Origin of the sequence: Streptomyces smaragdinus (assembly GCF_009604385.1) — a bacterium.
GTDB classification, from domain to species: domain Bacteria; phylum Actinomycetota; class Actinomycetes; order Streptomycetales; family Streptomycetaceae; genus Streptomyces; species Streptomyces smaragdinus.
In genome coordinates, this window is sequence record NZ_WEGJ01000023.1 from 1 (window position 1) to 56,822 (window position 56,822).

The window sequence follows — 56,822 nt, forward strand, 5'->3', positions numbered from 1 at the left end:
GCAGTACATCCGGCTGGCGGAGACCGGCACGGTGGAGGCCACGGCCGCCGCGATCGCCGCGTTCCCGGTGGACCGCCTCGTGACGGTGCTCGTCGGCGACGCCGCGCAGATCGAGGGCCCGGTGCGGAGGGCGACGGGGAGGCGGACGGGTCGCGGGGGCCGGCCGCCGTACGGGCCGGCGCCGGCGACGCGCCCTTGCCGCCGTCCGGCCGTACACCTTGCCCGGACTCCGGCACCGCCCCCGGCGCCACCGTCCGCTCGGCCCCGGGCACGGTCACGCAGCCGGTGAGCGCTCCGGTGATGGTCCCGGCGACGACGAGCGCCGCAGCGAGACCCCGGACGGAGCGAGCGGGCAGGTCGGCCATCGCAGGACACCTCTTCCGCCCGCCGCCGCGGGCCCTGTGGGTCACGCGGCCCGCCACGAGGGGCCGTCGGACGTGAGCGTGCACTGCTCAACTCCCGTACGGGCCACCAGGACACGGCGCTCAGGCCGGCGGTGCCCCCGCGATCTCCGTCCCGAGGACCACGGCGCCCAGTCCGACCAGCACGGACGCCGCCATATTGGCGAAGGCGAGAAATTTCCAGCCGCCCTCGGCGAGGCGCAGGGTCTCGTACGAGAAGGTGGAGTATGTCGTGAGTGCCCCGCACAGCCCCGTACCGAACAGCGCGGTCGTCGCGTCCGACACGGCGGCGCCCGTCAGCAGCCCGAGGAGCAGGCTCCCGCAGGCGTTGACGACGAACGTCCCCCACGGGAACACCGAATCGTGCCGCGCCTGCACCGCCCGGTCGGTGAGATACCGCAGCGGCGCGCCCACGGCGGCCCCCGCCACGATCAGCAGCCAGTTCACCGCGCCACCACCCGCCGGGTGACCGTCGCCGCCGCCCACACGGCGCACATCGCCCCGGCGAGCGTGCCGAACGCGTACCCGAGGCCCGCGACCGGCCGCCCGTCCCACAGGAACTCCGCGAAGCCGACGGAGTACGTGGAGAAGGTGGTGAACCCGCCGAGCACCCCCGTCCCGAGGAACGGCCGGACCAGCGGATGCGCCGTCCCCATCTCGCTGACCAGTACCATCAGCACGCCGATGAGCCCGCAGCCGACGACGTTCACGCACAGCACCGCCCACGGCGTGGTCCAGAGCAGGGTCACCCCGTACCGGCCGAGCGCCCCCAGGACACCGCCCAGCGCGATGACGCCGAGCACCTTCTCGAGCCCGAACCCGGCCGTCTCGGCCCGGTTGGACGGCAGATGGAGGTCGACGTCCGGGTCGATCGGCTCCTCGACGTGCCCGCCGCCGGGGCGGACCCCGTCATCCGTAACCAAGCGCGTGCAGCCTCTCGTCGTCGATGCCGAAGTGGTGGGCGATCTCGTGCACCACGGTCACCTCGGCCTCCGCCACGACCTCCTCGCGCGAGGAGCACATCCGCAGTGTCGGCCCACGATAGATCGTGATCCGGTCGGGCAGCACCCCCGCGTACCACTCGCCGCGCTCGGTCAGGGGCGTCCCCTCGTACAGCCCGAGCAGGTCCGGGTCCCCGGGCTCCGGCTCGTCCTCCACGAACACGGCGACGTTGTCCATCAGCCGTGTCAGCTCGGGCGGAATGCGGTCGAGCGCTTCCGCGACCAGTTCCTCGAACTCCTCGTTCGGCATCTCCAGCACATCAGCCATTCTCCGTCACGTCGCGTCCGTCACGTCGCCGCATACGGGCGGCGGGGCCGGGGCATACGGTCACAATGTCCCGCGCGGCGCAGTTTCTGCGGTCCCTGACCCGTCGGCTCCGACTCCCCCGCCCGTTCGTCCGGGCGCTGGGGCTGGTCCTGGTCACGCTGATCGGGGCGTGGCTGGGGCTGCTGGTGGTGGGGAGCGTACGGACGTCGGTGGGGCCGATGGAGACGCAGATGACGCTGCGGCCCTCCTTTTCGGGCGGTACAAAGATCAACGTATCGCCGCTGGGGGCGCTGCGGCTCGACACCCACCGGGCACCCATCCGCCTCGACGTGGACGTCGACCAGCTCGACCCGGACCGCTCCCGGGCCCTGGTGGCACACCCGGAGCGGCTGTCGGGGCTGGAGGACGAGGTCGCCGGGGACATCCGCTCCGGCACGATCGATCTCGCGGCACGCTCCTGCGTCGCGGTGCTGTGCGGCGCGACGGCGCTGGGCCTGGCGGTGTACCGCACACCCCGGCGGGCGCTGGCGGCGGGCGGGCTGGCGCTGACGCTGCTCGCGGCGTCGGCGGGCACGGCGTACGCCACGTGGAACCCGAAGTCCGTACTGGAGCCGCGCTACTCGGGGCTGCTGACCAGCGCCCCCGGCCTGGTCGGCAACGCCCGCAGCATCGTCAGCGACTTCGACGTCTACCAGCGGGAACTGGCCCGGCTGGTGACCAATGTGACGACGCTGTACGAGGCGACGTCCACCCTCCCCGCGTACCAGCCGGATCCGACCACGATGCGGATCCTGCACGTCTCCGACATCCACCTCAACCCGGCCTCATGGGGCATCATCCGGTCGCTGGTCACGCAGTACGAGGTGGACGTGATCATCGACACCGGCGACACGATGGACCACGGGTCGGAGGCGGAGAACCGGTTCCTGGAGCCGATCGCCGGGCTCGGGGCGCCGTACGTGTGGGTGCGCGGGAACCACGACTCCGCCGCCACGCAGAAGGCGATGGAGCGGCAGAAGAACGCGATCGTGGTGGACGACGCGCGGACGGTGACCGTCGAGGGGCTGCGGATCGCGGGGATCGGGGACCCGCAGTTCACCCCGGACCGGTCGGTGCGGGCGGCCGGTGATCCGGCGGAGATCGCCGCCGGTCGCGAGCTCGCGGACGCGCTGCGGCCGGAGGTCTCCGGGGGGCCGCAGCGGGCGGATGTGGCGATCGCGCACGAGCCGCTGTGCGTGCAGCAGGTCGACGGGCTGGTCCCGCTGGCCCTCGCCGGGCACAAGCACAACCGTAAGCAGCACGATCTGCCGGGCGGGACGCGGATGATGGTCGAGGGCTCGGCGGGCGGGGGCGGGCTGCGGGCGCTGGAGCAGGGGGTGCCGGAGAAGGTGACGGCGTCGATCCTTTATCTGGACCGGGACTCGAAGGCGCTGCAGGCGTGGGACGAGATCACGCTGGGCGGGCTGGGGCTGACGGAGGCGGAGGTCAGCCGGCATCTGCCGGAGGAGAACACGCCGGGGCCGTCGCCGTCGCCGTCGGGGTCCTCGTCTTCTTCCGGGTGAGAGGTGCGGCAGGCTCCCGTGTCGGGTGAGGGTACGGGGCCTGCCGCGGTCTCCGGGGGTCAGCCCTTGCGGGCGTTGACCTCTTCGGTCAGCTGGGGGACGACCTGGAAGAGGTCGCCGACCACGCCGTAGTCGACCAGGTCGAACATGGGGGCTTCGGGGTCCTTGTTGATCGCGACGATCGTCTTGGACGTCTGCATGCCGGCCCGGTGCTGGATGGCGCCGGAGATGCCCGCCGCGATGTAGAGCTGCGGGGACACGCTCTTGCCGGTCTGGCCGACCTGGTTGGTGTGGGGGTACCAGCCGGCGTCCACCGCGGCGCGGGAGGCGCCGACGGCCGCGCCGAGGGAGTCGGCCAGGGCCTCGATCAGCGGGAAGTTCTCCGCACCGTTGACGCCACGGCCACCGGACACCACGATCGCGGCCTCGGTCAGCTCCGGGCGCCCGGTCGACTCGCGGGCGGTGCGGGCGGTGACCTTCGTGCCGGTCGCGGCCTCCGAGAACGACACCGCCAGGGCCTCCACCACGCCGGCCGCCGCAGCGGCCTCCACGGGGGCGGAGTTCGGCTTGACCGTGATCACCGGGGTGCCGCGGGTGACACGGGACTTCGTCGTGAACGCGGCGGCGAACGCCGACTGCGTGGCGACGGGGCCCTCGTCACCGGCCTCCAGGTCGATCGCGTCGGTGATCAGACCCGAGCCGATACGTACCGCGAGGCGGGCGGCGATCTCCTTGCCCTCCGCGGAGGACGGGATCAGGACGGCGGCCGGAGAGACAGCCTTGCAGGCGGCCTGGAGGGCATCCACCTTCGGCACCACGAGATAGTCCGCGAACTCGGAGGCGTCGGCGGTCAGGACCTTTACGGCCCCGTGCTCGCCCAGGGTGGAGGCGGTGGCCTCCGCGCCCGCACCCAGCGCGACGGCCACGGGCTCGCCGAGGCGGCGGGCCAGGGTCAGCAGCTCCAGGGTGGGCTTGCGGACCGCACCGTCCACATGATCGACGTAAACCAGAACTTCAGCCATGATGCACAACTCCTGCAAGACGAAGGGAGGAAAGGGGAAAGGGCTCAGATGAACTTCTGGCCCGCGAGGAACTCGGCGAGCTGCTTGCCGCCCTCGCCCTCGTCCTTGACGATCGTGCCCGCCGACCGGGCCGGACGCGCCGCAGCCTCGTCCACCGCCGTCCACGCACCCGCCAGACCGACCTGCTCACCGTCCAGGTCCAGGTCCTCCAGGTCCCAGGACTCCACCGGCTTCTTCTTCGCCGCCATGATCCCCTTGAAGGAGGGGTAGCGGGCCTCACCCGACTGGTCCGTCACCGAGACGACGGCCGGGAGGGAAGCCTCCAGCTGCTCCGAGGCGGTGTCACCGTCACGACGGCCCGTCACCGTGCCGCCCTCGACCGCGACCTCCGACAGCAGCGTCACCTGCGGGACCCCCAGCCGCTCGGCCAGCAGCGCCGGCAGCACACCCATCGTGCCGTCCGTCGACGCCATCCCGCACACGACCAGGTCGAACCCGGCCTTCTCCACCGCCGCCGCCAGCACCAGCGACGTCCCCAGCGCGTCCGTGCCGTGCAGGTCGTCGTCCTCCACGTGCACGGCCTTGTCCGCCCCCATCGACAACGCCTTGCGCAGCGCGTCCCGGGCATCCTCCGGACCCACCGTCAGCACCGTGACCTCGGCATCGTCGGCCGCCTCCGAGATCTGCAGCGCCTGCTCCACCGCATACTCGTCCAGCTCCGACAGCAGACCGTCCACCGCCTCACGGTCCGTGGTCAGATCCTCGGCGAAGTGCCGGTCGCCCGTGGCGTCGGGCACAAACTTCACAGGGACAACGATCCTCAGGGTCACGTCGGCTCTCCTACCGGTACGAGACGGTCGCATGCCGCCGTCGAGCATTCACTGACACGAAACTATGGCACTCAGTACCCTTTCGCAAGACACCAAGTGCCAAAAATGGGATCGCAGTGCTACGTTCCCCCTATGACCGATGCGCGCAAGCACCGTGTGACACCCATGCGGGAGCGCCTTGTCGAGGCGGCGTTCCAGCTCTTCGTCGAGCGGGGCTTCGAGCAGACGACGGTGGACGACATCGTGGCGCGGGCGGATGTGGGGCGGCGGTCGTTCTTCCGCTACTTCCCCAGCAAGGAGGACGTGGTCTTCCCCGACCACGAGCGGTGTCTGGCCGACATGAGCGCCTTCCTCCGGGCCAGCGAGGACCCCGATCCGATCAGCAGGGTCTGCGACGCGGCCCGGATCGTGATGCGCATGTACACCGCGAAGCCCGAGTTCTCGGTCCAGCGCTACGGGCTGACGCGGGACGTCCCGGGGCTGCGTACGTACGAGGCGTCCGTCGTCCGGCGGTACGAGCGGCAGCTCGCCGGTTATCTGCGGGACTGCTGGGCGGGTGACCCCGACAGCGGGCTGCGCGCCGAGGTGGTCGCGGCGGCGGTGGTCGCCGCGCACAACAACGCGCTGCGGTCGTGGCTGCGGTCGGGCGGGACGCGGGACGCCGAGCGGGATCTCGATCACGCGTTCGCCATGGTGCGGCGGGTATGGAGCGCGCAGGAGCGGCCCGCGGCGGTCGAGGAGGACGACGACGTCATCGTGATGGTGACGCGGAAGCGGGCGCCGCTGTGGCGGGTGGTCCAGCAGGTGGAGTCGGCGTTGCAGGCCGACTGATCTGGCACGAAGCTCTGAATGGTGCTTCACTTCTTGTATGGCGTACCGCAAGACCCCCGCCGAGCTCGAGCGGCTGCAGGCGGCCCGGGAGCATCTGGTCGATCAGGCCACGACCGTGGTGGCCGACGTCGGCTGGGCGCAGGCGTCCGTCTCCGTGGTCGCCGCCGCGGCCGGGATCTCCGCCGGCTCCGTCTACCAGCACTTTCCGTCGAAGAGCGCGCTGGCCGTCGAGGTGTTCCGGCGGGCGTCGGGGCGCGAGGTCGAGGTGCTGGGCGAGGTGCTGCGCGGCGCCGGTGATCCGGTGGAGCGGCTGGCGCGGGGGGTGCGGGTCTTCGCGCGGCGGGCGTTGGAGCGGCGTGGGCTGGCGTACGCGCTGCTGGCGGCGCCGGCGGACGCGGCGGTGGGCGCGGAGCGGCTGGAGTTCCGGCGGCGGTACCGGGAGCTGTTCGCGAAGGTGATCGCGGAGGGGTCCGCCGAGGGGCCGCTGCCCGTACAGAACGAGTGGATCACCGCCGCCGCGCTGACCGGCGCCATCGGCGAGGTCCTCGTCGACCCGCTGGGCACGCCCGACGAGGCCCTGGTCGCGGAGCTGATCGCGATGTCCCTGCGCTGTGCGGGCGCCCCCACCCTTCAGGAAGGACTCCGGCCATGACCGCCACCCACGAGGTCACCAACCAGCCCCCGCCGCTCACCGGCCACGACGTCGCCGAGGACCCGGTCCTGCTGGAGGGCGTCCGCCGCGAGGGCGCCGCGTGGCACCTCGACGAGCTGCACCGTCTCGGCCGCCGCGCGGGCAGCGAGGAGGTCCAGCGGTGGGCGGACCAGGCCAACCGGCACGAGCCGGAGCTGCGTACGCACGACCGCTACGGCAACCGGATCGACGAGGTGGACTTCCACCCCGCGTACCACTCCCTCATGGACGTCGCGATCGGCGCGGGCCTGGGCGGCACACCGTGGGCGGACGAGCGGCCGGGCGCGCATGTGGCGCGGGCGGCGGGGTTCATGGTGTGGAGCAGCGCGGAGTCGGGGCACGGGTGCCCGGTGTCGATGACGTACGCGGTGGTCCCGGCGCTGCGCCGGGCGCCGGAGCTCGCCGCCGTGTACGAGCCGCTGCTGACGTCCCGGGTGTACGACCCGGGCCTGCGGGCGCCCGCCTCGAAGCGGGGGCTGCTGGCGGGGATGGGGATGACGGAGAAGCAGGGCGGGACGGACGTCCGGTCGAACACGACGTCCGCCGTCGAGTCGGCGGACGGGAGCTGGCGGCTGCGGGGGCACAAGTGGTTCACCAGCGCGCCGATGAACGACGTGTTTCTGGTCCTGGCGCAGGCGCCGGGCGGGCTGTCGTGCTTCCTCGTGCCCCGGGTCCTGCCGGACGGGTCCCGTAACACGTTCCGGATCCAGCGGCTGAAGGACAAGCTGGGGAACCGGTCGAACGCCAGCAGTGAGCCGGAGTTCGACGACACGGTGGCGTGGCTGGTGGGGGTCGAGGGGCAGGGGGTGCGGACGATCATCGACATGGTGACGATGACCCGGCTGGACTGCGTCCTCGGGTCCGCCTCCGGTACGCGGGCGGCGCTCGCGCAGGCGGCGCACCATGTGCGGTACCGGTCGGTGTTCGGGGCGAAGCTGATCGACCAGCCGCTGATGCGGAACGTGATCGCGGACCTGGCGCTGGAGTCGGAGGCGGCGACGACCCTCGCGCTGCGGCTGGCGGGGGCGGCGGACCGGGCGCATCGCGGGGACGCCGGCGAGTGGGCGTTCCTGCGGCTGGCCACGGCGGTGGGCAAGTACTGGGTGTGCAAGCGGCAGCCGGCGGCGGTCGCGGAGGCGCTGGAGTGCCTGGGCGGCAACGGCTACGTCGAGGATTCCGGGCTGCCGCGGCTGTACCGGGAGGCCCCGCTGAACGGCATCTGGGAGGGGTCGGGGAACGTCAACGCGCTGGACGTCCTGCGGGCGCTGGCGCGGGAGCCGGAGTCCCTGGCGGCGTTCCGGGCGGAGGTCGCGGCGGCGGACGACGCGCGGGTGTCGGCGGCCTGGCGGTCCATCGAGTCCGACCTCGCGAACCCCGCGGACGCCCAGCTCCGCGCCCGCCGCCTGGTGGAACGCCTGGCGCTCACCCTGCAGGCGTCGCTCCTGGTCCGCCACGCCCCGGCGGCGGTGTCGGACGCGTTCTGCGCCTCACGGCTGGCGGGGGACCAGGGCTTCTCGTTCGGGACGCTGCCGGCGTCGACGGACATCGGGGGGCTGCTGACGCGGCTGCCGGCGGGGCTGTGACGCGGGGGGCGCCCGATTCGTACCGGACATGAAACGGCCGGCCCCCGGCGCGCTGGGTGCGCGTCGGGGGCCGGCCGGTGAGAGGGGTTCGACTACTTGCAGGCCTTGCCCTTCTTGCAGACCTGCGCCGGGACGTTGGTCAGTTCCTCGGTGATGACCTGGTTGTCGCGGACCAGCTCGAGCGGGCCGGTGATCGGGTTGTCGGGGAGCTGGAAGCCCTCCGGTACGTCCGTCTCCTCCAGGTAGTAGGTGTCGAGCGTCAGGGCGGCGAAGGTGCAGATGCCCTCGCCGTCCGTGGCGCAGGCCGTGTCGATCGCGGTGTCGGGGTCGGCACCGTCGGTCTGCAGCCCTGCCGTGCCGTTCGACTCCTGCCACAGCTGGAACACGGCCCCGGCCAGCGGATCGCCGGTGCTCTCGTCCGTCTTGTGGACGGTGATCGTGCCGACCTCACGCGGCGGGACGACGTCGACGATGAAGTCGACCGGCGCGGACGGCTCGGACACATTGCCCTCGGCGTCCGTCTCGGTCGCGGTCACCGTGTGCTCGCCCTCGCCGAGCGTGTCGCTCGGCGTGAACGTCCACGTGCCGTCGCTGCCCACGGTCGTCGTGCCGACCTGCCGGCCGTCCACGATGACCTGGACCGTGTCGCCCGGCTCGCCCGTTCCCGTGATCGTCGGCGTGTTGTCGTGAACGACTTCACCGTCGGTCGGGGAGGTGATGACCGGGGGCTCGACGGTCACGGTGGTGTCCACCGTGAAGTCGTTGCTCCCGGCCGGCGAGGTGTTGCCGGCGGCGTCGGTCTGGGTGGCGCTGACCGTGTGCGGGCCGTCGGCCAGCGGGTCGGTGAGCTCCAGGGACCAGGTGCCGTCGGGGCGGACCGTGGTGGTGCCGACGACGGTGCCGTCGACGGAGACCTCCACGGTGGCGCCGGGCTCGCCCGTGCCGGTGATCGTCGGGGTGCTGTCGTTGACGGTGGAGCCGTCAGCGGGTCCCGTGATCACCGGGGCGTCGGGCGCCACGGTGTCGATGGTGATGTCCACCGGCGCCGACGGGTCGGACGTGTTGCCCGCCGCGTCGGTCTCGGTGGCCGTGATCGTGTGGTCGCCGTCACCGAGCGGGGTGCTCGGCGTGAACGTCCACGTGCCGTCGGGGTCGACGGTGGTCGTGCCGATCGGCGTGCCGTCGACGATGACCTCGATCGTGTCACCCGGGGTGCCGGTGCCCGAGATGGTCGGGGTGCTGTCACCGATCACATCGCCGCTGGACGGCGAGGTGATCACCGGGGGCTCGACGGTCACGGTGGTGTTCACCGTGAAGTCGTTGCTCCCGGCCGGGGATACGTTGCCCGCCGCGTCGGTCTGCGTGGCGCTGACCGTGTGCGGGCCGTCGGCCAGCGGGGTGGTCACGTCCAGCGACCAGGTGCCGTCGGGGTTCACCGTCGTCGTACCGACGACGGTCCCGTCGACACTGACCTCGACCGTCGCGCCCGGCTCACCGGTACCCGTAACGGTCGGGGTGCTGTCCGTGATCGTCGAACCATCCGCCGGACTCGTGATCACCGGAGCGGCCGGCGCGACGGTGTCGATCGTGATGTCCACCGGTGCCGACGGGTCGGACGTGTTGCCCGCCGCGTCGGTCTGCGTGGCCGTGATCGTGTGGTCGCCCTCACCGAGCGGGGTGCTCGGCGTGAACGTCCACGTGCCGTCGGGCTGGACCGTGGTCGTGCCGGCGGGGGTGCCGTCGACGATGACCGTGACCGTGTCGCCCGGCGTACCCGTACCCGTGATCGTCGGGGTGCTGTCACCGATCACGTCACCGCTGGACGGCGAGGTGATCACCGGGGGCTCGACCGTCACGGTGGTGTTCACCGTGAAGTCGTTGCTCGCCGCCGGGGAGACATTGCCCGCCGCGTCGGTCTGCGTGGCACTGACCGTGTGCGCGCCGTCCGCCAGGGCGGTCGGAACGTCGATCGACCAGCTGCCGTCCAGACCGACCGTCACGGTACCGATCACGGTGCCGTCGACGGAGACCTCGACCGTGTCGCCCGGAACGCCGGTACCCGTGATGGTGGGCGTGGCGTCGGTGACCGTCGAACCGTCGGCCGGGCTCGTGATCACGGGAGCGGGGACGGTCACGGTGGTGTTCACCGTGAAGTCGTTGCTCCCGGCCGGTGAGGTGTTGCCGGCCGCGTCGGTCTGCGTGGCGCTGACCGTGTGCGGGCCGTCGGCCAGCGGGGTGGTGAGGTCGAACGTCCACGTGCCGTCGGGGTTCACCGTCGTGGTACCGATCACGGTGCCGTCGACGGAGACCTCGACCGTGGCGCCCGGCTCACCGGTGCCGGTGACTGTCGGGGTGTTGTCCGTGATGGTCGAGCCATCCGCCGGACTGGTGATCACCGGGGCGGCGGGCGCCACGGTGTCGATCGTGATGTCGACCGGAGCGGACGGCGGGGAAACATTGCCGGCCGGGTCGGTCTGGGTGGCGGTGACGGTGTGGTCGCCCTCACCGAGCGGGGTGCTCGGCGTGAACGTCCACGTGCCGTCGGGCTGGACCGTGGTCGTGCCGGCGGGGGTGCCGTCGACGATGACCGTGACCGTGTCGCCCGGGGTGCCCGTACCCGTGATCGTCGGAGTGCTGTCACCGATCACGTCACCGCTGGACGGCGAGGTGATCACCGGGGGCTCGACCGTCACGGTGGTGTTCACCGTGAAGTCGTTGCTCCCGGCCGGGGAGACATTGCCCGCCGCGTCGGTCTGCGTGGCGCTGACCGTGTGCGGGCCGTCCGCCAGCGGCGTGGTGGTCGGCAGCGACCACGTGCCGTCGGGGTTCACCGTCGTCGTACCGATGACGGTGCCGTCGACGCTGACCTCGACCGTGGCGCCGGGCTCGCCGGTACCTGTGATGGTCGGGGTGTTGTCCGTGATCGTCGAACCGGCCGCCGGACTCGTGATGACCGGGGCCGCCGGCGCCGTGGTGTCCACGGTGAAGATCACCGAGTTGGACACCGGCGAGACGTTGCCGGACGCGTCCGTCTGAGTCGCGGAGATGGTGTACGTGCCGTCCGCGAGGACGGCGGTGTCGAACGACCAGGTGCCGTCGGGCGCCACCAGGGCCGTTCCCAGCACGGCGCCGGTGCCGTCGGTGACTGTCACCGTCGAACCGGGGGTACCCGTGCCGGATACCGTCGGGGTGTTGTCGGTGGTCGTGGTGCCGCTGGTGGGCGCCGTGATCACCGGGGCCGCCGGGGCGGTGGTGTCGACCGTGAACGTGCTGGTCGCCGCCGGGGAGACGTTGCCCGCGGGGTCGGTCTGGGTCGCGCTGATCGTGTGCGAACCGTCCGCGAGCGGAGTGGTGACCGGCAGGGACCAGGTGCCGTCGGGGTTGACCGTGGCCGTACCGACGGGGGTGCCGTCGACGGTGACGTCGACCGTGGCGCCCGGCTCACCCGTACCCGTGATGGTCGGGGTGGTGCTGGTGATGGTGGAACCGTCCGCCGGGCCCGTGATGACCGGGGCGGCGGGGGCGGTGGCGTCGACCGTGAACGTGCTGGTCGCCGCCGGGGAGACGTTGCCGAGGGCGTCGGTCTGCGTCGCCTCGACCGTGTGCGGGCCGTCGGCCAGCGGGGTCGTGACGGGCAGGGACCAGGTCCCGTCCGGGGCCACGGTGACCGTACCGAGCGGAGTGCCGTCCAGGACGACGTTCACCGTGGCGCCCGGCTCACCCGTACCCGAAATGGTGGGCGTGGGATCACCGATGGTCGAACCGTCCGCCGGGGCCGTGATGACCGGGGCGGCCGGCGCCGTGGCGTCGACGGTGAAGGTGCTCGTCCCCGCGGGCGAGGTGTTGCCGGCCGCGTCGGTCTGTGTGGCGCTGACCGTGTGCGGGCCGTCCGCCAGCGGCGTGGTGGTCGGCAGCGACCACGTGCCGTCGGGGTTCACCGTCGTGGTGCCGATGACGGTGCCGTCGACGGTGACCTCTACGGTCGCGCCCGGCTCACCCGTGCCCGTGATGGTCGGGGTGGGGTCGTTGATGGTGGAACCGTCCGCCGGACCGGTGATGACCGGAGCCGCCGGCGCCGTGGTGTCCACGGTGAAGATCACCGAGTTGGACACGGGCGAGACGTTGCCGGACGGGTCGGTCTGGGTCGCGGAGATGGTGTACGTGCCGTCCGCGAGCGCCACCGAGTCGAAGGACCAGGTGCCGTCGGGGGCGACGGTGGCCGTACCGAGTACGGCGCCGGTGCTGTCGGTGACCGTCACCACGGAGTCCGGCGTGCCGGTTCCGGAGACGGTCGGGGTGGTGTCGGTGGTGGACGAGCCGCTGGTGGGCGCCTCGATCACCGGGGCCGCCGGGGCGGTGGTGTCGACCGTGAACGTGCTGGTCGCCGCCGGGGAGACGTTGCCGGACGGGTCGGTCTGCGTCGCGGTCACCGTGTGCGGGCCGTCGGCCAGCGGGGTGGTCACGGGCAGGGACCAGGTGCCGTCGGGGTTGACCGTCGTCTGACCGACGACTGTTCCGTCGACGGTGACGTCGACCGTGGCGCCGGGCTCGCCGGTGCCGGTGATGGTCGGGGTGGTGCTGGTGATCGTCGAGCCGTCCGCGGGACCAGTGATCACGGGGGCGGCGGGGGCGGTGGCGTCGACCGTGAACGTGCTGGTCGCCGCCGGGGAGACGTTGCCGGTGGCGTCGGTCTGCGTCGCCTCGACCGTGTGCGGGCCGTCGGCCAGCGGGGTCGTGACGGGCAGCGACCAGGTGCCGTCGGGGGCCACCGTGGCCGTACCGAGCGGGGTGCCGTCGAGGACGACGTTCACCGTGGCGCCCGGCTCACCCGTACCCGTGATGGTGGGCGTCGGGCTGCTGATCGTCGAACCGTCCGCCGGGGCCGTGATGACCGGGGCGGCCGGCGCGCCGGTATCGACGGTGAAGTCGACCGGTGCGGATACGGGGGACACGATGCCGGCCGCGTCCGTCTGGGTGGCGGTCACCGTGTGGGGACCGTCGGCCAGCGGGGTGGTCGGGGTGAACGTCCAGGTGCCGTCGGGGGCCACCGTGGTGACACCGATGGCGGTGCCGTCCACGAAGACCTCGACCGTGGCGCCCGGCTCACCGGTGCCGGTGATGTCGGGGGTGGAGTCGGCGGTCGTGGATCCGGCCGCCGGCGAGGTGATCACCGGAGCCGCGGGCCCGGTGCTGTCGACCGTGAAGTCGTTGCTCGCCGCGGGCGAGACGTTGCCCACGACATCGGTCTGCGTCGCACTGACCGTGTGCGGGCCGTCGGCCAGCGGGTCGGTGGTCTGCAGGGACCAGGTGCTGTCCGGGTTGACCGTGGTCGTACCGATGACGACACCGTCGATGCTGACCGTGACCGTGGCGCCGGGCTCGCCGGTGCCGGTGACGATCGGCGTGGTGTCGGACGTCACGTCACCCTGACCGGGGAACGCGATGACCGGGGCGGCCGGTGCCGTGGTGTCGACGGTGAAGTCGACCGGCGTGGAGGCCGGGGAGACGTTGCCCGAGGGGTCCGTCTGCGTGGCGGACACCGTGTGGGTGCCGTCCGCGAGCGGGGTGGTGACGGGCAGCGTCCAGGTGCCGTCGGGGGCCACCGTCGTCGTACCGATGACGGTGCCGTCGAGCGTGACGTCGACGGTCGCTCCCGGAACGCCCGTACCCGTGATGTCCGGGGTGGTGTCGGCGGTCACCTGGCCCTGGGTGGGCGAGGTGATCACCGGCGCGGCGTCCGCGGTGGTGTCGACCGTGAAGTTGCTGGTCGCGACCGGGGAGACGTTGCCCAGCGGGTCGGTCTGGGTCGCCGTCACCGTGTGCGGGCCGTCGGCCAGCGGGGTGGTGACGGGCAGCGACCAGGTGCCGTCGGGGGCCACGGTGACCGTACCGAGAACGGCGCCGTCGAGCGTGACCTCCACGGTCGCGCCCGGCTCACCGGAACCGGTGATGGTCGGGGTGGCGCTGGTGATCGTCGAGCCGTCCGCCGGGGCCGTGATGACCGGGGCGGCGGGGGCAGTGGCGTCGATGGTGAAGTTACTGGTCGCCACGGGGGAGACGTTGCCGGCGGCGTCCGTCTGGGTCGCGGTGACCGTGTGCGGGCCGTCGGCCAGCGGGGTGGTGACCGGGATGGACCAGGTGCCGTCGGGGGCCACCGTGGCCGTACCCAGCGGAACACCGTCCACGACGACGTCCACCGTCGCGCCCGGCTCACCCGTACCCGTGATGGTCGGGGTGCTGTTGTTGATCGTCGAGCCGTCCGCCGGACCGGTGATGACCGGGGCGGCGGGAGCGGCGGTGTCCACGGTGAAAATCACCGAGTTGGACAGCGGCGACACGTTGCCGACGGCGTCGGTCTGCGTCGCGGTGATGGTGTACGTGCCGTCCGGGAGCGGGACCGAGTCGAAGGACCAGGTGCCGTCGGGGGCGACGGGGGCCGTACCGAGAACGGCTCCGGTGCCGTCGGTGACCGTGACGGTCGAACCCGGCGTACCCGTACCCGAAATGGTCGGCGTGGTGTCGGAGGTCGAGGTGCCGCTGGTGGGCGCCGTGATCACCGGGGCGTCGGGCGCCGTGGTGTCGACCGTGAACGTACTGGTGGCGGGCGGGGAGATGTTGCCCGACGTGTCGGTCTGGATGGCGGACACCGTGTGGGGTCCGTCGGCCAGGGGGGTGGTGGTCGGCAGGGACCAGGTGCCGTCGGGGTTGACGGTCGTCTGGCCGATGACCGTGCCGTCGACGGTGACCTCTACGGTCGCGCCGGGCTCACCGGTGCCGGTGATGGTCGGGGTCGTGGTGCTGATCGTCGAGCCGTCCGCGGGACCGGTGATGGTCGGCGCGCCGGGGGCGGTGGTGTCGACCGTGAAGTTACTGGTCGCAGCCGGGGAGACGTTGCCCGAGGGGTCCGTCTGGGTGGCGGTCACCGTATGGGGACCGTCGGCCAGTGGGGTCGTGACGGGGATGGACCAGGTGCCGTCGGGGGCCACCGTGGCCGTACCGAGCGGGACGCCGTCCACGACGACATCGACCGTCGCGCCCGGCTCACCCGTACCCGTGATGGTGGGCGTGGGATTGCCGGTGGTCGAGCCGTCCGCCGGGGCCGTGATGACCGGGGCGGCGGGGGCGGTGGCGTCGACCGTGAAGTTACTGGTCGCAGCCGGGGATACGTTGCCCGAGGCGTCGGTCTGGGTCGCGGTGACCGTGTGGGGACCGTCGGCGAGCGGGGTGGTGGTGGGCAGCGACCAGGTGCCGTCGAGGCCCACGGTCGCGGTGCCGACCGGGACGCCGTCCACGACGACATCGACCGTCGCGCCCGGCTCACCCGTACCCGTGATGGTGGGGGTGTTGTCGGCGATGGTCGAGCCGTCGGCGGGCGAGGTGATGGTCGGGGCGGACGGCGCGGCGGTGTCCACGGTGAAGATCACCGAGTTGGACACCGGCGAGACGTTGCCGGCGGGGTCGGTCTGCGTCGCGGAGATGGTGTACGTGCTGTCCGCGAGCGGGACCGAGTCGAAGGACCAGGTGCCGTCCGGGGCGACGGTCGCCGTACCGAGCGTGATGCCGCTGGTGTCGGTGACGGTGACGGTCGAGCCCGGCGTACCCGTACCGGTGATGGTCGGGGTGGTGTCGGAGGTCACGGAGCCCTCGGCCGGCGAGGTGATCACCGGGGCGTCGGGCGCCGTGGTGTCGACGGTGAAGGTGCTGGTGGCCACCGGGGAGACATTCCCCGACGGGTCGGTCTGGGTGGCGGTCACCGTGTGGGGACCGTCGGCCAGGGGGGTGGTGGTCGGCAGGGACCAGGTGCCGTCGGGGGCCACCACGGTGGTGCCGACGACCGTGCCGTCGATGGTGACGTCCACGGTGGCGCCGGGCTCGCCGGTGCCGGTGATGGTCGGGGTGGTGCTGGTGATCGTCGAGCCGTCCGCGGGACCGGTGATGACCGGGGCGTCGGGCGCTGTCGTATCTACGGTGAACGTGCTGGTCGCCGCCGGTGAGATGTTGCCGGCGGGGTCGGTCTGGGTGGCCTCGATCGTGTGCGGGCCGTCGGCCAGCGGGGTCGTGACCGGGATGGACCAGGTGCCGTCGGGGGCCACCGTGGCCGTACCGAGCGGGACGCCGTCGACGACGACGTTCACGGTGTCGCCCGGCTCACCCGTACCCGTGATGGTCGGGGTGTTGTTGCCGGTGGTCGAGCCGTCCGCCGGAGCGGTGATGACCGGGGCGGCGGGGGCGGTGGCGTCGACCGTGAACGTGTTGGTCGCCGCCGGGGATACGTTGCCCAGCGCGTCGGTCTGCGTGGCGTCGACCGTGTGCACACCGTCGGCCAGGGGCGCCGGGGTGGGCAGCGACCAGGTGCCGTCGAGGCCCACGGTCGCGGTGCCGATCGGGGTGCCGTCGAGTACGACGTTCACCGTCGCGCCCGGCTCGCCGGTGCCCGAGATGGTCGGCGTGGTGTCGGAGATGGTGGAGCCGTCCGCCGGGGTGCTGATCACCGGGGCGGCGGGGGCGGTGGTGTCCACGGTGAACGTGCTGGTCGCGGCCGGGGAGATGTTGCCCGAGGCGTCGGTCTGCGTGGCGTCGACCGTGTGCGGGCCGTCGGCCAGCGGGGTCGTCACCGGCAGGGACCAGGTGCCGTCGGGGGCCACCGTGGCCGTGCCCAGCGGGGTGCCGTCCACGACGACGTTCACCGTCGCGCCCGGCTCACCCGTACCCGTGATGGTCGGGGTGTTGGTGCCGATGATCGAGCCGTCGGCCGGACCGGTGATGACCGGGGCCGCCGGGGCCGTGGTGTCCACGGTGAAGATCACCGAGTTGGACAGCGGCGACACGTTCCCGACCGGGTCGGTCTGCGTCGCGGTGATGGTGTACGTGCCGTCCGCGAGCGGGACGGAGTCGAAGGACCACGAGCCGTCCAGGCCGACCAGGGCGGTGCCAAGGACGGCACCGGTGCCGTCGGTGACCGTGACGGTCGAACCCGGCGTCCCCGTACCGGAGACGGTCGGCGTGGTGTCGGCCGTCGTGGTGCCGCTGGTGGGCGCCTCGATCACCGGGGCCGCGGGTGCGGTGGTGTCGATGGTGAACGTACTGGTCGCCGCCGGGGAGACGTTGCCGGCGGGGTCGGTCTGGATGGCGGACACCGTGTGGGGACCGTCGGCCAGGGGGGTCGTGACCGGCAGGGACCAGGTGCCGTCGGGGTTCACCGTGGTGCTGCCGAGGGAGACGCCGTCGACGGTGACGTCCACGGTGGCGCCCGGCTCACCGGTGCCGGTGATGGTCGGGGTGGTGCTGGTGATCGTCGAGCCGTCGGCCGGTCCTGTGATGACGGGGGCGTCGGGCGCCGTGGTGTCCACGGTGAAGGTGCTGGTCGCCGCCGGGGAGACGTTGCCCGAGGGGTCCGTCTGGGTGGCGGTCACCGTATGCGGGCCGTCGGGCAGCGGGGTGGTGGTCGGGAGCGACCAGGTGCCGTCGGGGGCCACCGTGGCCGTGCCGACGGTGACGCCGTCGACCAGGACCTCGACGGTGGCGCCGGGCTCACCCGTGCCCGTGATGACGGGCGTGTTGTCGGTCGTGACGGAGCCGTCGGCCGGGGCGGTGATCACCGGGGCGTCGGGCGCGATCGTGTCGACGACCTGGAAGGTGCCGCTGGCCGTGGTGCCGCCCGCGGTCGTACCCGTGACGGTGTACGTGCCCAGGGGCGTACCGGCCGGGATCGGGTATTCGGTGCCCGGTGGCAGGCTGCCGGTGGCGTCGGTGGTGACGGTGATCGGCGAGCCGACCGGGGCGCCAGTGGAGTCGGTGACCTGGAGGGTCACGTCGGTGTTCGGCGGCCAGCCGCCACCGGTGATGGTGGTCGGGGTGCCCGGGTTGGTGTTCGAGGCCGCGACCGTCGGGGTGTAGACGACGTTGACGTTCGGGCCGACGCTGGAGGTCGCCAGGTTCATCGTGAACGCGTTGGTGCCGGGCAGCAGGACGAGCTGTACGGCGGTCACGTCGGCCTGGGCGGTGATGCCGTCGGCCGCGTTCTGCACGTTCAGATTGACCTGTGCGGCCTGGCCGACCAGGGCCATCGCCGGTGCCAGCGCGTTGCTGGCCGTGGTGACCGCGGCGTCGACGGCCGCGCCCGCTGTCGCGATCGGGGCCCCCGCCGCGCTGTTGACCGCGGCGGCGACGGTGTTCTGGATGATCGTGGCCGCCGCGTCGAGCGGCACCGGCGCGAGCAGGCCCGTACCGTCGATGGCGATCGGGGCCGTGCCGTTGATCAGGTCCTTGACGGTGCCGGTGTAGTCGATCGTCAGGCCCGCGATCTGGCCGATGAACGGCGCGGTGATCGCGGTGGTGGAGTGGACCGTGACGTCGACGTAGTTCAGCGCGTCGTTGATGACCGCGTCCAGGTTCGACTGCAGCTGGTTCATCAGCGTCGCGATGTCCGCGCTCACCTGCTGCATGATCTCGGGGCTGAGCAGCGTGGTGTTCGGCGGGATGTTGTTGAGGTCGATCCCGCCGGCGAGGTTGACCGTGATCGTGCCGGTGGAGGGGTCGATCGTGACCAGGCTGGTGCTCAGCGGCGCGCTGAGCACGTCGGCGACGGCCTGGTCGAGCCGCGAGGCGTCGACGCTGACCGTCGTATTGGTGTTGGCGGTTCCGGTGATGCCGCCGACGAGGTTGATGATCTGCGTGACGCTGCTGTTGACCGCGCTGGTAATGGTGCTCTGCAGACCGTTGAGCGCGGTGGTCAGCGTGCTGACCGCGCTATTGACCTGCGTGACCATGTCACCGATCAGCGGCGACGTCATGGTGAGCGTCGCGTCCGCGATATGGGTCGTCCGCGTCAGTGTCCCGTCGGAGGCGAGGGTCGCCTCCGAGCCGATCGCGCCGAAGCTCAGGTTCGCCGTGCTCAGCGCGGGAGTCGCGCCGATCAGCGGGATGAGGTCCGCGGACAAGTTCGTGGTGCTCGTATTGGCCGTGGAAGCCCCGTTGGGATCCGCCTCGGCGTACTGCGTCACGGTGCCGAGGGTCAGCAGATCGCCGACGGCGACTGTGGTCGGCAGCGGCACCGTGAGCGCACTGAGCGCGGTGACGTCCAAGGGGGCGTTGTCGATCATCGACGTGCCTGGCGTCGTGCCGTCGATGTAGTCCGCATGGGCCCCATCGATGCCGGCTACGGCGCTGGTATCGCCACCGAGCAGGGTGCCGTCGATGAACACCGCATCGGAATGCGATTGATCACCGACTTCGGCCTGCGCCGTGGCGGCGGAGAAGTGCAGCCCCATCAACATCACAAGGATGGTGACGACGGCTGCACTGAGCCTTCGTTTCATCAGTTTCTTTTCCCTGTCCAGCGCGCCGGCGACCTGACGGGGTCCTTAGGTCCGACGCATGTTGAGCAGCATTCTCGGACAAAGAAACCAAAGGGGTATATATCGCCACGTCAGAGCCCGCAAATTTTACCTGCGGCCGGACAGGACTCCGAACGGGTTGCATCGGGGGCGGGCGATGCCTTATCGCTCAATCGGCAGAGGGTTTCACTATTAATCGCCAGAATCCGCCAAACGTGATCAACTTCCCCCCGACCTGCACAGATGCATACTGCAGCGAATTCCATCGACCACTTGTTCAGCCATTCGGGCGCGACCCGAGAGAGCACCGCGAGAACAGCGGATGCCCACCCCTGCAACCCGAAATGCCCCGAATATCGAACCCGCATCAGGGTGATTGCATGAATTCGGAACGATCCCGCGACTTGTTTAAAAACGAACGGATTCCCTGCCTCACCCACAACCACCGGCGGCCCGGCCCTTGCGCCACCTCTCCGCCCGGTATGAACTCCCGACGTGATCCTCTACCTGATCGCCTGCGCCGCAGGCCCGACCGAATACATCGACGACGGAGTACGCATCGCGCAGGCGAAGGGCTGGGACGTCTGCCTGATCCTCACCCCGTCCGCCGCCCGCTGGTGGGAGTCGCGCCTCGACGAACTGGAGGACCTGACCGGCCACCCGGTCCGCTCGCGGTACAAGCTCCCCGGCACCCGGGACAGCCTGCCGAAGTGCGACGCGATGCTGGTGGCACCCCTGTCGTGTACCTCGCTGAACAAGTGGGGCGCGGGAATCACCGACACCCTCGCCCTCGGACTCCCCTCGGAGGGCGTGCACATGGGCATCCCGGTCCTGGCCATGCCGTACTTCAACCAAGCCCAGGCCGCCCAGCCCGCCGTCCCCCGATCCATCGCGGCACTGCGACAGCAGGGCGTGTTGTACCTGGACGGCGAGACCGGGTACGAGCCCCATCCGCCACGACACGGCGACGCGAGCCGCTTCCCCTGGGAACGAGCGCTGGACGCCGCTGCCCAAGCCACCCGGCCCACCACGTAGGGCGATCACGCCGCCGGGTCCGCACCCGGGAGGTCGAACTCAGCCCATACGGCCTTGCCCGGACCGCGGCGGGGACAGCAACCCCAGCGGTCCGCGAGCTCGTTGACGAGGAACAGGCCACGGCCGGAAGGATCGTACGGGTCGGCTGCCCGGAGGGTGGCGGGACGGGGGTTGCTGTCGTGGACCTCGAGGCGCAGAGCCGGGCCGAGTTGGAGCCGGACCACGAATCGATGTCCCGGCGTCCGTCCGTGAAGCAGCGCGTTCGTGGCCAACTCCGAGACGCAGAGAGTGATGTCGTCCACCGGATCGGATACGCCCCAGGACGCGAGCGTTCGGACGGTGAAGCCGCGCGCCCGGGACACCGAGGTCGGACTGTGCGGAAGAGAGAGGGAACAGCTTTCAGTACGCGTCCTCATCGCCAACCCCCTGCGTTCGGTGATCGATTGGTCACTTGAGGCAACCGATCCGCCACCCCCGGGGGTACCGTCGAAGAGGGTGTCAAAGGGTGTCGCTTCCGTTGCCGCGCACGGCCGAGGGGTAGGGGCTCGTCATGAAGCAGGCGAACACGGACCTCGCACGATGGCTCCGGCAATCCGGCATGAGCAACACGGAGCTGGCCCGTCGGGTCAGGGCAGCGGCGCAGACCTGGGGCCAGCCGCACGTCAGCCCGGACGCGACGACGGTACGGCGCTGGCTGGCCGGCGACCACCCCCGTCCACCCGTACCCGAGATCCTGGCCGACGTGTTCTCGGCGCACGCCGGTTACCGGGTCACGACATACGACCTGGGGCTCGGCGACGGCGGCACCGCCGAGCGCGCGCTCGCGTACAACGCCTCCTTCCCGGACACGGTGGAAGCGGTGGCCGACCTGGGAAGGGCGGACGTGGACCGGCGCAAGCTCCTGGCCGCGGCACCGTTCGCCGCCGTCGCAGCCGTGGGCCCCTCGCGCGACTGGCTGCTCAACGCCCTTGATCAACGGCCGAGTTCCGGCCCACGGGTGCGCCTCGAGGACGTCACGGCGGTACGGAACATGTTCGGCGAGTTCCAGAAGATGGACGTCCTCCAGGGCGGCGGCTCCGGCCGGCTGATCCTCGCCGGGTACATGAACCAGCACGTCTATCCGCTGCTGCGCCGCACGCACACGGAAGCCGTCCGTCGAGCGCTGTGCGAGGCGGCGGCGGAACAGACGTATCTCCTCGGCTGGATGTCGTACGACAACGGCGAACACGGCACCGCCCAGCGCTACCTGATCCAGTCCCTCCGCCTCGCCGAGGAGTCCGGGAACACCGCCCTCGGCGCCCACGTACTCGCCGGCATGGCCGACCAGGCGACGCTGCTGGGCGAGCCGGAGGAGGGCCGCCGGCTCGCGCAGGCCGGCCGCTCGGGCCTCGGCCGCATCGCCTCGCCCGCCTGCCTGGCCGACCTGTGGGCGCTGGAGGCGCGGGCGCACGCCAGGCTGGGCGACAAGGCCGCCGCCGCAAAGGCGGTCGCCGCGTCGGAGGCCGCGTACGGCAGGGTGCGCCCGGCGGAGGAGCAGGAGTGGGCGGCGTTCATCGACCCGGCGTACCTGCACGGCGAGCACGCGAACACCTTCCGCGACATCGGCCGCCCGGAACTCGCGGAGCAGCACGCCCAGCAGTCGATCACCCACGCCCGCCGCCAGCGCCGCGCCCGCCGGGGCGCCCTCTCCCAGGCCGCCCTCGCGGCATCCCACCTCCAGCGCCACGACCTCGAGGCCGCCCACGCGGCGGGCCTGCGCACGCTGTCGCTCTCCCGCCGGGTCAAGAGCTCCCGCTGCGTCGAGGCGGTGCGGGACCTACTGCGCCGAATGTCCCCCTACGGGAAGCATCGCCTCGTGGCGGACTTCGGCGAACGCGCCCGCGAGCTGACCTCCGCCGCATGACGACGAAGAGTTCCGTGAACCACACACGCTGGAAAGCGGCCCGCGAGCGGAAGACCGCCGAGGGCTACACGGAGCCGGCCGAAGTGACCGCCCGGCGCGCCGAGATCAGCCTCGCCATCGACCTCGGGCAGCTCGTCTACGACCGCCGCACGGCACTCGGTCTGTCCCAGGCAGACCTCGCCGAGCGCGCCGCCATGAGCCAGCGGCAGATCTCGAAGGTCGAGGGAGGCGGCACTGTACCCACGCTGCCGCTGCTCGCCCGCCTGGCGGAGGCCTTGGACGCGTCCTGGAACATCGCGATCGACAGCGGCGAGGCCACTGTCACCCTCACCCCGCACACCCACGCCGCAGCCTGAACCAGGAAACACGAAGCCCCCTCCCGACACATCGGAAGGGGGCTGAACTGTGCCCCCAACGGGATTCGAACCCGTGCTACCGCCTTGAAAGGGCGGCGTCCTGGGCCACTAGACGATGAGGGCTGATGACCTTCGGCAGCACGAAGGTGCCGCCGGGACCACTGCAGGATATGGGATGGATACGGAGATCGCCAAAGCGGTTTTGGAACGGGTTCAGGAACCCTCTCCCCCCGCGCTGACATCACCGACGACACAGCAGACACACCCCCACAAGGATTCGCACAAATATTCGAACACATGGCATCATCGACCCCGTGCCCCAAACCTTCCCCGACGACCTGCTCCGCGCCCAGCGCGACTGGTACACCGTGTACCGCCTCCTCGCCCACGCCGCCCCCGGCACCCCCACGACGGCCCTGCGCCGCCGCATGTACCAACTCTCGGTCCGCGTAGCGGCCCACCCCTTCTGGGACACGGAAGCCGGCACCCCGGCGGCCCGCGTCCGCCTGAAGCAGGCGGCCTGGGACGGCGGCCTCCCGGCCGAGCGGGGCTGAGGGGTCAGCGCTTCAACGCGCAGAGATCTTCGCCGCGCCGCCATCGCCGCTGAGCACGACGGCCTCCGACGAGAGGCGCGCCACCCTCAAGACACCGCCCCAGACGGCCGATCGCCCAACTCCGCCCGGCGAAAGGGCTACCGTCGCAAGATGAGGACCCGCCGCAACGTCCGAGCCATCCTGCGCGACGGCGACCACCTGCTGTTCCTCCGCCGAGGCTGGCCCGGAGCTCGCCGCGTACCTCCGGAGCCACGCCACCTGACCCCACCACGGCCGCAACCACCACCGGCGCGACGGGCATCGGGCTGTCCCAACTCCCCACCCCGCGCAAACGAAAACGCCCCCTCGCACATACTCCGAGAAGGCGTCCCCGCAATGAGGTGGCTGGGGCCGGGGTCGAACCGGCGACCTATCGCTTTTCAGGCGATCGCTCGTACCAACTGAGCTACCCAGCCGAGGTGACCCAAGAGATCACCTGGCGGTCCTGACGGGATTTGAACCCGCGGCCTCCACCTTGACAGGGTGGCGAGCACTCCAAACTGCTCCACAGGACCATGCGCGTGAGACACAGTCTCGCACAGGGGGGCGCGCGTACCCAAAGTGATTTCCCCGAAGACCTTCGCCGGGGTTCCCCACCTGGGGTGACGTCGCTGGATTAGCGTAGCAGACCTGGGGCCTGGGCCCGAAAACGTACGATCCGCTACCCGGCCCCCGGATACGCCACCCGCGTCGTGATCCGCGCGATCCGGTCCGCCGTCTCCTCGGGGGAGGCCGTCGGCTGGACGATATGGCTCACCGTGAGCCGCACGATCGTCTCCACCGCCAGGCTCCGCGAATCCGCGTCGACCTCCGGCCAGGCGTCCGCCGCGTACGCGTCCAGCATCGAGCGCGCCGTCTCGAACACCGGCTCCGGGCGCGTGGTGAGGTACGCCAGCAGCTCGTCGTCCTCGCCGCCCCGCGCCGCCGTGAGCACCGACTTGATCAGCGGGTTGTCCGTCGCCGACCGCAGCACGAACCCCACCCCCGCCCGCGCCGCGTCCGCCAGCGCGTCGCGGTGGGCGTCGAGCTCCCGCGCGATGCCGAGCATGAAGCGCTCCGCCTCCCGTTCGACGAGAGCGAGGCCGACCGCGTCCTTGGAGTTCGAGCCGAACTCGTTGTAGACCGTCTGCCGGCTCACCCCGGCGATCCGCGAGACGCCCGCGACGGTGAGCTTGCTCCAGCCCGAGGCCGTGACCTGCTCGTACGCCGCGTCGAGGATCTGGTCGCGGAGAAGGGATCGAACTGCCTGCCGATATCGCGTCATGATGCGACCACTGTAAGCGAGGAACGGACTCTGTCCAATGTATTGACACTCACAGCGACGACTGTCTAACTACTCGACAGTAAGAAATGAGGTTGTCAGGACGGCAGGGAGGCACGGAATGACAGCGGCAGACACGTACCCGGGCGGTACGGACAGCGCGCCCCACTGGCGCGACCCCAAGCGCTACTACTGGCTCCTCGGCCTCTTCATCCCGATGTTCCCGTTCGTCGCCTGGGGCCTGGTGACCTGGACCGGGCTCGGCGGCTTCTGGTGGACCGGCGTCGTCGTGCTGTACGTCGTCTTCCCGCTGATCGACATCCTGATCGGCAAGGACTCCGCGAACCCCCCGGACAGCGCCCTGGCCTGGCTGGAGCAGGACCGCTACTACCGCTGGTGCACGTACATGTATCTGCCGTTCCAGTACGCCGGCCTGGTCCTCGGCATCTGGCTGCTCACCCGCGGGGGCATGTCCGTCGTCGACCAGATAGGCCTGACCGTCACCCTCGGCGGCGTGGCCGGCATCGGCATCAACACCGCGCACGAGCTCGGCCACAAGAAGGAGTCCACCGAGCGCTGGCTCTCCAAAATCGCCCTCGCGCAGACCATGTACGGACACTTCTTCATCGAGCACAACCGCGGCCACCACGTCCGCGTGGCCACCCCCGAGGACCCCGCCAGCGCCCGCCTCGGCGAGAGCTTCTGGCGCTTCCTCCCGCGCACCGTGTACGGCAGCCTCACCTCCGCCTGGCGGCTGGAGAAGGCGCGGCTGGGCCGGCGCGGCAAGAGCCTGTGGACCTGGCGCAACGACGTACTGAACGCCTGGGCCATGACCGTCGCCCTGTTCGGCGCCCTGGTCGCGGCCTTCGGGCCGGAAGCCCTGCCGTACCTCGTCGGCCAGGCGGTCTTCGGCTTCTGTCTGCTCGAGGTCATCAACTACACCGAGCACTACGGCCTGTTGCGCCGCCGCACCGACACCGGCCGCTACGAGCGCTGCGCGCCGCGCCACAGCTGGAACAGCGACAACGTCGCCTCCAACGTCTTCCTCTACCACCTGCAGCGCCACAGCGACCACCACGCCAACCCCACCCGCCGCTACCAGGCCCTGCGCCACTTCGACGACGCCCCCGAACTGCCCACGGGATACGCCGGGATGATCGTGCTGGCGTACTTCCCGCCCCTGTGGCGCAAGGTCATGGACCCGCGCGTCCAGGCGCACTACGGCGGCGACCTGACGCGCGCCAACATCCGCCCGGGCAAGCACGCCGCGTACGGGGTGGTCGCCGCGTGAGCCGATTCATCTGTCCCGTCTGCGAGTTCGTGTACGACGAGCAGGCCGGCGTCCCCCGCGAGGGCTTCCCCGCCGGTACGCCGTGGGCCGACGTACCGGACGACTGGCCGTGCCCCGACTGCGGGGTGCGGGAGAAGACCGACTTCGAGGAGGAGAGCGGCTCGTGAAGCTCAGGAAGTGGCAGTGCCAGGTGTGCGGCTTCGAGTACGACGAGGCCGAGGGCTGGCCGGACGAGGACATCGCGCCGGGCACGAGGTGGGAGGACATCCCCGACGACTGGTCGTGCCCGGACTGCGGTGCCGCGAAGGCGGACTTCGAGATGGTCGAGGTCTCGCCCGTATAGAAGCTAAACCGCCGGCGCCCCCGCCAGCGCCCCCACCAGCACCTCCGCCGCCGCGATCCCGGAGACCCGGGTGGCGCCGTGGGTGATCAGGTGGACGGCGCCCAGGGGTTCGCCGCTCGGGAAGCCCATCTCCACCACCGTGGCGTCCGGCCGGACGGTGAGCACCGTGGCCACGGCGTCCGTCATCCACCGGTGCCGGGCGGCGTCGCGCACCACCACGACCAGGGGGCGCCCCCCGGCCGGGCCCAGCCCCTGGACGCGCAGGGCGTCGTCCCGGCCGTCGAGCTGCTCCTGCGTGAGCCGGACGGACGTGGTGCCCGGGATCAGCTCGCGCAGGGGGGCGGCGACGCCCCAGGGGGTGGAGCCGTCGACGGCGAGGTTCATCACCGGGGACAGCTCCACGACGTGCGGGGCGCCGGTGATGGGCCGGACCTGGCCCCGGGTGACGCGCACCGCGCGGCGGGCGGCGGCGAGGCCCACGCCGGACTCGGCGCCGGCTCCGGCGGCACAGGCGCGCAGGGTGGTGGACCAGGTGGCGAACTCCCCCACGCCGGCGGCGGCCCGGGCCAGCCGCTCGTACGGCAGCGAGCCGTCCCGTACGGCCCGGACCAGGGCGCCCGTGAGCAGCTCGGCGGTCTCGGGGGCGGCGCTCTCCCCGCCGACGCAGACGGCGTCGACGCCGGCGATGATCGCCTTGACGGTGGCGCCGTCGATGCCGTGGACGTCGGTGACGGCGCGCATCTCGATGCCGTCGGTGACGAGCAGCCCGGTGAAGCCGAGGGTGTCGCGCAGCAGGCCGGCGAGGATGGCGGGGCTGAGGGTGGCGGGGTTCTCCGCGTCGTACGCGGGGACCAGGACGTGGCCGGTCATGACCGCCCGTACGCCCGCCTCCATCGCGGCGAGGAACGGCGGCAGCGCGGTCGCGGCGATCTCCTCGACGGAGGCGTTGACCAGGGGGAGGCCGTGGTGGGAGTCGACGACGGTGTCGCCGTGGCCGGGGAAGTGCTTGACGCAGGCGGCGACGCCGGCCTCCTGCAGGCCGCGCACCCAGGCGGCGGTGTTCCGGGCCACCACGTCGGTGCTCTCGCCGAAGGAGCGCACGCCGATGACGGGGTTGAGGGGGTTGGAGTTGACGTCGGCGCTGGGGGCGAAGTTCACCGAGACGCCGGCGGCGTGCAGGTCGCGGCCGATGTCGCGGGCGACGGACTGGGTGAGGCCGAGGTCGTCGACGGCGCCGAGGGCGAGGTTGCCGGGGCGGGAGGCTCCCGTACCGGCCTCGAGGCGGGTGACGTCGCCGGCCTCCTCGTCGATGCCGATGATCAGCTCGGGATTCTCCGCGCGTAGCTCTGCGGTGAGAGCGGCGACCTGCTCGACGTCGACGATGTTCCGCCCGAACAGCACCACGGACTTCAGCCCGCCGTCCGCGATCCGGCGGCGGACCCAGTCGGGGGCGGTGGTACCCGTGAACCCGGGCTGGATCACGGCGTTGGCGAGGCGCTCCAGCTCAGCGGGGCTCGATTCCAAGACGGACCTCCGGATAAGGCGGGCAGCACGCAGTGGCCGCGGGAGAGGAGAGCTACTCGATTACTTGGTACAGACCAATGTGGATGCTGGCGTGGATCGGCCGGGCATGTCAAGGGTCAGTCACCCCTCCACCGGCGCGAAAGCCCCTCGCGGAACGCCACTTCAGACCCCCGCGCCCCTTCCGTCCGGACCGCCCCGGGGTCCGGACGGTGCTGAACGTCACTGACCGCCACGCCGAAAGTCATTCGCCGCCCCGACCCGCCGGGTGAGATCCTGGGCACCGTATGTCCAGTGCCGAGCCCATCCAGCTGACCGCCATCCTCGACCGCCTCCCCGAGCTGACGCTGCGCGACCAGCAGCGCCTCGGCCGCCGTCTGGAGGGGACCCGGCGTATCCGAAAGCCGGAGGCCCGCGCGGCGGTGCTGACCGACATCGCCGCCGAGATCGACCGGGCGGAGGCGAGGGTCGCCGGCCGCCGGCAGGCCGTTCCCCCGATCACCTACCCCGAACAGCTGCCGGTCAGCCAGAAGAGGGACGACATCCTGGCCGCCGTCCGCGATCACCAGGTCGTGATCGTCGCCGGCGAGACGGGATCCGGCAAAACCACCCAGATCCCGAAGATCTGTCTCGAGCTGGGCCGCGGCGTCAAGGGCCTGATCGGCCACACCCAGCCCCGCCGGATCGCGGCCCGCACGGTGGCCGAGCGGGTGGCGGAGGAGCTGAAGAGCCCCCTCGGTGAGGCCGTCGGCTGGAAGGTCCGCTTCACCGACCAGGTCTCGGACACCACGCTGGTCAAGCTGATGACGGACGGCATCCTGCTCGCCGAGATCCAGACGGACCGCGAGCTGCGCCAGTACGACACGATCATCATCGACGAGGCCCACGAACGCAGCCTCAACATCGACTTCCTGCTCGGCTATCTCGCCCAGCTCCTGCCGAAGCGCCCCGACCTCAAGGTGATCATCACCTCCGCCACGATCGACCCGGAGCGCTTCTCCCGCCACTTCGGCGACGCCCCGATCGTCGAGGTCAGCGGCCGTACGTATCCGGTCGAGGTCCGCTACCGCCCGCTGCTGGAGGAGAACTCCGACGCCGACGACCGCGACCAGATCACCGCGATCTGCGACGCCGTCGACGAGCTGCAGCGGGAGGGCGACGGCGACATCCTGGTCTTCCTCTCCGGCGAACGGGAGATCAGGGACACGGCGGACGCGCTCGAGAAGAAGAGACTCTTCAACACCGAGGTCCTCCCCCTCTACGCCCGCCTCTCCCACGCCGAGCAGCACCGCGTCTTCCAGCGCCACTCCGGCCGCCGCATCGTCCTCGCCACGAACGTCGCCGAGACCTCCCTCACCGTCCCCGGCATCCGGTACGTCATCGACCCCGGCTTCGCGCGCATCTCCCGCTACAGCCACCGCACCAAGGTCCAGCGCCTGCCCATCGAGGCGATCTCGCAGGCCAGCGCCAACCAGCGCAAGGGCCGCTGCGGCCGCCTGGCGGACGGCATCTGTATCCGCCTGTACAGCGAGGACGACTTCCTCACCCGCCCCGAGTTCACCGACGCCGAGATCCTCCGTACGAACCTGGCCTCCGTCATCCTCCAGATGACCGCCGCGGGCCTGGGCGACATCGAGCGCTTCCCCTTCATCGACCCGCCGGACCGCCGCAACATCAAGGACGGCGTCCAGCTGCTCGAGGAGCTGCACGCGCTGGACACCAAGCAGAAGGACCCCCGCAAACGCCTGACGCCGACCGGCCGCAAACTCGCCCAGCTGCCCGTCGACCCCCGGCTGGCCCGGATGGTGCTGGAGGCCGACAAGAACGGCTGCGTCCGCGAGGTCATGGTGATCGCCGCCGCCCTGTCCATCCAGGACCCGCGCGAACGCCCCTCCGACAAGCAGCAGCAGGCCGACCAGCAGCACGCCCGCTTCCGCGACGAGACCAGCGACTTCCTGGCCTTCCTCAACCTCTGGCGGTACGTCCGCGAGCAGCAGAAGGCCTTGTCGTCCTCCGCGTTCCGGCGGATGTGCAAACGCGAATTCCTGAACTACCTCCGGATACGGGAGTGGCAGGACATCTACTCCCAGCTCCGTACGGTCGCCAAGACCATGGACATTCACCTCGGTGACCAGGACGCCGACGGCGACCGCGTCCACCAGTCCCTGCTGGCCGGCCTCCTCAGCCACGTGGGCCTCAAGGACACCGACAAGAACGAGTATCTGGGCGCCCGCAGCGCCAAGTTCGCGATCTTCCCCGGCTCCGCGCTCTTCAAGAAGCCCCCGCGCTGGCTGATGTCCGCCGAGCTCGTCGAGACCTCCCGCCTCTGGGCCCGGGTGAACGCGAAGATCGAGCCCGACTGGATCGAGCCCCTCGCCCAGCACCTGGTCAAACGCACCTACAGCGAGCCCCACTGGGAGAAGGACCAGGCCGCCGTGATGGCGTTCGAGCGGGTCACGCTGTACGGCGTCCCGATCGTCGCCCAGCGCAAGGTCAACTACGGCCGCATCGACCCCGAGACGTCCCGCGAGCTGTTCATCAGGAACGCCCTGGTCGAGGGCGACTGGCGCACCCACCACAAGTTCTTCGCCGACAACCGCAGGCTCCTCACCGAGGTCGAGGAGCTGGAGCACCGGGCGCGCCGCCGCGACATCCTGGTCGACGACGAGACCCTCTTCGACTTCTACGACCAGCGCCTCCCGGAGACGGCCGTCTCCGGCGCGCACTTCGACTCGTGGTGGAAGAAGAAGCAGCGCGAAGAGCCCGAGCTGCTGAACTTCGAGAAGTCGATGCTCATCAACGAGCAGGCCGAGGGTGTCACCAAGGCCGACTACCCGGACTCCTGGCGCCAGGGCCCGCTGAAGCTCCGTGTCACGTACCAGTTCGAGCCCGGCGCGGACGCGGACGGCGTGACGGTCCACGTGCCGCTGCAGGTACTGAACCAGGTGTCCGCCGAGGGCTTCGACTGGCAGATCCCGGGTCTGCGGGAGGACCTGGTCACCGAGCTGATCCGCTCACTCCCCAAGCCCGTCCGCCGCAACTTCGTCCCCGCCCCCAACACCGCGAAGGCGTTCCTGGACGCCGCCGTGCCGCTGCAGGAGCCGCTGACGACGACGATGGCGCGGGAGCTGCGCCGGCTGAAGGGCGTCCCGGTCGAGCCGGAGGACTTCGACTGGTCGAAGGTCCCCGACCATCTGCGGATCACCTTCCGGGTCTACGACGAACGCCGCCGCAAGATCGCCGAGGCGAAGGACCTGGAGGAGCTGCGCCTGAAGCTCCGCCCCAAGACCCGCGCCGCGATCAACAAGGCCTTCGAGAAGGCGTCCCCCTCCACCGGCGGCGCCCCCGGCGCCCCCGAGCAGCGCACGGGCCTCACGTCGTGGACGATCGGCGCCCTCCCCCGCGTCTTCGAGACCCGCCGCGCCGGCCACCCGGTGAAGGCGTACCCGGCGCTCGCCGACGAGGGCACGTCCGTCGCCGTACGCCTCTACGACACGGAGGCCGAGCAGTCCGCCGCGATGTGGCGCGGCACCCGCCGGCTGATCCTCCTGAACATCCCGGCGAACCCCGCCAAGTACGCCAACGACAAGCTGAGCAACGTCGCGAAGCTCGCCCTCTCCCGCTCCCCCCACGGCGGCGTCCAGCCCCTGTTCGAGGACTGCGTGACGGCCGCCGCCGACCGGCTGATCGCCGTCCACGGCGGCCCCGCCTGGGACGAGGAGGGCTTCCGCAAGCTGTACGACGCGGTGCGCGCGGACCTCGTCGACACGTCGATGGCGGCGATCCGCCAGGTCCAGGAGGTCCTGGCGGCGTGGCACGCGGCGGAGGGCCGGCTGCGGTCGATCAAGAGCCCGGTGCTGCTGGACTCCCTCCAGGACGTACGGGACCAGCTGGCGTGGCTGATCAAGCCCGGCTTCGTCACCGAGCACGGGGTGGGCCGGCTGCCCGACCTGATGCGCTATCTGATCGCCGCCGACCGCCGGCTCCAGCAGCTCCCGACGAACGCCGAACGGGACCGCGCGCGGATGGCGAAGGTCCGGGAGATGCACGACGAGTACCTGTGGCTCCTGGAGCAGCAGCCCGCCGGGCGCCCCGTCCCGCGGGCCGTCCGCGACATCCGCTGGATGATCGAGGAGCTGCGGGTCAGCTACTTCGCGCACGCGCTGGGGACGGCGTACCCGATCTCCGACAAGCGCATCACGAAGGCCGTCGACGCCCTGGCCCCGCCCGGCCGGTGACCCCCGTCACCAGCGCCCTTATCGGTTCGACCGCACCCCCTCGGCTGCTGTACAGTCATCACGTCGCGACGCCCCCGGGCGAAGCGGAGCGAGGTCCTGTGGAGCAGTTTGGAGTGCTCGCCACCCTGTCAAGGTGGAGGCCGCGGGTTCAAATCCCGTCAGGACCGCATCGATCGCAAAAGGCCGGACCGCTGAGGTCCGGCCTTTTCGCTACCCGTCTCCCGCCCCAAGCCCGCCACCCTGTCAGGGTGGAGGCCGCGCCCGCGGCGCAGCCGCAATCAGCTGCAGCAAATCCCGTCAGGACCGCATAGATTGAAATCAGGCCGGATCCCTTGGATCCGGCCTTTTTGCTGCAGGTCAGGGTTGACGGACCGTGCCCCCGCAGGTACTCAGGGCATATGACAGTCATCGCGCGGCACGAGACGAGGGCGCTGCTCCGCGCCCATCTGTCGGCGGCCACGTCCTACCGGCATCTGACGCGTCACTGCCCCATCTGCCACCAGCTCCTGCGCCTCGCGCTGAACCAGCCCGCGTCCGCCGGGCCGTCCGCCGCGCCGGCAGAGGAGGACACCGCCCGGGCGTCCCGGTGACACGGCGGCCAACTCCCTTTACCGCAGCATCGTTACGCAGGGCAACCACGGTGCGATGTGACGGGAGTCACGAAACCGGTTACCGCTGAGGGAACTTCACGGTCCCCTTACAGCCGCTCAATTTTATATGTGCAATTGCACCCGCCTCGAAGGGCCGACGCGATCCCCTCGGAATGTGCCCGTACGGCCCTAGCCGACAGGCTCCCGTCCCACCCCGCAGAAGGCCTGCCCGCCCTCCGCACAGGCCCCACGCGCCCCACAGCACCCCTCGCCCCCGGGAATCACGCGGGGCCGACCGGCACCCCCCGGAGACAACGAAGATCGCGCCGGACCCGGCGGAGTCCAGCGCGATCAAAGTCGTACAGGTGGGCATCAGAGCCGGGATGGGGGTCCCGAAATGCCCGGATATGTAGTTGTTACTGCTGACGCAGACGTACTCGTCAGACCTCGCTGCGCTGCTGCGGAATGCCCGCGAGCAGGGCGCGGACCTCCGCCTCACGGTAGCGGCGGTGCCCACCCAGCGTGCGGATGGACGTGAGCTTGCCCGCCTTAGCCCAGCGCGTGACCGTCTTGGGGTCGACGCGGAACATCGTGGCAACCTCAGCAGGGGTCAGCAGCGGCTCGGCATCAGGGGTGCGAGCGGTCATGAGCGGCCTCCTCGGGAGAACCGAACTGAACTCGGTTCTTTCCTCTAAATTCTGCACCTTGACCCGCGTTGTCCGAAATGGAGGGACGCGGGTCGAGTCGGTTATAGGACGAACGGCTTGTCCTCGGCACTACAACTACACCATCTGTCCAGCGCCGTGGCTCAAACCGACGGAATTGCCCTCTGAGGTGTTCAACCCCAGCGGAAGCCGATGGACCATGCCATAACGGACAGTCACACGGTCGTAACGATCAGTCACAGCCCCACCAGAGGCCACAAGGCCCCCCATGAAGATCAATACCCGGCATTCCACCCGAAGTTGGATGCAAGGTACCCCTCCTGGACTCCTTGTCCTATTTTGACACGAGGGTATGGGATGTGGGCAAGACCCCGGTACGTGTAATCCATCACGCTTGGGGCTTTGGCCCGGATCGGGACCAACGTCCCGACTTCCCGGTGACCCTGGGTCACATGCGGAGGACCTTAGTCCGTAATCGCCCGTCGCACTAGGTTTCGCATGACCTTACCGGTGTCGGAGATGTGTCCCGGTCATGTGACGCGGGCACACCCCCGGCCGCTAGCTCGCGAACTGCCGGTCCCTGACCCGGCCCCAACGGTCCGTCAGCCGCCGGTACGCGGCCCCCGCCCGCTCCCCGTCCCCGGCGGCCAGCGCGGTCAGCCCCTCCGCGACGTCCGCCGCCGAGTGGTCGCCCTCCAGATGCTCCTTCGGCAGCGCGTGCACCAGCCCGCCGTAGTCCAGCTCCACCAGCGACCGCGGATGGAACTCCTCCAGCCACCGCCCCACGTCGGTGAGCCCGTCGATCAGCGGCTCGTGCGGCCCCGGCTCCCCCGCCGCCACTGCCTCCCGCGACGCGTCCCGCAGCGCCCGCAGCCCGCGCGCCACCCGCCGCCGCGCCTGCGCCATGGGCGTCCGGTACCGGAACACCGCCGCCGAGGGGCCACCCGGCGCGTACTCCCGCTCCTCGTCGGCGAAGAGCACGAACCACCGCACCGGCACCACCCACACCGACGTCCGGATCCACGGCCGGGCGTCCGGGTTCTCCCGCCGCCACCGGTCGTAGTCCGCCGCCGCCTGCTCCCGCAGCACCCGCGGCAGCGCCGCCGCCAGCACCGCCTCCGGCAGCTCCGCCTCCAGCTCCCGCAGCGCCAGCCACGCCCGCAGCCGGGTCCGCCAGGGGCACACGCACGTGACGCCGTCCACCACGGCGACGAACGCGTCCTCGCTCTCGTGCGCCGGCACGCCCTGCGGCGGCGTGCCCGTCAACCCGCCCAGGGAGAGCCGCAGTTCGTCCTGTGCGCCGGGCAGGGCCTCCCGGCGGGCGTACCGGTACCAGTGGCCGCGCTCGGGCTCCGGAAAGGCTGCCAGAGGCTCGTACACCCTCAGGTAGGAGGCGTACGGAACCACCACCGACGACACCACTGCCACGCCACGCTCCCTTCCGGCCGTCACCTCGGGGTTCCCCGCCCGGCTCCCGGACGAACCGCTCCCGAAATGTCCCGGGAAGGCAGCCTGCCCGCGGCGGACGCCCGGAAAGAGGTGCGACGCAGTCGAGTCTCCCCCAGACTGATGTGCTGTAACTCACCGGGGGCGCCACCTGCCCCCGGCGCCCTCCTGCCCGTCAGGGCATCCCGGGCGGGGGTCCGGCGTTCTAGTCTCTGGATCGAAAGGCCCTCCCCACCCACAGGAGGGCGTCCCCGCGAACGACCGGAGTCACCACCGTGACCGACGTATCGTCCTCCGTCAGCGCCGACGGACGCGTGCCCGATTCACCCTTCCTGCAGACCCTGTTCCACTCGGATCAGGGAGGCCACGAGCAGGTCGTCCTCTGCCAGGACCGCGCGAGCGGCCTGAAGGCCGTCATCGCCATCCACTCCACCGCCCTCGGCCCCGCCCTCGGCGGCACCCGGTTCCACGCCTACGCCTCCGACGAGGAGGCCGTCATGGACGCGCTGAACCTCGCGCGGGGCATGTCGTACAAGAACGCGATGGCCGGCCTCGGCCTCGGCGGCGGCAAGGCCGTCATCATCGGGGACCCCGAGACGATGAAGACAGAGGAGCTGCTCCTCGCGTACGGGCGCTTCGTGGCGTCCCTCGGCGGCCGTTATGTGACGGCGTGCGACGTCGGCACATACGTCCAGGACATGGACGTCATCGCGCGGGTCAACAAGTGGACGACGGGCCGCTCCCCCGAGAACGGCGGCTGCGGCGACTCCTCGGTGCTCACCTCGTACGGCGTCTTCCAGGGCATGCGGGCGGCGGCCCGGCACCGCTGGGGGACCCCGTCCCTCGCGGGCCGCACGGTGGGTGTCGCGGGGGTCGGCAAGGTCGGCCACTACCTGGTGGACCACCTGATCTCGGACGGCGCGGACGTGGTGGTCACGGACGTCCGCGAGGAGTCGATCGCCCGCGTCCTGGCGGCGCACCCGAAGGTCCGCGTCGCGGCGTCGACGGACGACCTGATCCGCCTCCCCCTGGACGTGTACGCGCCCTGCGCGCTGGGCGGCGCCCTCTCCGACGAGACGGTCCCGGCCCTGACGGCGAAGATCGTCTGCGGCGCGGCGAACAACCAGCTCGCCCATCCGGGCGTGGAGAAGGACCTCGCGGACCGGGGGATCCTGTACGCGCCCGACTACGTCGTGAACGCGGGCGGGGTCATCCAGGTCGCGGACGAGCTCCACGGCTTCTCGATGGACCGGGCCCGCGCGAAGGCGTCCCTGATCTACGACACGACCCTGGAGATCTTCGCCAAGGCGGACGCGGACGGCATCCCGCCGGCGGTGGCGGCGGACCGCATCGCGGAACAGCGCATGTCAGAGGCGAAGCAAGCCTGACGGCTCGCGACACCGGGGGTTCGGGGGCCGCGCCCCCGGCCCCCGCAGTCGGCGCTGCGCGCCTCGGCCTCAAACGCCGGCCGGGCTGGGATGTGGGGCTTTCGCGCCCTCGGCCTGCGGCAGGTTGTCGGCGCTGCGCGCCTCCGCCTCAAACGCCGGCCGGGCTGGATGGGGTCCGGCCTGCGGTCGCGCTGAGACGTAGGGCTTTCGCGCTTTCGGCCGGCAGTCGGCGTTACGGACCGACCGGGACACCGCCCGCGCCGGATCCCACTACCCAAAGTGGCATTCGCCCACCCAACGCAACCCCAACCCAGCCCGTCCGGCGTTTGAGGACGAGGCGCGCAGCGCCCACAACGGGGTCGGGGCGGAGCCCCGGGAGCGGGGGCGTGACGCCCCGAGCCGTTTGCAGGCGCAACGCCCCGCAGGGGCGTGCCGCATCTCACGACGCACCGTCCGGCCCCACCTCGTCAGACGATAGAATTGGCTCTGACCAGCAAGGACAGGGGCAAGACCGGGCCGTATGACATGGCCCGTCCTGCGAGCGGCGTACCGTAGGGACGCAGAAGCAGGTACCGTTGAACCCCGACGGACCGGTCTCTCCCCGCGAGAGTCCGTTCTGAATCATGAACGCGTGTCAAGACTCTGGGGCCGTCGAGCCCCGCCGTATAAGGGGGTCGAGCCATGGGGCGCGGCCGGGCCAAGGCCAAGCAGACGAAGGTCGCCCGCCAGCTGAAGTACAACAGCGGTGGGACGGATCTCTCACGCCTGGCCAACGAGCTGGGCGCATCTTCACCTCAGCAGCCACCGAACAGTGAGCCGCCCGAGGACGATGAGCTGGACGATGACCCGTACGCACAGTACGCGGATCTCTACAACGACGACGACGAGGATGACGAGGACGACGACGAGCAGTCGTCGGGTCAGTCCGCCTCACGCCGTCGCGGGGCGTAGCACTCACTCGTACGCCGCAGCAAAAAGGGAGCCCAGTCCGAGGTAAGTCCCCGGCGGGCCCTTTTTGCTGCCTCTTTGCGTCCGGGACGGGCCCACGGCTGCCGAGGACCCCCCGGCAGCCCGCTCCACACCCGGCGCCTACCCCGCGTAATCCCCGGTCAGCGTGACGGCCTCCGTACGGTCCCCGCGCTCGCTCACCGAGCCCGCCACCCACGCGTCCACCCCACGGTCCGCCAGCACCGCCAGGGTGACGTCCACGGACTGCTCCGGGATCACCGCGATCATGCCCACGCCCATGTTCAGCGTCTTCTCCAGCTCGGGCCGCGCGACCTGCCCCAGCTCCCCGACCACGTCGAACACCGCGCCCGGCGTCCACGTCGACCGGTCCACGGACGCGTGCAGCGAGTCCGGGACGACCCGGGCCAGGTTGTTCGCCAGCCCACCGCCGGTGATGTGCGAGAACCCGTGCACCTCCGCCGCGCGGATCAGCGCCAGACAGTCCAGCGAATAGATCTTGGTCGGCTCCAGCAGCTCCTGCCCGAGCGTCCGCCCGAACTCCGCCACCTCGCGGTCCAGCGCCCACCCGGCCCGGTCGAAGAACACGTGCCGCACCAGCGAGTACCCGTTGGAGTGGAGCCCCGAGGACCCCATCGCGACGACCACGTCACCCGCCCGGATCCGGTCCGCGCCCAGCACCTGATCGGCCTCGACGACCCCGGTGCCCGCGCCGGCCACGTCGTAGTCGTCCGGCCCCAGCAGCCCGGGGTGCTCGGCCGTCTCGCCGCCGACCAGCGCACAGCCGGCCAGCACACAGCCCTCGGCGATGCCCTTCACGATCGCGGCGACCCGCTCGGGCACGACCTTGCCGACACAGATGTAGTCCGTCATGAACAGCGGCTCGGCACCGGTGACCACCAGGTCGTCGACGACCATGCCGACCAGGTCGTGACCGATGGTGTCGTGCACGTCCATCTTCTGGGCGATCGCGACCTTGGTGCCCACGCCGTCCGTGGCGGAGGCCAGCAGCGGCCGCTCGTAACGCTTGAGGGCGGAGGCGTCGAAGAGCCCGGCGAAGCCGCCGAGGCCGCCGACGACCTCGGGGCGGGTGGCCTTCTTCACCCATTCCTTCATGAGTTCGACGGCGCGGTCGCCCGCCTCGATGTCGACGCCGGCAGCTGCGTAGCTGGCACCAGCCATGGCAGTGGGATCCCTTGGTTGTGGGGGTGTACGGAGGTCTCAGGGGCGCCGCAGGGCGTCGGCGGCGTCGCGGCCGCCCGCCACCTCGGTCTCCAGCAGCTGCTTGCCGAGCAGGCCGGGGTCGGGCAGCTCCATCGGGTACTCGCCGTCGAAGCAGGCCCGGCACAGGTCCGGCTTGGCGATGGTGGTCGCCTCGATCATGCCGTCGATGGAGATGTACGCGAGGGAGTCGGCGCCCAGCGAGGTGCCGATCTCGTCGACCGTCATCCCGTTGGCGATCAGCTCGGCGCGGGTGGCGAAGTCGATGCCGAAGAAGCAGGGCCACTTCACCGGGGGCGAGGAGATCCGGATGTGGACCTCGGCGGCGCCGGCCTCGCGGAGCATCTTGACCAGGGCGCGCTGGGTGTTCCCGCGGACGATCGAGTCGTCGACGACGACCAGCCGCTTGCCCTTGATGACTTCCTTGAGCGGGTTCAGCTTCAGCCGGATGCCCAGCTGGCGGATGGTCTGCGAGGGCTGGATGAAGGTCCGGCCGACGTAGGAGTTCTTGACCAGGCCGGCGCCGTACGGAATGCCCGAGGCCTCCGCGTAACCGACGGCGGCGGGGGTGCCGGACTCCGGGGTCGGTATCACCAGGTCCGCGTCGACCGGGGCCTCCTGGGCCAGCTTGCGGCCCATCTCGACGCGGGAGAGATAGACGTTCCGGCCGGCGATGTCGGTGTCCGGGCGGGCCAGGTACACGTACTCGAAGACACAGCCCTTGGGCTTTGCTTCCGCGAATCTGGAGGTTCGCAGACCGTCCTCGTCGATCGCGACCATCTCGCCCGGCTCGATCTCCCGTACGAAGGAGGCGCCGACGATGTCGAGGGCCGCGGACTCGGAGGCGATGACCCAGCCGCGCTCCAGGCGGCCCAGCACCAGCGGCCGGATGCCCTGCGGGTCACGGGCCGCGTACAGCGTGCCCTCGTCCATGAAGACGAGGCTGAAGGCGCCCTTGACCTGCGGCAGCACCTGCGGGGCGGCCTGCTCGACCGTCAGCGGCTTGCCGTCGGCGTCGACCTGGCCGGCGAGCAGCGCCGTGATCAGGTCGGTGTCGTTGGTGGCGGCCACCCGGGAGGCCTTGGTGCCCTCGGCCGGCAGCCGCTCGACCAGTGCGGCGAGCTCCGCCGTGTTGACCAGGTTGCCGTTGTGACCGAGCGCCAGGGAGCCGTGGGCGGTGGCACGGAAGGTCGGCTGGGCGTTCTCCCACACGGAGGCGCCCGTGGTGGAGTAACGGGCGTGACCGACCGCGATGTGCCCCTGCAGGGAGCCGAGCGAGGTTTCGTCGAAGACCTGGGAGACGAGTCCCATGTCCTTGAAGACCAGGATCTGTGAGCCGTTGCTCACCGCGATGCCCGCGGACTCCTGTCCCCGGTGCTGCAACGCGTACAGACCGTAATAAGTGAGCTTGGCGACCTCTTCACCGGGGGCCCAGACACCGAAGACGCCGCAGGCGTCCTGGGGACCCTTCTCTCCCGGGAGCAGGTCGTGGTTGAGTCGTCCATCACCACGTCGCACACTTCGAGTCTAGGACAGTTTGCGGGCTCTCCGGCACGAGGGCCGCCCGCTCCCGCGTGATCCCCGCCACCAAAGCGCCCGCTCAGGCGGGCTTGACGGCCTCTTCGGACCCCGTCCGCAGTACGGGCAGCAGCCCTCCGATGTCCGCCCGCTCCCCGCTCGCCCGCACCGCCGCGGCCTCCCGGGCGTCCGCCCACGCCGTCCGCCCCGCGGCCAGCCGCAGCCAGGTGAGCGGGTCCGTCTCCACCACGTTCGGCGGGGTGCCGCGGGTGTGCCGGGGCCCCTCGACGCACTGCACGACGGCGTACGGCGGCACGCGGACCTCCACCGCCCCGCCCGGCGCCTTCACGGCGAGGGCGTCGGCCAGGACCCGTACCGCCGCCGCGAGGGCCTGGCGCTCCAGGGACACGCCGGCGCCCGTGGCCCGCGCGAGGTCGTCGGCGTGCACCACGACGGCGACGAGGCCGGCCGCCGCGCGGTCTCCCGCGGACATCGCCCCCAGGGCGTGCGGGACGAGCCGCCCGGCCGCGGGCACCCCGTGCGCCGCGAGCCGGCCGGCCACGGCGTCCAGGGCCGCCAGGGGGTCCCCCGCGGGGGGCTCGGGGGCGTCCGGGGCCTCCAGGGCCCAGCGGGCGGGGTCCAGCGCCGGACGGACGGCACGGGGCGGCGGGGCGTCCAGGGCGTCCGCGAGGGCGCCGGCGTGCGCGGCGATACGGGCGAGCGGTCCCCGTACGGACGGCGCCGCGAGCTCCCCGGGGGTCAGCCGGGCGGCGGCCTCGCGTACCCGCGTCAGCTGGGCGGTGAGGGCCGCCCAGGTCCTGGCGGGGTCGTACGTACGGGGGCGGCGCTTGGGGGGTGGCATACGGGCGAGGCTAGCTCGCACCACCGACAATGAACGGCCGCCGAAAATTATCGGCCCCGGAAAAACCCGCGAACCCCGGCCGGAATCCCGGCCAGGGGTTCACAGTACGCAAAAGCGATCAGCCGAACAGCGCCGGAATCGTCGCCTCCCACGTCTCACGGAGTTCCGCGAGCGGGATCGAGAACTGACCCTGCAGTTCGACCGAATCCCCGTCGATCACGCCGATCCGCGCCACCGGCAGCCCCCGCGCACCGCACATGTCGGTGAAGCGCAGTTCCTCCGACCGCGGCACCGCCACGACGGCCCGCCCCTGCGACTCGGAGAACAGGAACACCGTCGGGTCGATCCCCTCGGGAGCCACCAGCCGCGCCCCCTTGCCGCCCTTCAGGCACGACTCCACGACGGCCTGAATCAGACCCCCGTCGGACAGGTCGTGCGCCGCGTCGATCATGCCGTCGCGGGACGCGGAGATCAGGATCTCGCCCAGCAGCCGCTCCCGGCCCAGGTCCACCGCCGGCGGCCGACCGCCCAGGTGGTCGTGGACGACCTGCGACCACGCCGAGCCGTCGAGCTCCTCCTTCGTGTCACCGAGGAGGTACAGCAGCTGCCCGTCGTTCTCGAACGCGATCGGCGTCCGCCGCGTCACGTCGTCGATCACGCCCAGCACGCCGACCACCGGCGTCGGGTGGATGGCGGCGTCGCCCGTCTGGTTGTACAGCGACACGTTTCCGCCGGTCACCGGCGTGCCCAGCTCCAGACACCCGTCCGCGAGCCCGCGGCACGCCTCGGCGAACTGCCACATCCCGGCCGGGTCCTCCGGCGACGGGAAGTTCAGGCAGTCGGTGATCGCCAGCGGCTTGGCGCCGGTGGCCGCCACATTGCGGTACGACTCCGACAGCGCCAGCTGCGCGCCCGCGTACGGGTCGAGCTTGGCGTAGCGGCCGTTGCCGTCGGTGGAGATCGCGACGCCGAGGTTGGTGTCGGCGTCGACGCGGATCATCCCGGAGTCCTCGGGCTGCGCGAGCACCGTGTTGCCCAGCACGTACTTGTCGTACTGCGCGGTGATCCACGACTTGTCCGCCTGGTTCGGCGACCCGACGAGTGCCAGCACCTGCGCCCGCAGCCCGTCGCCGTCGGCCGCCCGCGCCAGCTTCGCCGCGGTGTCCGCCTGCAGCTCGTCCAGCCACGTGGGACGGGCCATCGGCCGCTCGTACACGGGACCGTCGTGGGCGACGGTGCGCGGCGGGACGTCGACGATCTGCTCGCCGTGCCAGAAGATCTCCAGCCGGTCGCCGTCGGTGACCTCGCCGATGACGGTGGCGATGACGTCCCACTTCTCGCAGATCGCGAGGAACGCGTCGACCTTCGCCGGCTCGACGACGGCGCACATGCGCTCCTGCGACTCGCTCATGAGGATCTCCTCGGGCGAGAGCGTGGAGTCGCGCAGCGGTACGTCGTCGAGCTCGACGCGCATCCCGCCGGTGCCGTTGGAGGCCAGCTCGCTCGTCGCGCAGGACAGGCCCGCGGCGCCGAGGTCCTGGATGCCGACCACGAGCTTCTCGCGGAAGGCCTCCAGGGTGCACTCGATGAGGAGCTTCTCCTGGAACGGGTCGCCGACCTGGACGGCCGGGCGCTTGCTCGGCTTGCTCGAGTCGAAGGTCTCGGAGGCCAGGATCGACGCGCCGCCGATGCCGTCGCCGCCGGTGCGGGCGCCGTACAGGATGACCTTGTTGCCGACGCCCGAGGCCTTCGCGAGGTGGATGTCCTCGTGCTTCATCACGCCCACGCACAGGGCGTTGACCAGCGGGTTCCCCTGGTAGCAGGCGTCAAAGACGACCTCGCCGCCGATGTTCGGCAGGCCCAGGCAGTTGCCGTAGCCGCCGATGCCGGCGACGACGCCGGGCAGCACGCGCTTGGTGTCGGGGTGGTCCGCGGCGCCGAAGCGCAGCGGGTCCATCACGGCGACCGGGCGGGCGCCCATGGCGATGATGTCGCGGACGATGCCGCCGATGCCGGTGGCCGCGCCCTGGTAGGGCTCGACGTACGACGGGTGGTTGTGCGACTCGACCTTGAAGGTCACCGCGTAACCCTGGCCGACGTCGACGACGCCCGCCTGCTCGCCGATGCCGACCAGCATGGCGTCGTTGGCGGGGGCCTTCTCGCCGAACTGCTTGAGGTGGACCTTGCTGCTCTTGTACGAGCAGTGCTCCGACCACATCACGGAGTACATGGCGAGCTCCGCGCCCGTCGGCCGGCGGCCGAGGATCTCGCGGACTTGGCTGTACTCGTTCTCCTTCAGCCCGAGCTCGGCCCAGGGCTGCGGCGCGTCGGGGGTCTGGGCCGCGTGCTTGACGGTGTCCAGGGACATCAGACGTTCACCAGCTGCTTCAGTACGGAGGTGAAGAACGGGAGCCCCTCGGTGGTCGGCCCCGTCAGGGCCTCCACCGCGTGCTCCGGGTGCGGCATCAGGCCGACGACGTTGCCGGCGGCGTTGGTGATGCCGGCGATGTCGCGGCGTGAGCCGTTCGGGTTGACGTCGAGGTAACGGGCGACGACGCGGCCCTCCGCCTCGAGCTCGTCCAGGGTGCGCTCGTCGGCGACGTAACCGCCCTCGCCGTTCTTCAGCGGGACGGTGATCTCCTGGCCGGCCGTGTAGTCACGGGTCCAGGCGGTGTCCGCGTTCTCGATGCGCAGCTTCTGGTCGCGGCAGATGAAGTGGAGATGATCGTTACGGGTGAGCGCACCGGGCAGCAGATGCGATTCGCACAGCACCTGGAAGCCGTTGCAGATACCGAGGACCGGCATTCCGTCCTTCGCCCGCTCGATGACCGTCTCCATCACCGGGGAGAACCGGGCGATGGCGCCGCACCGCAGATAGTCGCCGTAGGAGAAGCCGCCGGGGAGCACGACCCCGTCGACCTGGTGGAGGTCCTTGTCGCGGTGCCAGAGGGAGACCGGCTCGGCGCCGGCCAGCTTCACGGCCCGCAGGGCGTCACCGTCGTCGAGGGAACCGGGGAAGGTGACGACGCCAATACGAGCGGTCATCGGGCGTCGTCCTCGACGCGAACGGTGAAGTCCTCGATCACGGTGTTGGCCAGGAAGGTCTCGGCCATCTTGTGGATCTCGGCGAGGGCGGCGTCGTCGGCCGGCCCCTCGAGCTCGAGTTCGAATCGCTTGCCCTGGCGGACGTCCGCGATTCCCTTGAAGCCAAGCCGGGGCAGTGCGCGCTGCACCGCCTGTCCCTGGGGGTCGAGGATCTCCGGCTTGAGCATGACGTCGACTACGACGCGTGCCACTGGTGCTCCCGGTGGTGAGTTGAGGCCCGCGGGCGGAGCCCGCTAATAGGTGCGTGCCGCTCAGCCTACCCCGGCAGAAAATCTACGCGGGTAGATATCTAGCCGTCACGTTGTAAATCCTGTTACGTTTCGCCGCGAGACACGCGGACGCATTCCAAGTACGCCGTCATTTATTCACCGCCCTGTGAGATAAAGAAAATGCAGGCGGAGCCATACGGAAGGACCGATTTCGTGGCGCAGCGCGTAGTGGTCACCCTCTCCGACGACATCGACGGTGGGGAGGCCGCCGAGACGGTCCTCTTCGGACTCGACGGAAAGTCGTACGAGATCGACCTGAACCAGGCGAACGCGAAGAAACTCCGGCAGGCCCTGGAGCCGTTCCTCGCCGCCGGCCGCAAGAAGTCCGCCTCCGGCGCGGTCTACAAGCGCAGCTCGGTCGCCCCCGACCCGGCCACGGTCCGCGCCTGGGCCTCGTCCAACGGCATGGAGGTCCCGGCCCGGGGCCGTATCCCGAAGCGGGTCTACGAGGCGTTCAACGCGGCCCACTGACCGCCCGCCGGCCTCCCGCTGATCTTCGAAACCCGTACTCAGTTGCGTCACCCCCCGGTTGTTGGGCTAGAGTCAGGTCCACGCCGAGGGGGCGCAGCAAGGCCCCTCACGCGGGTGTAGCTCAGTAGTAGAGCGCCCTCTTTCCAAGAGGGAGGCGCAGTGTGCGATCCCTGTCACCCGCTCTGAACAGCCTTCGGGCCTGGTCTTGACGATCAGGTACAGTGGTTGTCGCGCCGGACGATGTGAGTCGTTCGGAGGCATGCGGACGTGGCTCAGTTGGTAGAGCATCACCTTGCCAAGGTGAGGGTCGCGAGTTCGAATCTCGTCGTCCGCTCGGTGCCGGATCTTTTTTGATCTGTCGCACGTTTCATGCGGACGTGGCTCAGTTGGTAGAGCATCACCTTGCCAAGGTGAGGGTCGCGAGTTCGAATCTCGTCGTCCGCTCCAGTTGTTCGAAGGGCCCCGGTCAAGTCGACCGGGGCCCTTCGCGTTCCGTGTGCCAGGATCGAGGACGATGACTGTTACGGCGACGAACACCTCCGGATCCACCGCCCCGCTCGACCCGGCCGTCCTGCACGAGGCGGTCGTCGACTGGTTCGGTGAGCACGCCCGCGATCTGCCCTGGCGACGGCCGGAGGCGGGCGCCTGGGGCGTGATGGTCAGCGAGTTCATGCTGCAGCAGACGCCGGTGGCGCGGGTGCTGCCGGTGTACGAGCAGTGGCTGAAGCGCTGGCCCTCCCCCGCCGCGCTGGCGGTGGACGCCCCGGGCGAGGCGGTACGGGCCTGGGGCCGGCTCGGCTATCCGCGCCGGGCGCTGCGGCTGCACGCGGCGGCGGTGGCCATACAGGAGCGGCACGCCGGGGTCGTACCGCGGCGGCACGAGCATCTGCTGGCGCTGCCCGGGATCGGGGAGTACACGGCGGCGGCGGTGGCGTCCTTCGCGTACGGGCAGCGGCACGCGGTGCTGGACACCAACGTGCGGCGGGTGTTCGCCCGGGCGGTGAGCGGTACGGAGTTTCCGCCGGGGGCGACGACGGCGGCCGAGCGGCGGATCGCGCGGCAGCTGCTGCCGGAGGGTGACGCGGCGGCGGCGCGCTGGGCGGCGGCGACGATGGAGCTCGGGGCGCTGGTCTGCAAGGCGTCGGCGCCGGTGTGCGTGGGGTGTCCGATCGCGGCGGCGTGCGCGTGGCGGCTGGCGGGGTCTCCGGCGTACGACGGTCCGCCGCGGCGGGGGCAGACGTACGCCGGGACGGACCGGCAGGTGCGGGGGCGGCTGCTCGCCGTGCTGCGGGCGTCGGCGGAGCCGGTGGCGCAGGCGGTGCTGGACGGGGCGTGGCAGGAGCCGGTGCAGCGGGCGCGGGCGCTGGACGGGCTGGTCGCGGACGGGCTGGTGGAGCCGCTGGAGGGCGGGCTGTACCGGCTGCCGGGGGCTTAGTCCTTACGCCCAGTCCTGCTCCGTGTCGAGGTCCACGTGGGCCTCGGTGAGGGAGAACCAGTTCCCGCTGTCGTCGCGGAGGATCGCCTCCGTGCCGTAGGGGCGCTCGACCGGCTCCTGGACGAACTCGACGCCCCGCTTCCTCAGCTCCTCGTACGTGGCGCGGCAGTCGTCCGTGCCGAGGACCATGGCGCCGAGGACGCCCTTGTCGACCAGCGCGGTCAGCGCCTCGGCGGAGTCGGGGTCGAGGCCGCCGCCGCTGTGGACGTCCATCAGGGTCAGCTGGGTCTCGGGCTTGCCCGGGACGCAGACGGTGACCCAGCGCATGCCGCCCTCGCCCATGGTGAGGTCGCTGACCTTCTCGAAGCCGAGCTTCTCCGTGTAGAACTTCAGCGAGCGGTCCTGGTCGGTGGACCAGACGGGGGCGATCGCGAGTCGGGTGATCATTTCTACGGGCTCCTCGTACGTCGGTGGACCCCTTCACCGTAGGACGGCCGGCCCGTCCCCGGCTTCTTCGGAATTGCGGTCCGTACGGGGCCGGAATCCGCCCGTCCACAGCAACGCGTAGCACCCGGGGACCATGGCGGCCCCCCGGCCCACGTGGGCGTCGCGGTACTCCACCGGGGTCATCCCGGTGACCTGCTTGAAGCGGGAGCAGAACGTACCGAGGGCGGCGAAGCCCACCGCGGCGCAGATCTCGGTGACGGTCAGATCGCAGGTCCGCAGCAGCTCCCGGGCGCGCTCGATCCGCCGCCGGGCGAGATAGCTGCCGGGGGTCTCGCCGTACGCGTCCCGGAAGACCCGTACGAAATGAAACCGGCTGTACCCCGCCCGCGCGGCGACAGCCTCGAGGTCGAGCGCCGGATCGGACCACTCCCGGTCCATGGCGTCCTTGGCGAGCCGGAGCCTGCGGAGGTCGGACACCTTCCGATCGTGCCACGGGGGTCCGACAGTCCGGCCCCCACGAACGCCGAAGGGCCGCGCGTCCGAAGACGCGCGGCCCTGTCGTGGCGAAGGTCAGGCCTGGGCTGCCGCGGGCTCCGCCGGGGCCGACTCCGCCTTCTTCTCCGGGCCCGCTCCCCGCAGCGGGATCTCCTTGACCAGCCACGACGCCGCGAAGGCGAGGATCGCCAGCATCGCGCCCCAGAAGAAGACCTGGTGCGTGCCGTCGGCGACCGCGTGGAAGTACGCGCTCTTCATCTGCGGGTCCAGCCTGGCCATCGACGCCTTGTCGAGCTGCGCGGCGACCTTGTCGCCGGCCGGGCCGACCCGCGCCGTCAGGGTCTCGGTGACCGCGCTGCTGAACAGCGACCCCATCAGCGAGACACCGAACGAGCCGCCGATGGTCCGGGTCAGCGTGACCGTGGACGAGCCGGAGCCCATGTCCCGCATCTCCACGCTGTTCTGCGCGATGAGCATGGTGATCTGCATCAGGAAGCCCATACCGGCGCCCAGCACCGCCATGTAGACGCCCGACTCGAACCGCGAGGTCTCGGTGTCCATGGTCGACAGCAGATACAGGCCGGTGACCATCAGCGCGCCGCCGGTGATGGGGAGGACCTTGTACTTGCCCGTCTGCGTCGTGTAGCGGCCCGCGAACAGCGAGATCACCATCATCGACAGCAGCATCGGCAGCAGCAGCAGCCCGGAGTTCGTCGCGGACGCGCCCTGCACGCTCTGCTGGAACAGCGGGAGGAAGGTGATCGCGCCGAACATCGAGAAGCCGACGAGGAAGCCGATGATGTTCATCAGCGAGAAGTTCCGGTTACGGAAGATCCGCAGCGGAATGATCGGCTCCGCCGCCCGCGTCTCCACGAAGACGAACGCGACCAGCGACACCACGCCCAGCACCGCGAGCCCGATGATCGTGCCGGAGGCCCACTCGTACTCCAGCCCGCCCCACGACGTGACCAGCACCAGGGAGGTGATGCCGGTGGTCAGCAGCAGCGCCCCGAGATAGTCGACCTTCGTCTTGGTGCGCTTCTTCGGCAGATGCAGCACCGCCGAGATCATGAACAGCGCCACCGCGCCCAGCGGCAGGTTGATGTAGAAGGCCCAGCGCCAGCCGAGGTGGTCGGTGATCGTCCCGCCGACCAGCGGGCCACCGATCATCGCGACGGCCATGACCGCGGCCATCATGCCCTGGTACTTGCCCCGCTCCCGGGGCGGGATGAGATCGCCGATGATCGCCATCACACCGACGATCAGACCGCCGGCGCCCAGCCCCTGGACCCCGCGGAACGCGATCAGCTGGCCCATGTCCTGCGCCATGCCGGAGAGCGCGGAGCCGATCAGGAACAGCACGATCGACGACATGAACACGCCCTTACGGCCGAACATGTCGCCGAACTTCCCCCACAGCGGGGTGGAGGCGGCGGTCGCCAGGGCGTACGCGGTGACGACCCAGGAGAGGTGGTTGAGCCCGCCCAGCTCACCGACGATGGTCGGCATCGCGGTGCCGACGATCATGTTGTCCAGCATCGCGAGCAGCATCGCGATCATCAGGCCCAGCAGGACCACCCGTACGTTCTTAGGGGCCGGCACCCCTGAATCCCCCGGTTTCTCCAGCACCACTTCCGGCTTCTCCGACTCGGACACCCCGTACACCTACTTACTTGTCGCCCGGCTAGTTCGCTACCATGGAGAAAGTACGCCGCCAACTAGCCGGGCGTCAAGTAAGTTCCGCGTGAACGAGGAGAACAGCGATGGCCAGGGGCGACACCCGTCAGCGGATCCAGGACGTGGCCCTGGAGCTCTTCGCGGAGAAGGGGTACGAGTCGACCTCCCTGCGGGAGATCGCGGAGCGCCTCGACGTCACCAAGGCCGCGCTCTACTACCACTTCAAAACCAAGGAAGACATCCTGGTCAGCCTGGCCGAGGACCTCGGCGCCCCGCTGGACGACCTGATCGAGTGGGGCAAGGGGCAGCCGCGGACGCTGGCGACGAAGAAGGAGCTGCTCGACCGCTACAGCGTGGCGCTGATGGGCGGCGTGAAGCTGTTCCGGTTCATGCAGGAGAACCAGGCGGCCCTGCGGAACCTGCATCTCGGCGAGACCTTCAAGGACCGGATGTTCGCCGTCCAGGGCCTGCTGCGGGACGAGGACGCCTCGCTGGCGGACCAGGTGCGCTGCACGACGGCGATCTTCTCGCTGCACGCGGGGTTCTTCGCGCTGCGGGACGTGGACGCGGACCCGGAGGTCAAGCGGCTGGCGATGCTGGAGGTCGCGCAGGACCTGATCACGGCGTCGCACCACGGGGCGTAGCCCCCGTACACACGTGAGCGCGCCCCGGGCGGGATGCCCGGGGCGCGCTCGTGTCCGTAGGGGGACGGTCAGCCGTGCAGCTTGACGCCGTGGTGGGTCAGGAAGGTGACCGGGTTGACGGCGGAGCCGTAGTACGGGGTCTTGCGGATCTCGAAGTGCAGGTGGGGGCCCGTGCTGTTGCCGGTGGAGCCGGACAGCGCGATCGTCTCGTTCTTCTTGACGTGCTCGCCGACCTTCACCTTGAACTTGGACAGGTGGCCGTACTGCGAGTAGACACCGTTGGCGTGCTTGATCACGATGTTGTTGCCGTACGCGCCGCCCCAGCCGGCCTCGACGACCTTGCCGGCGTGGACCGAATGGACCTTGGTGCCGTTCGGGACGGCGAAGTCCTGGCCGGAGTGCTTGTGGGCCCAGTGGGAGCCGCCCTGGTCGAACTTGCCGGTGAAGACGTACTTACCGGTGATCGGGCTGGTCCAGGCGCTGGCGGCCTTGGCCGGCTTCGCCTTCGGGGCCTCGTGGACACCGGCGGCGTTCGCCGCACCGCCACCCAGCAGGGCTATGACGCCCGCGCCGGCCACGAGAGCACCGGTGGTCTTGGCGGTACGGAGGTTGAACTTCGCGGTGTTCGACATCAGAGAAAACCTTTCGTATTGCGTTGAGCCCGGCTGCGTTCCGAACTCGCAATTCATTGGTAACCCGGATGCCCGAGGGGTTTCAAGAGGGGGTATTACTAATGCCGACCGTAGCTCCGGACCCAGTATTTTCGCCCCTTCCGGACCCCTTCCCGCCCCCTCTGTCCCGGCCCGCCGAGCCCTCTCCGGTACGCCCGAACGCCCACAGCCCTTGCCATGACTGGGCAAGCCCCCGTACGTCCGAAAGGCCCGGCGATCACCCGGCCTTTCGCCCCGGCGCGATAGGGCCGAAAGTCCCGGCCTTTGGTCCCGCCCTTCTTCTAATGAACCTAGTAGGCCCAAAAACGGCGTGTCCCACGCCACACGGGGATAAGGAAAAACGCCTTCCCGAAGGGACTTTCACCGCCCCCGCCGGGACCTTTATCGGCCCCGGTGGGACTTTGTACCCGCCCGCCCCAGGGGAAGCCGCTCCCGGAGCCCCCAGCTCGCCCCGTCCCAGGCGATCAGGTCGACGTGGCCCACCGGTGCCGTCAGCGGCAGCAGGGGCGCCAGCTCCCCCTCCAGGGCGTCGTACGCGGTCTCCCAGGTCGCGGGCCCCTCGTGGTTGGCGACCGTCAGATGCGGCTCCAGCCCCGCCGCCCCGAAGATCCCCCGGTACGGCACGGCCTCCGGCCACCGCTCCCGTACCGCCCGCGTCAGCTCCCGCAGGGGGTCCGCGGGCCGGGGGTCGAGGTAGAGCACCCCGGGGTAGCGCCGGAACTCCGCCAGCGTCAGCTCGAAGGCCGCGTGCCCCGCGACCAGGGCGGCGAGCTCGTCCCGTACAGCCCCGGTCAGCCGCGCCAGGGGCAGGAACGGGTAGAGCACCGTTACGTGCGCCGGGATCCCGGTCCGCACCAGGGGGTCGGCCACCGGCAGATACACGCTGAGCGCCGTGTCCCCCGGCACGTCGCCCCAGCCGCCGCTCATCAGCCCCGGATCCCCTGTCACCGCCGCAGGCTAGCTCCCGCCCCGGACACGCCGAAGGGCGCCTCCCCCGGTGGGGGGAGGCGCCCTTCTGTGGCGCGACGGAGGCTTACGCCTCCTTGCTCAGGTTCGGGCCCGAGCCGCCCGCGGTGGCGTCCACCGGCGGGGCGTCGGGCAGCGCCGACTTCTCCTCGCCGCGGAAGGTGAAGGTCGCGGTGTCGCCCTCGCCCTCCGTGTCGACGACCACGATGTGGCCCGGCCGCAGCTCGCCGAAGAGGATCTTCTCGGACAGGGTGTCCTCGATCTCCCGCTGCACCGCGCGACGCAGCGGACGGGCACCCATGACCGGGTCGAAGCCCTTCTTGGCCAGCAGGTTCTTGGCCCCGGTGGAGAGCTCGATGCCCATGTCCCGGTCCTTGAGCCGGCTGTCCAGCTCGGCGATCCGCAGATCGACGATCTCGATGATGTCCTCCTGCGAGAGCTGGTGGAACACCACGATGTCGTCGACACGGTTCAGGAACTCGGGCCGGAAGTGCTGCTTGAGCTCCTCCGCCACCTTGGCCTTCATCCGCTCGTACCCGGTCTGGACATCGCCCGGGGCCGCGAAGCCCAGGTTGAAGCCCTTGGAGATGTCCCGGGTGCCGAGGTTGGTCGTCATGATGATGATCGTGTTCTTGAAGTCCACGACCCGGCCCTGGGAGTCGGTCAGCCGACCGTCCTCCAGGATCTGCAGCAGCGAGTTGAAGATGTCCGGGTGGGCCTTCTCGACCTCGTCGAAGAGGACCACCGAGAACGGCTTGCGCCGCACCTTCTCCGTCAGCTGGCCGCCCTCCTCGTACCCGACGTAGCCGGGAGGCGAGCCGAACAGCCGCGAGACCGTGTGCTTCTCGCTGAACTCCGACATGTCGAGCTGGATCAGCGCGTCCTCGTCCCCGAAGAGGAACTCGGCGAGCGTCTTGGACAGCTCCGTCTTACCGACACCGGACGGGCCGGCGAAGATGAACGAGCCACCCGGGCGCTTCGGGTCCTTCAGACCGGCGCGCGTACGGCGGATCGCCTGGGAGAGCGCCTTGATGGCGTCCTTCTGGCCGATGACCCGCTTGTGGAGCTCGTCCTCCATGCGCAGCAGGCGCGAGGACTCCTCCTCGGTGAGCTTGAAGACCGGGATGCCCGTGGCCGTGGCCAGGACCTCGGCGATCAGCTCCTCGTCGACCTCGGCGACGACGTCCATGTCGCCGGCCTTCCACTCCTTCTCCCGCTTGGTCTTCGACGCCAGCAGCTGCTTCTCCTTGTCCCGGAGACCGGCGGCCAGCTCGAAGTCCTGGGAGTCGATCGCCGACTCCTTCTCCCGGCGCACGTCGGCGATCTTCTCGTCGAACTCGCGGAGGTCCGGCGGAGCCGTCATCCGGCGGATGCGCATCCGGGAGCCGGCCTCGTCGATCAGGTCGATCGCCTTGTCCGGCAGGAAGCGGTCGGAGATGTAGCGGTCGGCGAGCGTCGCGGCGGCGACCAGGGCGGCGTCCGTGATGGACACCCGGTGGTGCGCCTCGTAACGGTCCCGCAGGCCCTTGAGGATCTCGATGGTGTGCTGCAGCGAGGGCTCGGCGACCTGGATGGGCTGGAAGCGGCGCTCGAGGGCGGCGTCCTTCTCCAGGTGCTTGCGGTACTCGTCCAGCGTGGTGGCACCGATGGTCTGCAGCTCGCCGCGGGCCAGCATCGGCTTGAGGATGCTCGCCGCGTCGATCGCGCCCTCGGCGGCGCCCGCGCCGACCAGGGTGTGCAGCTCGTCGATGAACAGGATGATGTCGCCGCGGGTACGGATCTCCTTGAGCACCTTCTTCAGGCGCTCCTCGAAGTCACCGCGGTAGCGGGAGCCGGCGACCAGGGCGCCGAGATCCAGCGTGTAGAGGTGCTTGTCCTTGAGCGTCTCGGGCACCTCGCCCTTGACGATCGCCTGGGCGAGGCCCTCGACGACGGCGGTCTTGCCGACGCCGGGCTCGCCGATGAGGACGGGGTTGTTCTTCGTACGGCGCGACAGCACCTGCATGACGCGCTCGATCTCCTTCTCGCGCCCGATGACCGGGTCGAGCTTGGACTCACGAGCCGCCTGCGTCAGGTTACGGCCGAACTGGTCCAGGACGAGCGACGTCGAGGGGGTGCCCTCGGCGGGGCCGCCGGCGGTGGCGGCCTCCTTGCCCTGGTAGCCGGAGAGCAGCTGGATGACCTGCTGCCGCACCCGGTTCAGGTCGGCGCCCAGCTTGACCAGGACCTGGGCGGCGACACCCTCGCCCTCACGGATCAGGCCGAGCAGGATGTGCTCCGTACCGATGTAGTTGTGCCCCAGCTGAAGGGCCTCGCGGAGCGACAGCTCCAGCACCTTCTTGGCCCGGGGCGTGAAGGGGATGTGCCCGGACGGGGCCTGCTGGCCCTGACCGATGATCTCCTCCACCTGCTGACGGACCGCCTCGAGCGAAATCCCGAGGCTCTCCAGGGCCTTAGCGGCGACACCCTCACCCTCGTGGATCAGACCCAGGAGGATGTGCTCGGTGCCGATGTAGTTGTGGTTGAGCATCCGGGCTTCTTCCTGAGCCAGGACGACAACCCGCCGCGCGCGGTCGGTGAACCTCTCGAACATCGTTATCGCTCCTCAGAGCGGTCAGGCAGTAAAGGGGTCGGTCCCCTCCCTGTCCTTCCGCAGCTTAGTCCCGCAAGCGGGGACCGCTCATTCCAACTGCCGACACCCGGACACTGACTCCACGAGCCTCCTGCACCGAACAAGTCGACAACAGCTTGAACCTGATGGTGCGGAACGATGTTCCCCCAGGCCAGGCGAATACGCTGATTGCCGCTACGCCGTTGGCGAACGCCACCGCTGCTCCGGCGTCGGTCGCACCGCTCCCACTAGCCAAGTCTTACCCTCGCGGGGCCCGGCTCCATCCGATTTCCCGCAGGCTTCACTGCGCTACGGGCGAACAAGTTTCCGTTGCGATGATCGACGATGTGTGATCGGCCGGTACGTTGCGTAACCGTCACGGGGCCGTCGCCGTTGCTCCTGGCATGACGCCGACCGCCCGCAGCGCCCCGCCCGTGTTCGCTCGGAGCGGTGCGCGGCCGTGCGCGGGGGGACCGCCGCAGGGGTACGCGTGCGATGTGCTCGTCGTGCCGGCCGCGGCGGGCTTCGCCGTGCTGGGGCGGCGGCTGCGGACCGGGCCGGTGGCGCTGACCGGGCGGCTGATGCGGTTCCTGGTGGCGCCGGGTGCCGCGGCGGAGGTGCCGGGGCTGCTGCGGTGGCTGGAGTGGGGGGATCTGCCGCTGGGGCTGGACGCCCGGCGGGCGGGGCCCGGGGAGTTCGCGGGGGCGGTGTGGCTGCGTCCGCCGGCGCCGGACCTGCTGCGGCGGCTGCCCGCGCCCGCGCTGGACGCGCGGGCCCAGACGCCGGATCTCGGCCGGATCGTGGGGGCGGCGGCGACCGCCTGCCACCGGCTGCTGCTATTCGGCGCCCTCGGGGGCGAGGCCCCGCGGGGGATCCGGGAAATGCCGCGGGGGCGCACTCTCGCCTTCGGCCGGGTTTCGGACCCGGGAAGGCAGGAAAGCGCCCCCTTGCCTGGCTGAGACGCCGTTACGCGAGACCGTGCGCCTTGTTGTAGGCCTCCTTGACCGAGGCCGGAACGCGGCCGCGGTCATTAACGTCGTGGCCGTTCTCCTTCGCCCAGGCGCGAATCTTCGCGGTGTCCTCGCCCGCGCCCGCGCCCGCCCGGCCCTTACGGCCGGCGCCGCCGCGTCCGCCGGTACGGCGACCGCTCTTCACGAAGGGCTCCAGCGCGCTGCGCAGCTTCTCCGCGTTGTCGTTGGTGAGGTCGATCTCGTAGCTCTTGCCGTCGAGCGCGAACGTCACGGTCTCGTCCGCCTCGCCGCCGTCGAGGTCGTCGACAAGAAGGACCTGAACCTTCTGTGCCACCGGGCTTTCCTTTCATCGAAAACAACGAGTACGGCGAAAGCAAACCGCTTTTCCGGGAAAAACACAAACCCTGGCGCAGAACCTGCCTCAGGATTGCCCGGCAAAATCCGCGCGTTTCGGACATAGCGCACTGATTCCCGGTGATCTGCCGCGCCAATCGCACCGGATCAATAGAGTTGCAGCAGCATCCGGCTGTTGCCCAGGGTGTTGGGCTTCACGCGCTCCAGCCCGAGGAACTCGGCAACACCCTCGTCATACGAACGCAACAGCTCGCCGTACACATCCGTATCAACGGGAGTCTCGCCGATCTCCGTGAAGCCGTGCTTCGCGAAGAAGTCCACCTCGAACGTCAGACAGAAAATGCGACGTACGCCCAGCCAGCGGGCGGTCTGCAGGAGCTTGTCGAGCAAAAGATGGCCGACACCGCTGCGCCGCACCGTGGGATCGACCGCAAGGGTGCGGACCTCGGCCAGATCTTCCCACATCACATGCAGCGCACCGCAGCCGACCACCCGGCCGTCCTCGTCCCGTTCGGCCACCCAGAACTCCTGGATGTCCTCGTAAAGCGTGACCGTCGCTTTGTCGAGCAGCACCTTGCCCGCGTACGCGTCCAGCAGCCGGCGCAGCTCGCGCACGTCCGTGGTCCGGGCGCGGCGCACGGTGACCGAGGGGGTATAGCGGACCGGGGGGTTACTCATGAACGGACGCTATCGCCCGTCGTCCGGCGGGGCCTCACCGGGGCCTTCCGGGGCCGGTCCCGGCTCATTCCCCAAGGCCGGGGCGGTGTCCTCATTCGGTGGGTCAATGGATACGACACGGATCGCGTCACGCAGGGCTTCGCGCTGTTCCGGGGACATCATGCCGAAGAAGGCGACCAGGGCCGCGGCGGGGTTGTCGCTGGCCGCCCAGGCTTCGTTCATCAGCGCCGCGGAGTAGGCCGGACGGGTGGACACGGCCTCATATCGATAAGCGCGGCCTTCGGTGCTGCGGCGGAGCCAGCCCTTTGTATGGAGGTTGTCCATCACGGTCATGACCGTGGTGTAAGCGATGGAACGATCCTGCTGGAGATCTTCCAGCACCTCCCGGACCGTGACCGGGCGGTTCCACTGCCAGACCCGGGTCATGACGGCGTCTTCGAGTTCTCCCAATGGGCGGACCACGCCGAGCACGATACCGGGATCCCTCCAGGAATCCCGGCAATGTGGGCATATCAGGTATCGCTGCTCTTCTGGCGGAGGGCCGCCGCCTGCGCCGCGGCGGCTTCCGCCTGGTCGAGGATTGCGTCTTCCTTGGCCTTGTTCGGGCCGCCCTGGCTCTTCACAATCCGCATGATGAGGAACACGAAGAAGATCGCCATCACGGTCGGCGGCACCAATGCGGAAACTACGTCCATGGGCTCAGGGTACGCGCCTTCCGGCGATGCCCCGGCGGGGCCCGCCCTTTGACGCGGACGCCCCGCCCGGGGGCCGGGCGGGGCGGTTGTTCCGTACGGACTCAGGCGGTCAGGGCCTCGTCCGGCTCCACCGGGGGCGGCGGGGGCCGGCGGCGGCCCGGGGGGAAGACCTCGGCCGGTGTCGGCACCGGGCGGCGGCCCGGTTCGCCGCCGGGTGAGGGGTGCGGCTGTTGCTGGGGGGCCCGCGGCGCGGCGGGCTTCTGCGTCGTCTCCTCGGACATACGACCTCCCGGAAGTGCGATCAGCGGACGCCCGCGCGTGGCTGCGCGTACGGGCGGTACCCCCTGGGTCACCGCGTACCGCTGGGCCGCCGCACGCTCGCAGCGGCGCAGCAGGGCGCGGCGGCGGGCCGTCTCCGCCGCGCCGGCGGGCTGTGCCGTCAGCGTGCGCAGGGCGACCACGTCGCTCACCAGCGGCCGGTGGCCGTCGGCGAGCGCCTGCTCGAGCAATTCGGTGTAGCCGGCCGCGGCGCCCGGGAGGGCGGCGCGGTAGCGGCGCAGTTCGTCCGCGGTGAAGGCCGCCTTGCGCGCGGCCTCGCGGGTTGCCTCCGC

The 56,822-nt window shown here is 70.8% G+C and carries 48 protein-coding genes and 7 tRNA genes (1 of these 55 running past the window's edge); 24 read left to right on the top strand and 31 right to left on the bottom strand.

All coding sequences use genetic code 11. The features are described 5' to 3' along the window. Positions 1-485: 485 nt before the first annotated feature. Genes SRB5_RS23955 through SRB5_RS23965 form a run of 3 tightly spaced genes read right to left on the bottom strand, consistent with a single transcriptional unit; the run spans position 486 to position 1,661 of the window. Positions 486-848: a fluoride efflux transporter FluC gene (locus tag SRB5_RS23955; protein ID WP_323378372.1), complete on the bottom strand. Its 363-nt coding sequence runs from the start codon at positions 846-848 to the stop codon at positions 486-488. Beyond that, complete coding sequence (locus tag SRB5_RS23960) at positions 845-1,324, bottom strand: fluoride efflux transporter FluC (protein WP_153455478.1); 480 nt, start codon at positions 1,322-1,324, stop codon at positions 845-847. Before SRB5_RS23960 ends, SRB5_RS23955 begins: the two co-directional genes overlap by 4 nt. Beyond that, on the bottom strand, positions 1,311-1,661 hold the full coding sequence (locus tag SRB5_RS23965; protein WP_323378398.1) for a metallopeptidase family protein: 351 nt from the start codon (positions 1,659-1,661) through the stop codon (positions 1,311-1,313). Before SRB5_RS23965 ends, SRB5_RS23960 begins: the two co-directional genes overlap by 14 nt. A gap of 74 nt (positions 1,662-1,735) precedes the next feature. Between SRB5_RS23965 and SRB5_RS23970 the strand changes: the two genes are divergently transcribed. Further along, on the top strand, positions 1,736-3,232 hold the full coding sequence (locus SRB5_RS23970; protein WP_153455480.1) for a metallophosphoesterase family protein: 1,497 nt from the start codon (positions 1,736-1,738) through the stop codon (positions 3,230-3,232). Positions 3,233-3,291: 59 nt separating this feature from the next. Here the strand turns inward: SRB5_RS23970 and SRB5_RS23975 are convergent, their stop codons facing one another. Together SRB5_RS23975 and SRB5_RS23980 are read right to left on the bottom strand one after the other, a co-directional pair. Beyond that, positions 3,292-4,254, bottom strand: coding sequence for an electron transfer flavoprotein subunit alpha/FixB family protein (locus SRB5_RS23975; RefSeq protein ID WP_153455481.1), 963 nt, complete (start codon positions 4,252-4,254; stop codon positions 3,292-3,294). A 44-nt stretch (positions 4,255-4,298) separates the two neighbouring features. Further along, positions 4,299-5,084 (bottom strand): electron transfer flavoprotein subunit beta/FixA family protein, encoded by a 786-nt coding sequence (locus SRB5_RS23980; RefSeq protein WP_323378373.1) that lies wholly within the window; start codon positions 5,082-5,084, stop codon positions 4,299-4,301. 132 nt (positions 5,085-5,216) lie between these two features. Between SRB5_RS23980 and SRB5_RS23985 the strand changes: the two genes are divergently transcribed. From SRB5_RS23985 to SRB5_RS23995, 3 genes are read left to right on the top strand one after another with little or no spacing between them, the layout of a single operon-like run. After that, positions 5,217-5,915: a TetR/AcrR family transcriptional regulator gene (locus SRB5_RS23985; protein WP_228390417.1), complete on the top strand. Its 699-nt coding sequence runs from the start codon at positions 5,217-5,219 to the stop codon at positions 5,913-5,915. Positions 5,916-5,952: 37 nt separating this feature from the next. Continuing rightward, on the top strand, positions 5,953-6,567 hold the full coding sequence (locus SRB5_RS23990) for a TetR/AcrR family transcriptional regulator (RefSeq protein ID WP_153455482.1): 615 nt from the start codon (positions 5,953-5,955) through the stop codon (positions 6,565-6,567). Further along, the gene (locus SRB5_RS23995) at positions 6,564-8,189 is read left to right on the top strand and encodes an acyl-CoA dehydrogenase family protein (protein WP_153455483.1); all 1,626 of its coding nucleotides are present in this window, start codon (positions 6,564-6,566) and stop codon (positions 8,187-8,189) included. Before SRB5_RS23990 ends, SRB5_RS23995 begins: the two co-directional genes overlap by 4 nt. A 92-nt stretch (positions 8,190-8,281) precedes the next feature. Here the strand turns inward: SRB5_RS23995 and SRB5_RS24000 are convergent, their stop codons facing one another. Further along, positions 8,282-19,291 carry an Ig-like domain-containing protein gene (locus tag SRB5_RS24000; protein ID WP_194293017.1) on the bottom strand — a complete coding sequence of 3,670 codons (11,010 nt, stop codon included), beginning with the start codon at positions 19,289-19,291 and terminating at the stop codon, positions 8,282-8,284. 36 nt (positions 19,292-19,327) lie between these two features. Here SRB5_RS24000 and SRB5_RS35935 point away from each other — a divergent pair, with 36 nt between their 5' ends. Together SRB5_RS35935 and SRB5_RS24005 are read left to right on the top strand one after the other, a co-directional pair. Beyond that, a complete protein-coding gene (locus SRB5_RS35935) occupies positions 19,328-19,744 on the top strand; it encodes a hypothetical protein (RefSeq protein WP_194293018.1) in 417 nt (138 codons plus the stop codon). Positions 19,745-20,023: 279 nt separating this feature from the next. After that, positions 20,024-20,560 (top strand): flavoprotein, encoded by a 537-nt coding sequence (locus tag SRB5_RS24005; RefSeq protein WP_323378399.1) that lies wholly within the window; start codon positions 20,024-20,026, stop codon positions 20,558-20,560. A 5-nt stretch (positions 20,561-20,565) separates the two neighbouring features. Here SRB5_RS24005 and SRB5_RS24010 read toward each other — a convergent pair whose 3' ends face one another. Beyond that, positions 20,566-20,976 carry an ATP-binding protein gene (locus SRB5_RS24010; RefSeq protein WP_153455485.1) on the bottom strand — a complete coding sequence of 137 codons (411 nt, stop codon included), beginning with the start codon at positions 20,974-20,976 and terminating at the stop codon, positions 20,566-20,568. 134 nt (positions 20,977-21,110) lie between these two features. Here SRB5_RS24010 and SRB5_RS24015 point away from each other — a divergent pair, with 134 nt between their 5' ends. Beyond that, entirely contained in the window at positions 21,111-22,463 is a 1,353-nt protein-coding gene (locus SRB5_RS24015) for a transcriptional regulator (RefSeq protein WP_153455486.1), read from the top strand. Then, complete coding sequence (locus SRB5_RS24020; protein ID WP_153455487.1) at positions 22,460-22,819, top strand: helix-turn-helix domain-containing protein; 360 nt, start codon at positions 22,460-22,462, stop codon at positions 22,817-22,819. Before SRB5_RS24015 ends, SRB5_RS24020 begins: the two co-directional genes overlap by 4 nt. Before the next feature lie 50 nt (positions 22,820-22,869). On the opposite strand, the gene SRB5_RS24025 is transcribed toward SRB5_RS24020, so the two are convergent. Continuing rightward, positions 22,870-22,942: transfer RNA gene (locus SRB5_RS24025), tRNA-Glu, on the bottom strand. Between the two features lie 191 nt (positions 22,943-23,133). Here SRB5_RS24025 and SRB5_RS24030 point away from each other — a divergent pair. Then, positions 23,134-23,373, top strand: coding sequence for a hypothetical protein (locus SRB5_RS24030; RefSeq protein WP_323378375.1), 240 nt, complete (start codon positions 23,134-23,136; stop codon positions 23,371-23,373). A 381-nt stretch (positions 23,374-23,754) separates the two neighbouring features. Here SRB5_RS24030 and SRB5_RS24035 read toward each other — a convergent pair. The 3 genes from SRB5_RS24035 to SRB5_RS24045 form a co-directional block, all read right to left on the bottom strand. Further along, a tRNA-Phe gene (locus SRB5_RS24035) sits at positions 23,755-23,828 on the bottom strand. 21 nt (positions 23,829-23,849) lie between these two features. Further along, a tRNA-Asp gene (locus SRB5_RS24040) sits at positions 23,850-23,927 on the bottom strand. 146 nt (positions 23,928-24,073) lie between these two features. Continuing rightward, positions 24,074-24,676 carry a TetR/AcrR family transcriptional regulator gene (locus SRB5_RS24045; RefSeq protein WP_153455488.1) on the bottom strand — a complete coding sequence of 201 codons (603 nt, stop codon included), beginning with the start codon at positions 24,674-24,676 and terminating at the stop codon, positions 24,074-24,076. Positions 24,677-24,794: 118 nt separating this feature from the next. Here SRB5_RS24045 and SRB5_RS24050 point away from each other — a divergent pair, with 118 nt between their 5' ends. The 3 genes from SRB5_RS24050 to SRB5_RS24060 are packed head-to-tail and all read left to right on the top strand — an operon-like array spanning position 24,795 to position 26,307. Then, the gene (locus SRB5_RS24050) at positions 24,795-25,964 is read left to right on the top strand and encodes an alkane 1-monooxygenase (RefSeq protein ID WP_153455489.1); all 1,170 of its coding nucleotides are present in this window, start codon (positions 24,795-24,797) and stop codon (positions 25,962-25,964) included. Further along, the gene (locus SRB5_RS24055; RefSeq protein WP_323378376.1) at positions 25,961-26,131 is read left to right on the top strand and encodes a rubredoxin; all 171 of its coding nucleotides are present in this window, start codon (positions 25,961-25,963) and stop codon (positions 26,129-26,131) included. Before SRB5_RS24050 ends, SRB5_RS24055 begins: the two co-directional genes overlap by 4 nt. After that, on the top strand, positions 26,128-26,307 hold the full coding sequence (locus SRB5_RS24060; RefSeq protein WP_323378377.1) for a rubredoxin: 180 nt from the start codon (positions 26,128-26,130) through the stop codon (positions 26,305-26,307). The genes SRB5_RS24055 and SRB5_RS24060 overlap by 4 nt, the downstream gene beginning before the upstream one ends. Before the next feature lie 3 nt (positions 26,308-26,310). On the opposite strand, the gene SRB5_RS24065 is transcribed toward SRB5_RS24060, so the two are convergent. Beyond that, a complete protein-coding gene (locus tag SRB5_RS24065) occupies positions 26,311-27,831 on the bottom strand; it encodes a glycoside hydrolase family 3 protein (protein WP_153455490.1) in 1,521 nt (506 codons plus the stop codon). A gap of 284 nt (positions 27,832-28,115) precedes the next feature. On the opposite strand from SRB5_RS24065, the gene hrpA reads away from it, so the two are divergent. From hrpA to SRB5_RS24080, 3 genes are all read left to right on the top strand, one after another. Then, complete coding sequence (gene hrpA / locus SRB5_RS24070; protein ID WP_153455491.1) at positions 28,116-32,066, top strand: ATP-dependent RNA helicase HrpA; 3,951 nt, start codon at positions 28,116-28,118, stop codon at positions 32,064-32,066. Between the two features lie 92 nt (positions 32,067-32,158). After that, positions 32,159-32,233: transfer RNA gene (locus tag SRB5_RS24075), tRNA-Asp, on the top strand. A gap of 231 nt (positions 32,234-32,464) precedes the next feature. Beyond that, complete coding sequence (locus SRB5_RS24080) at positions 32,465-32,656, top strand: DUF6274 family protein (protein ID WP_153455492.1); 192 nt, start codon at positions 32,465-32,467, stop codon at positions 32,654-32,656. Between the two features lie 440 nt (positions 32,657-33,096). Here the strand turns inward: SRB5_RS24080 and bldC are convergent, their stop codons facing one another. Next, the gene (bldC, locus tag SRB5_RS24085; RefSeq protein WP_027749187.1) at positions 33,097-33,303 is read right to left on the bottom strand and encodes a developmental transcriptional regulator BldC; all 207 of its coding nucleotides are present in this window, start codon (positions 33,301-33,303) and stop codon (positions 33,097-33,099) included. Positions 33,304-33,879: 576 nt separating this feature from the next. Further along, a complete protein-coding gene (locus tag SRB5_RS24090) occupies positions 33,880-34,749 on the bottom strand; it encodes a hypothetical protein (RefSeq protein WP_323378379.1) in 870 nt (289 codons plus the stop codon). A 293-nt stretch (positions 34,750-35,042) separates the two neighbouring features. Between SRB5_RS24090 and SRB5_RS24095 the strand changes: the two genes are divergently transcribed. Then, complete coding sequence (locus tag SRB5_RS24095) at positions 35,043-36,155, top strand: Leu/Phe/Val dehydrogenase (RefSeq protein WP_407703961.1); 1,113 nt, start codon at positions 35,043-35,045, stop codon at positions 36,153-36,155. 681 nt (positions 36,156-36,836) lie between these two features. Further along, a complete protein-coding gene (locus tag SRB5_RS24100) occupies positions 36,837-37,106 on the top strand; it encodes a DUF3073 domain-containing protein (protein ID WP_153455493.1) in 270 nt (89 codons plus the stop codon). Between the two features lie 138 nt (positions 37,107-37,244). Here the strand turns inward: SRB5_RS24100 and purM are convergent, their stop codons facing one another. From purM to purS, 6 genes are all read right to left on the bottom strand, one after another. Continuing rightward, entirely contained in the window at positions 37,245-38,303 is a 1,059-nt protein-coding gene (gene purM, locus SRB5_RS24105) for a phosphoribosylformylglycinamidine cyclo-ligase (protein WP_153455494.1), read from the bottom strand. Between the two features lie 39 nt (positions 38,304-38,342). Then, positions 38,343-39,860 carry an amidophosphoribosyltransferase gene (gene purF / locus SRB5_RS24110; protein WP_323378380.1) on the bottom strand — a complete coding sequence of 506 codons (1,518 nt, stop codon included), beginning with the start codon at positions 39,858-39,860 and terminating at the stop codon, positions 38,343-38,345. An 82-nt stretch (positions 39,861-39,942) separates the two neighbouring features. Beyond that, positions 39,943-40,722 carry a sterol carrier family protein gene (locus SRB5_RS24115; protein WP_153455495.1) on the bottom strand — a complete coding sequence of 260 codons (780 nt, stop codon included), beginning with the start codon at positions 40,720-40,722 and terminating at the stop codon, positions 39,943-39,945. A gap of 118 nt (positions 40,723-40,840) precedes the next feature. Continuing rightward, entirely contained in the window at positions 40,841-43,090 is a 2,250-nt protein-coding gene (purL, locus tag SRB5_RS24120; protein ID WP_153455496.1) for a phosphoribosylformylglycinamidine synthase subunit PurL, read from the bottom strand. Beyond that, complete coding sequence (purQ, locus tag SRB5_RS24125; protein WP_153455497.1) at positions 43,090-43,767, bottom strand: phosphoribosylformylglycinamidine synthase subunit PurQ; 678 nt, start codon at positions 43,765-43,767, stop codon at positions 43,090-43,092. The genes purL and purQ overlap by 1 nt, the downstream gene beginning before the upstream one ends. Next, complete coding sequence (gene purS / locus SRB5_RS24130; RefSeq protein ID WP_323378382.1) at positions 43,764-44,018, bottom strand: phosphoribosylformylglycinamidine synthase subunit PurS; 255 nt, start codon at positions 44,016-44,018, stop codon at positions 43,764-43,766. Before purS ends, purQ begins: the two co-directional genes overlap by 4 nt. 231 nt (positions 44,019-44,249) lie before the next feature. Here purS and SRB5_RS24135 point away from each other — a divergent pair, with 231 nt between their 5' ends. From SRB5_RS24135 to SRB5_RS37210, 5 genes are all read left to right on the top strand, one after another. Beyond that, complete coding sequence (locus SRB5_RS24135; RefSeq protein ID WP_323378383.1) at positions 44,250-44,567, top strand: histone-like nucleoid-structuring protein Lsr2; 318 nt, start codon at positions 44,250-44,252, stop codon at positions 44,565-44,567. 110 nt (positions 44,568-44,677) lie between these two features. Continuing rightward, positions 44,678-44,749, top strand: a tRNA-Gly gene (locus tag SRB5_RS24140). Positions 44,750-44,828: 79 nt separating this feature from the next. Continuing rightward, positions 44,829-44,901 (top strand) — tRNA-Gly (locus tag SRB5_RS24145). Positions 44,902-44,938: 37 nt separating this feature from the next. Then, positions 44,939-45,014: transfer RNA gene (locus SRB5_RS24150), tRNA-Gly, on the top strand. A 67-nt stretch (positions 45,015-45,081) separates the two neighbouring features. Beyond that, a complete protein-coding gene (locus SRB5_RS37210; protein WP_153455499.1) occupies positions 45,082-46,002 on the top strand; it encodes an HhH-GPD family protein in 921 nt (306 codons plus the stop codon). A 3-nt stretch (positions 46,003-46,005) separates the two neighbouring features. Here SRB5_RS37210 and SRB5_RS24160 read toward each other — a convergent pair whose 3' ends face one another. The 3 genes from SRB5_RS24160 to SRB5_RS24170 form a co-directional block, all read right to left on the bottom strand. Next, complete coding sequence (locus SRB5_RS24160; protein WP_153455500.1) at positions 46,006-46,449, bottom strand: VOC family protein; 444 nt, start codon at positions 46,447-46,449, stop codon at positions 46,006-46,008. A gap of 33 nt (positions 46,450-46,482) precedes the next feature. Then, positions 46,483-46,926 carry a helix-turn-helix transcriptional regulator gene (locus SRB5_RS24165; protein ID WP_456114914.1) on the bottom strand — a complete coding sequence of 148 codons (444 nt, stop codon included), beginning with the start codon at positions 46,924-46,926 and terminating at the stop codon, positions 46,483-46,485. Positions 46,927-47,019: 93 nt separating this feature from the next. Next, complete coding sequence (locus SRB5_RS24170; protein ID WP_456114915.1) at positions 47,020-48,573, bottom strand: MDR family MFS transporter; 1,554 nt, start codon at positions 48,571-48,573, stop codon at positions 47,020-47,022. A gap of 134 nt (positions 48,574-48,707) precedes the next feature. Between SRB5_RS24170 and SRB5_RS24175 the strand changes: the two genes are divergently transcribed. Beyond that, the gene (locus SRB5_RS24175; protein WP_153455501.1) at positions 48,708-49,265 is read left to right on the top strand and encodes a TetR/AcrR family transcriptional regulator; all 558 of its coding nucleotides are present in this window, start codon (positions 48,708-48,710) and stop codon (positions 49,263-49,265) included. Positions 49,266-49,333: 68 nt separating this feature from the next. On the opposite strand, the gene SRB5_RS24180 is transcribed toward SRB5_RS24175, so the two are convergent. From SRB5_RS24180 to SRB5_RS24190, 3 genes are all read right to left on the bottom strand, one after another. Then, positions 49,334-49,897: a M23 family metallopeptidase gene (locus SRB5_RS24180; protein WP_153455502.1), complete on the bottom strand. Its 564-nt coding sequence runs from the start codon at positions 49,895-49,897 to the stop codon at positions 49,334-49,336. A gap of 420 nt (positions 49,898-50,317) precedes the next feature. Continuing rightward, positions 50,318-50,884, bottom strand: coding sequence for a 2'-5' RNA ligase family protein (locus tag SRB5_RS24185; protein WP_407703962.1), 567 nt, complete (start codon positions 50,882-50,884; stop codon positions 50,318-50,320). Between the two features lie 85 nt (positions 50,885-50,969). After that, on the bottom strand, positions 50,970-53,495 hold the full coding sequence (locus SRB5_RS24190; protein WP_153455503.1) for an ATP-dependent Clp protease ATP-binding subunit: 2,526 nt from the start codon (positions 53,493-53,495) through the stop codon (positions 50,970-50,972). Positions 53,496-54,010: 515 nt separating this feature from the next. On the opposite strand from SRB5_RS24190, the gene SRB5_RS24195 reads away from it, so the two are divergent. Continuing rightward, positions 54,011-54,472: a hypothetical protein gene (locus SRB5_RS24195; RefSeq protein ID WP_194293019.1), complete on the top strand. Its 462-nt coding sequence runs from the start codon at positions 54,011-54,013 to the stop codon at positions 54,470-54,472. 7 nt (positions 54,473-54,479) lie between these two features. On the opposite strand, the gene SRB5_RS24200 is transcribed toward SRB5_RS24195, so the two are convergent. The 5 genes from SRB5_RS24200 to SRB5_RS24220 all read right to left on the bottom strand — a co-directional run. Continuing rightward, positions 54,480-54,818: a histone-like nucleoid-structuring protein Lsr2 gene (locus tag SRB5_RS24200; protein ID WP_323378384.1), complete on the bottom strand. Its 339-nt coding sequence runs from the start codon at positions 54,816-54,818 to the stop codon at positions 54,480-54,482. Positions 54,819-54,985: 167 nt separating this feature from the next. Beyond that, a complete protein-coding gene (locus SRB5_RS24205; RefSeq protein ID WP_153455504.1) occupies positions 54,986-55,516 on the bottom strand; it encodes an amino-acid N-acetyltransferase in 531 nt (176 codons plus the stop codon). A 9-nt stretch (positions 55,517-55,525) separates the two neighbouring features. Next, positions 55,526-55,978 (bottom strand): BlaI/MecI/CopY family transcriptional regulator, encoded by a 453-nt coding sequence (locus SRB5_RS24210; protein WP_323378402.1) that lies wholly within the window; start codon positions 55,976-55,978, stop codon positions 55,526-55,528. Positions 55,979-56,028: 50 nt separating this feature from the next. Further along, positions 56,029-56,211, bottom strand: a complete 183-nt coding sequence (locus tag SRB5_RS24215) for a hypothetical protein (RefSeq protein ID WP_153455505.1) — start codon at positions 56,209-56,211, stop codon at positions 56,029-56,031. A gap of 101 nt (positions 56,212-56,312) precedes the next feature. Beyond that, positions 56,313-56,822, bottom strand: partial view of a hypothetical protein gene (locus SRB5_RS24220; protein ID WP_153455506.1) — the 3' portion only. 156 nt of this gene lie beyond the right edge of the window; 510 of the gene's 666 nt are visible here — the last part of the coding sequence; its start codon lies beyond the right edge, outside the window; it ends in the stop codon at positions 56,313-56,315.

What these genes read in the sequence shown, in the direction of transcription:
- SRB5_RS24190 (WP_153455503.1), bottom strand. Translation starts at nt 53,495, where the DNA reads ATGTTCGAGAGGTTCACCGACCGCGCGCGGCGGGTTGTCGTCCTGGCT.
- SRB5_RS24015 (WP_153455486.1), top strand. Translation starts at nt 21,111, where the DNA reads ATGAAGCAGGCGAACACGGACCTCGCACGATGGCTCCGGCAATCCGGC.
- SRB5_RS24215 (WP_153455505.1), bottom strand. Translation starts at nt 56,211, where the DNA reads ATGGACGTAGTTTCCGCATTGGTGCCGCCGACCGTGATGGCGATCTTC.
- SRB5_RS23990 (WP_153455482.1), top strand. Translation starts at nt 5,953, where the DNA reads ATGGCGTACCGCAAGACCCCCGCCGAGCTCGAGCGGCTGCAGGCGGCC.
- hrpA (WP_153455491.1), top strand. Translation starts at nt 28,116, where the DNA reads ATGTCCAGTGCCGAGCCCATCCAGCTGACCGCCATCCTCGACCGCCTC.
- bldC (WP_027749187.1), bottom strand. Translation starts at nt 33,303, where the DNA reads ATGACCGCTCGCACCCCTGATGCCGAGCCGCTGCTGACCCCTGCTGAG.
- SRB5_RS24160 (WP_153455500.1), bottom strand. Translation starts at nt 46,449, where the DNA reads ATGATCACCCGACTCGCGATCGCCCCCGTCTGGTCCACCGACCAGGAC.
- SRB5_RS23985 (WP_228390417.1), top strand. Translation starts at nt 5,217, where the DNA reads ATGACCGATGCGCGCAAGCACCGTGTGACACCCATGCGGGAGCGCCTT.
- purQ (WP_153455497.1), bottom strand. Translation starts at nt 43,767, where the DNA reads ATGACCGCTCGTATTGGCGTCGTCACCTTCCCCGGTTCCCTCGACGAC.
- SRB5_RS37210 (WP_153455499.1), top strand. Translation starts at nt 45,082, where the DNA reads ATGACTGTTACGGCGACGAACACCTCCGGATCCACCGCCCCGCTCGAC.
- SRB5_RS24205 (WP_153455504.1), bottom strand. Translation starts at nt 55,516, where the DNA reads ATGAGTAACCCCCCGGTCCGCTATACCCCCTCGGTCACCGTGCGCCGC.
- SRB5_RS24080 (WP_153455492.1), top strand. Translation starts at nt 32,465, where the DNA reads ATGACAGTCATCGCGCGGCACGAGACGAGGGCGCTGCTCCGCGCCCAT.
- SRB5_RS24000 (WP_194293017.1), bottom strand. Translation starts at nt 19,291, where the DNA reads ATGATCGACAACGCCCCCTTGGACGTCACCGCGCTCAGTGCGCTCACG.
- SRB5_RS24045 (WP_153455488.1), bottom strand. Translation starts at nt 24,676, where the DNA reads ATGACGCGATATCGGCAGGCAGTTCGATCCCTTCTCCGCGACCAGATC.
- SRB5_RS24020 (WP_153455487.1), top strand. Translation starts at nt 22,460, where the DNA reads ATGACGACGAAGAGTTCCGTGAACCACACACGCTGGAAAGCGGCCCGC.
- purM (WP_153455494.1), bottom strand. Translation starts at nt 38,303, where the DNA reads ATGGCTGGTGCCAGCTACGCAGCTGCCGGCGTCGACATCGAGGCGGGC.
- SRB5_RS23995 (WP_153455483.1), top strand. Translation starts at nt 6,564, where the DNA reads ATGACCGCCACCCACGAGGTCACCAACCAGCCCCCGCCGCTCACCGGC.
- purL (WP_153455496.1), bottom strand. Translation starts at nt 43,090, where the DNA reads ATGTCCCTGGACACCGTCAAGCACGCGGCCCAGACCCCCGACGCGCCG.
- SRB5_RS23975 (WP_153455481.1), bottom strand. Translation starts at nt 4,254, where the DNA reads ATGGCTGAAGTTCTGGTTTACGTCGATCATGTGGACGGTGCGGTCCGC.
- SRB5_RS35935 (WP_194293018.1), top strand. Translation starts at nt 19,328, where the DNA reads ATGGGCCCCATCGATGCCGGCTACGGCGCTGGTATCGCCACCGAGCAG.
- SRB5_RS24180 (WP_153455502.1), bottom strand. Translation starts at nt 49,897, where the DNA reads ATGTCGAACACCGCGAAGTTCAACCTCCGTACCGCCAAGACCACCGGT.
- SRB5_RS24100 (WP_153455493.1), top strand. Translation starts at nt 36,837, where the DNA reads ATGGGGCGCGGCCGGGCCAAGGCCAAGCAGACGAAGGTCGCCCGCCAG.
- SRB5_RS24010 (WP_153455485.1), bottom strand. Translation starts at nt 20,976, where the DNA reads ATGAGGACGCGTACTGAAAGCTGTTCCCTCTCTCTTCCGCACAGTCCG.
- SRB5_RS24115 (WP_153455495.1), bottom strand. Translation starts at nt 40,722, where the DNA reads ATGCCACCCCCCAAGCGCCGCCCCCGTACGTACGACCCCGCCAGGACC.
- SRB5_RS23970 (WP_153455480.1), top strand. Translation starts at nt 1,736, where the DNA reads ATGTCCCGCGCGGCGCAGTTTCTGCGGTCCCTGACCCGTCGGCTCCGA.
- SRB5_RS24175 (WP_153455501.1), top strand. Translation starts at nt 48,708, where the DNA reads ATGGCCAGGGGCGACACCCGTCAGCGGATCCAGGACGTGGCCCTGGAG.
- SRB5_RS24050 (WP_153455489.1), top strand. Translation starts at nt 24,795, where the DNA reads ATGACAGCGGCAGACACGTACCCGGGCGGTACGGACAGCGCGCCCCAC.